The sequence below is a fragment of the Kribbella sp. NPDC003557 genome, from assembly GCF_040610805.1.
Lineage (GTDB): Bacteria > Actinomycetota > Actinomycetes > Propionibacteriales > Kribbellaceae > Kribbella.
Window position 1 is genome coordinate 472,572 of the sequence record NZ_JBEXMY010000002.1, and the last position, 55,981, is coordinate 528,552.

General features: G+C 70.0%; 54 protein-coding genes (2 of these 54 only partly in view). 27 read left to right on the top strand and 27 right to left on the bottom strand.

The window, feature by feature from the left end; genetic code table 11:
* Positions 1-1,493: the 5' portion of a glycosyltransferase family 2 protein gene (locus ABZW60_RS08095; RefSeq protein WP_355475021.1), read on the bottom strand. 769 nt of this gene lie to the left of the window's left edge; the window shows 1,493 of its 2,262 coding nt (coding positions 1-1,493); it begins with the start codon at positions 1,491-1,493; its stop codon lies off the left edge, out of view.
* Between the two features lie 62 nt (positions 1,494-1,555).
* The gene (locus tag ABZW60_RS08100) at positions 1,556-2,308 is read right to left on the bottom strand and encodes an N-acetyltransferase (RefSeq protein WP_355475022.1); all 753 of its coding nucleotides are present in this window, start codon (positions 2,306-2,308) and stop codon (positions 1,556-1,558) included.
* 95 nt (positions 2,309-2,403) lie between these two features.
* Between ABZW60_RS08100 and ABZW60_RS08105 the strand changes: the two genes are divergently transcribed.
* Positions 2,404-4,632 carry a hypothetical protein gene (locus tag ABZW60_RS08105; RefSeq protein ID WP_355475023.1) on the top strand — a complete coding sequence of 743 codons (2,229 nt, stop codon included), beginning with the start codon at positions 2,404-2,406 and terminating at the stop codon, positions 4,630-4,632.
* Here the strand turns inward: ABZW60_RS08105 and ABZW60_RS08110 are convergent.
* The gene (locus tag ABZW60_RS08110; protein WP_355475024.1) at positions 4,625-5,644 is read right to left on the bottom strand and encodes a spore coat protein; all 1,020 of its coding nucleotides are present in this window, start codon (positions 5,642-5,644) and stop codon (positions 4,625-4,627) included. The genes ABZW60_RS08105 and ABZW60_RS08110 overlap by 8 nt on opposite strands.
* A 134-nt stretch (positions 5,645-5,778) precedes the next feature.
* Here ABZW60_RS08110 and pseB point away from each other — a divergent pair, with 134 nt between their 5' ends.
* Together pseB and pseC are read left to right on the top strand one after the other, a co-directional pair.
* Entirely contained in the window at positions 5,779-6,762 is a 984-nt protein-coding gene (gene pseB / locus ABZW60_RS08115; RefSeq protein WP_355475025.1) for a UDP-N-acetylglucosamine 4,6-dehydratase (inverting), read from the top strand.
* Between the two features lies 1 nt (position 6,763).
* Positions 6,764-7,888, top strand: a complete 1,125-nt coding sequence (gene pseC, locus ABZW60_RS08120; protein ID WP_355475026.1) for a UDP-4-amino-4,6-dideoxy-N-acetyl-beta-L-altrosamine transaminase — start codon at positions 6,764-6,766, stop codon at positions 7,886-7,888.
* Positions 7,889-7,931: 43 nt separating this feature from the next.
* Here pseC and ABZW60_RS08125 read toward each other — a convergent pair whose 3' ends face one another.
* Positions 7,932-9,104 carry a transposase gene (locus tag ABZW60_RS08125; RefSeq protein ID WP_355475027.1) on the bottom strand — a complete coding sequence of 391 codons (1,173 nt, stop codon included), beginning with the start codon at positions 9,102-9,104 and terminating at the stop codon, positions 7,932-7,934.
* A gap of 101 nt (positions 9,105-9,205) precedes the next feature.
* Between ABZW60_RS08125 and ABZW60_RS08130 the strand changes: the two genes are divergently transcribed.
* The 8 genes from ABZW60_RS08130 (at position 9,206) to ABZW60_RS08165 (ending at position 19,652) form a co-directional block, all read left to right on the top strand.
* Positions 9,206-10,699, top strand: coding sequence for a class I SAM-dependent methyltransferase (locus ABZW60_RS08130; RefSeq protein ID WP_355475028.1), 1,494 nt, complete (start codon positions 9,206-9,208; stop codon positions 10,697-10,699).
* On the top strand, positions 10,699-11,514 hold the full coding sequence (locus ABZW60_RS08135; protein WP_355475029.1) for a hypothetical protein: 816 nt from the start codon (positions 10,699-10,701) through the stop codon (positions 11,512-11,514). Before ABZW60_RS08130 ends, ABZW60_RS08135 begins: the two co-directional genes overlap by 1 nt.
* On the top strand, positions 11,502-12,239 hold the full coding sequence (locus tag ABZW60_RS08140; RefSeq protein ID WP_355475030.1) for a glycosyltransferase family protein: 738 nt from the start codon (positions 11,502-11,504) through the stop codon (positions 12,237-12,239). Before ABZW60_RS08135 ends, ABZW60_RS08140 begins: the two co-directional genes overlap by 13 nt.
* A 38-nt stretch (positions 12,240-12,277) precedes the next feature.
* Positions 12,278-13,114 carry a methyltransferase domain-containing protein gene (locus ABZW60_RS08145; RefSeq protein WP_355475031.1) on the top strand — a complete coding sequence of 279 codons (837 nt, stop codon included), beginning with the start codon at positions 12,278-12,280 and terminating at the stop codon, positions 13,112-13,114.
* Positions 13,115-13,193: 79 nt separating this feature from the next.
* The gene (locus ABZW60_RS08150; protein ID WP_355475032.1) at positions 13,194-13,538 is read left to right on the top strand and encodes a DUF485 domain-containing protein; all 345 of its coding nucleotides are present in this window, start codon (positions 13,194-13,196) and stop codon (positions 13,536-13,538) included.
* Positions 13,535-15,184 carry a cation acetate symporter gene (locus tag ABZW60_RS08155; protein ID WP_355475033.1) on the top strand — a complete coding sequence of 550 codons (1,650 nt, stop codon included), beginning with the start codon at positions 13,535-13,537 and terminating at the stop codon, positions 15,182-15,184. The genes ABZW60_RS08150 and ABZW60_RS08155 overlap by 4 nt, the downstream gene beginning before the upstream one ends.
* Before the next feature lie 184 nt (positions 15,185-15,368).
* Complete coding sequence (locus tag ABZW60_RS08160) at positions 15,369-18,947, top strand: discoidin domain-containing protein (protein WP_355475034.1); 3,579 nt, start codon at positions 15,369-15,371, stop codon at positions 18,945-18,947.
* Between the two features lie 189 nt (positions 18,948-19,136).
* Complete coding sequence (locus tag ABZW60_RS08165) at positions 19,137-19,652, top strand: hypothetical protein (RefSeq protein ID WP_355475035.1); 516 nt, start codon at positions 19,137-19,139, stop codon at positions 19,650-19,652.
* Between the two features lie 96 nt (positions 19,653-19,748).
* Here ABZW60_RS08165 and ABZW60_RS08170 read toward each other — a convergent pair whose 3' ends face one another.
* On the bottom strand, positions 19,749-20,750 hold the full coding sequence (locus ABZW60_RS08170) for a winged helix-turn-helix domain-containing protein (protein WP_355475036.1): 1,002 nt from the start codon (positions 20,748-20,750) through the stop codon (positions 19,749-19,751).
* 98 nt (positions 20,751-20,848) lie between these two features.
* On the opposite strand from ABZW60_RS08170, the gene ABZW60_RS08175 reads away from it, so the two are divergent.
* Positions 20,849-21,766, top strand: a complete 918-nt coding sequence (locus ABZW60_RS08175; protein ID WP_355475037.1) for a superoxide dismutase — start codon at positions 20,849-20,851, stop codon at positions 21,764-21,766.
* Here the strand turns inward: ABZW60_RS08175 and ABZW60_RS08180 are convergent.
* From ABZW60_RS08180 to ABZW60_RS08195, 4 genes are all read right to left on the bottom strand, one after another.
* Entirely contained in the window at positions 21,763-22,221 is a 459-nt protein-coding gene (locus tag ABZW60_RS08180; RefSeq protein WP_355475038.1) for a MarR family transcriptional regulator, read from the bottom strand. The two genes, ABZW60_RS08175 and ABZW60_RS08180, sit on opposite strands and share 4 nt — an antisense overlap.
* Before the next feature lie 45 nt (positions 22,222-22,266).
* A complete protein-coding gene (locus tag ABZW60_RS08185) occupies positions 22,267-23,586 on the bottom strand; it encodes a GGDEF domain-containing protein (protein ID WP_355475039.1) in 1,320 nt (439 codons plus the stop codon).
* A 141-nt stretch (positions 23,587-23,727) separates the two neighbouring features.
* Positions 23,728-24,963: an MFS transporter gene (locus tag ABZW60_RS08190; RefSeq protein ID WP_355475040.1), complete on the bottom strand. Its 1,236-nt coding sequence runs from the start codon at positions 24,961-24,963 to the stop codon at positions 23,728-23,730.
* 56 nt (positions 24,964-25,019) lie between these two features.
* Positions 25,020-25,460 (bottom strand): hypothetical protein, encoded by a 441-nt coding sequence (locus tag ABZW60_RS08195; RefSeq protein WP_355475041.1) that lies wholly within the window; start codon positions 25,458-25,460, stop codon positions 25,020-25,022.
* A 49-nt stretch (positions 25,461-25,509) separates the two neighbouring features.
* Here ABZW60_RS08195 and ABZW60_RS08200 point away from each other — a divergent pair, with 49 nt between their 5' ends.
* The gene (locus ABZW60_RS08200) at positions 25,510-26,226 is read left to right on the top strand and encodes a class I SAM-dependent methyltransferase (protein ID WP_355475042.1); all 717 of its coding nucleotides are present in this window, start codon (positions 25,510-25,512) and stop codon (positions 26,224-26,226) included.
* Entirely contained in the window at positions 26,223-26,714 is a 492-nt protein-coding gene (locus ABZW60_RS08205; protein WP_355475043.1) for a DUF402 domain-containing protein, read from the top strand. Before ABZW60_RS08200 ends, ABZW60_RS08205 begins: the two co-directional genes overlap by 4 nt.
* Before the next feature lie 50 nt (positions 26,715-26,764).
* Here ABZW60_RS08205 and acs read toward each other — a convergent pair whose 3' ends face one another.
* Positions 26,765-28,699 carry an acetate--CoA ligase gene (gene acs, locus ABZW60_RS08210; protein WP_355475859.1) on the bottom strand — a complete coding sequence of 645 codons (1,935 nt, stop codon included), beginning with the start codon at positions 28,697-28,699 and terminating at the stop codon, positions 26,765-26,767.
* 252 nt (positions 28,700-28,951) lie between these two features.
* Between acs and ABZW60_RS08215 the strand changes: the two genes are divergently transcribed.
* On the top strand, positions 28,952-29,095 hold the full coding sequence (locus tag ABZW60_RS08215; RefSeq protein WP_355475044.1) for a hypothetical protein: 144 nt from the start codon (positions 28,952-28,954) through the stop codon (positions 29,093-29,095).
* A 51-nt stretch (positions 29,096-29,146) separates the two neighbouring features.
* On the opposite strand, the gene ABZW60_RS08220 is transcribed toward ABZW60_RS08215, so the two are convergent.
* Complete coding sequence (locus tag ABZW60_RS08220; RefSeq protein ID WP_355475045.1) at positions 29,147-29,587, bottom strand: MarR family transcriptional regulator; 441 nt, start codon at positions 29,585-29,587, stop codon at positions 29,147-29,149.
* Positions 29,588-29,634: 47 nt separating this feature from the next.
* Entirely contained in the window at positions 29,635-29,979 is a 345-nt protein-coding gene (locus ABZW60_RS08225; RefSeq protein WP_355475046.1) for a helix-turn-helix domain-containing protein, read from the bottom strand.
* A 71-nt stretch (positions 29,980-30,050) separates the two neighbouring features.
* On the opposite strand from ABZW60_RS08225, the gene ABZW60_RS08230 reads away from it, so the two are divergent.
* Positions 30,051-30,653, top strand: coding sequence for an NAD(P)H-binding protein (locus tag ABZW60_RS08230; RefSeq protein ID WP_355475047.1), 603 nt, complete (start codon positions 30,051-30,053; stop codon positions 30,651-30,653).
* A gap of 167 nt (positions 30,654-30,820) precedes the next feature.
* A complete protein-coding gene (locus ABZW60_RS08235; RefSeq protein ID WP_355475048.1) occupies positions 30,821-31,495 on the top strand; it encodes an SIS domain-containing protein in 675 nt (224 codons plus the stop codon).
* Positions 31,496-32,610: 1,115 nt separating this feature from the next.
* On the opposite strand, the gene ABZW60_RS08240 is transcribed toward ABZW60_RS08235, so the two are convergent.
* Positions 32,611-33,369 carry a GntR family transcriptional regulator gene (locus ABZW60_RS08240; RefSeq protein WP_355475049.1) on the bottom strand — a complete coding sequence of 253 codons (759 nt, stop codon included), beginning with the start codon at positions 33,367-33,369 and terminating at the stop codon, positions 32,611-32,613.
* Between the two features lie 199 nt (positions 33,370-33,568).
* Between ABZW60_RS08240 and ABZW60_RS08245 the strand changes: the two genes are divergently transcribed.
* Positions 33,569-34,516, top strand: a complete 948-nt coding sequence (locus ABZW60_RS08245; protein ID WP_355475050.1) for a glutathione S-transferase C-terminal domain-containing protein — start codon at positions 33,569-33,571, stop codon at positions 34,514-34,516.
* On the opposite strand, the gene ABZW60_RS08250 is transcribed toward ABZW60_RS08245, so the two are convergent.
* Positions 34,517-35,098: a TetR/AcrR family transcriptional regulator gene (locus ABZW60_RS08250; RefSeq protein WP_355475051.1), complete on the bottom strand. Its 582-nt coding sequence runs from the start codon at positions 35,096-35,098 to the stop codon at positions 34,517-34,519. It lies immediately after the preceding gene.
* A 50-nt stretch (positions 35,099-35,148) separates the two neighbouring features.
* Here ABZW60_RS08250 and ABZW60_RS08255 point away from each other — a divergent pair, with 50 nt between their 5' ends.
* On the top strand, positions 35,149-35,820 hold the full coding sequence (locus ABZW60_RS08255) for a haloacid dehalogenase type II (RefSeq protein ID WP_355475052.1): 672 nt from the start codon (positions 35,149-35,151) through the stop codon (positions 35,818-35,820).
* Here ABZW60_RS08255 and ABZW60_RS08260 read toward each other — a convergent pair.
* Together ABZW60_RS08260 and ABZW60_RS08265 are read right to left on the bottom strand one after the other, a co-directional pair.
* Positions 35,802-37,091 (bottom strand): ArsB/NhaD family transporter, encoded by a 1,290-nt coding sequence (locus ABZW60_RS08260; RefSeq protein WP_355475053.1) that lies wholly within the window; start codon positions 37,089-37,091, stop codon positions 35,802-35,804. The two genes, ABZW60_RS08255 and ABZW60_RS08260, sit on opposite strands and share 19 nt — an antisense overlap.
* 103 nt (positions 37,092-37,194) lie before the next feature.
* Positions 37,195-37,638: a CBS domain-containing protein gene (locus ABZW60_RS08265; RefSeq protein ID WP_355475054.1), complete on the bottom strand. Its 444-nt coding sequence runs from the start codon at positions 37,636-37,638 to the stop codon at positions 37,195-37,197.
* Positions 37,639-37,899: 261 nt separating this feature from the next.
* On the opposite strand from ABZW60_RS08265, the gene nhaA reads away from it, so the two are divergent.
* The 3 genes from nhaA (at position 37,900) to ABZW60_RS08280 (ending at position 40,536) form a co-directional block, all read left to right on the top strand.
* Complete coding sequence (gene nhaA / locus ABZW60_RS08270) at positions 37,900-39,111, top strand: Na+/H+ antiporter NhaA (protein ID WP_355475055.1); 1,212 nt, start codon at positions 37,900-37,902, stop codon at positions 39,109-39,111.
* 52 nt (positions 39,112-39,163) lie between these two features.
* Positions 39,164-39,607, top strand: coding sequence for a phage holin family protein (locus tag ABZW60_RS08275; protein ID WP_355475056.1), 444 nt, complete (start codon positions 39,164-39,166; stop codon positions 39,605-39,607).
* Positions 39,608-39,723: 116 nt separating this feature from the next.
* Positions 39,724-40,536, top strand: coding sequence for an alpha/beta hydrolase (locus ABZW60_RS08280; protein WP_355475057.1), 813 nt, complete (start codon positions 39,724-39,726; stop codon positions 40,534-40,536).
* Here ABZW60_RS08280 and ABZW60_RS08285 read toward each other — a convergent pair.
* From ABZW60_RS08285 to nth, 6 genes are read right to left on the bottom strand one after another with little or no spacing between them, the layout of a single operon-like run.
* Positions 40,499-41,185 (bottom strand): hypothetical protein, encoded by a 687-nt coding sequence (locus tag ABZW60_RS08285; RefSeq protein ID WP_355475058.1) that lies wholly within the window; start codon positions 41,183-41,185, stop codon positions 40,499-40,501. The genes ABZW60_RS08280 and ABZW60_RS08285 overlap by 38 nt on opposite strands.
* 1 nt (position 41,186) lies before the next feature.
* On the bottom strand, positions 41,187-41,672 hold the full coding sequence (locus tag ABZW60_RS08290; RefSeq protein ID WP_355475059.1) for a SigE family RNA polymerase sigma factor: 486 nt from the start codon (positions 41,670-41,672) through the stop codon (positions 41,187-41,189).
* A gap of 42 nt (positions 41,673-41,714) precedes the next feature.
* Positions 41,715-42,893 (bottom strand): MarP family serine protease, encoded by a 1,179-nt coding sequence (locus ABZW60_RS08295; RefSeq protein ID WP_355475060.1) that lies wholly within the window; start codon positions 42,891-42,893, stop codon positions 41,715-41,717.
* Positions 42,890-43,660 carry a CoA pyrophosphatase gene (locus ABZW60_RS08300; protein WP_355475061.1) on the bottom strand — a complete coding sequence of 257 codons (771 nt, stop codon included), beginning with the start codon at positions 43,658-43,660 and terminating at the stop codon, positions 42,890-42,892. Before ABZW60_RS08300 ends, ABZW60_RS08295 begins: the two co-directional genes overlap by 4 nt.
* Positions 43,657-44,268, bottom strand: a complete 612-nt coding sequence (locus ABZW60_RS08305) for a TlpA disulfide reductase family protein (protein WP_355475062.1) — start codon at positions 44,266-44,268, stop codon at positions 43,657-43,659. Before ABZW60_RS08305 ends, ABZW60_RS08300 begins: the two co-directional genes overlap by 4 nt.
* Positions 44,265-45,044 carry an endonuclease III gene (nth, locus tag ABZW60_RS08310; protein ID WP_355475063.1) on the bottom strand — a complete coding sequence of 260 codons (780 nt, stop codon included), beginning with the start codon at positions 45,042-45,044 and terminating at the stop codon, positions 44,265-44,267. The genes ABZW60_RS08305 and nth overlap by 4 nt, the downstream gene beginning before the upstream one ends.
* A 211-nt stretch (positions 45,045-45,255) precedes the next feature.
* On the opposite strand from nth, the gene ABZW60_RS08315 reads away from it, so the two are divergent.
* The gene (locus tag ABZW60_RS08315) at positions 45,256-45,933 is read left to right on the top strand and encodes a Crp/Fnr family transcriptional regulator (RefSeq protein WP_167203704.1); all 678 of its coding nucleotides are present in this window, start codon (positions 45,256-45,258) and stop codon (positions 45,931-45,933) included.
* Between the two features lie 102 nt (positions 45,934-46,035).
* Here the strand turns inward: ABZW60_RS08315 and ABZW60_RS08320 are convergent, their stop codons facing one another.
* The 5 genes from ABZW60_RS08320 to ABZW60_RS08340 all read right to left on the bottom strand — a co-directional run bounded on the left by ABZW60_RS08320 (position 46,036) and on the right by ABZW60_RS08340 (position 49,739).
* On the bottom strand, positions 46,036-46,977 hold the full coding sequence (locus ABZW60_RS08320) for a type IV toxin-antitoxin system AbiEi family antitoxin domain-containing protein (protein ID WP_355475064.1): 942 nt from the start codon (positions 46,975-46,977) through the stop codon (positions 46,036-46,038).
* A gap of 141 nt (positions 46,978-47,118) precedes the next feature.
* Entirely contained in the window at positions 47,119-47,883 is a 765-nt protein-coding gene (locus ABZW60_RS08325) for an MBL fold metallo-hydrolase (RefSeq protein WP_355475065.1), read from the bottom strand.
* Positions 47,880-48,929 carry an NUDIX hydrolase gene (locus ABZW60_RS08330; RefSeq protein WP_355475066.1) on the bottom strand — a complete coding sequence of 350 codons (1,050 nt, stop codon included), beginning with the start codon at positions 48,927-48,929 and terminating at the stop codon, positions 47,880-47,882. The genes ABZW60_RS08325 and ABZW60_RS08330 overlap by 4 nt, the downstream gene beginning before the upstream one ends.
* A gap of 190 nt (positions 48,930-49,119) precedes the next feature.
* Positions 49,120-49,581 carry a RidA family protein gene (locus ABZW60_RS08335; RefSeq protein ID WP_355475067.1) on the bottom strand — a complete coding sequence of 154 codons (462 nt, stop codon included), beginning with the start codon at positions 49,579-49,581 and terminating at the stop codon, positions 49,120-49,122.
* Complete coding sequence (locus ABZW60_RS08340) at positions 49,578-49,739, bottom strand: hypothetical protein (protein ID WP_355475068.1); 162 nt, start codon at positions 49,737-49,739, stop codon at positions 49,578-49,580. Before ABZW60_RS08340 ends, ABZW60_RS08335 begins: the two co-directional genes overlap by 4 nt.
* A 48-nt stretch (positions 49,740-49,787) precedes the next feature.
* On the opposite strand from ABZW60_RS08340, the gene ABZW60_RS08345 reads away from it, so the two are divergent.
* The 4 genes from ABZW60_RS08345 to ABZW60_RS08360 all read left to right on the top strand — a co-directional run.
* The gene (locus tag ABZW60_RS08345; protein ID WP_355475069.1) at positions 49,788-50,738 is read left to right on the top strand and encodes an ArsA-related P-loop ATPase; all 951 of its coding nucleotides are present in this window, start codon (positions 49,788-49,790) and stop codon (positions 50,736-50,738) included.
* A 109-nt stretch (positions 50,739-50,847) separates the two neighbouring features.
* Positions 50,848-51,969 carry an ArsA family ATPase gene (locus ABZW60_RS08350; protein ID WP_355475070.1) on the top strand — a complete coding sequence of 374 codons (1,122 nt, stop codon included), beginning with the start codon at positions 50,848-50,850 and terminating at the stop codon, positions 51,967-51,969.
* A 218-nt stretch (positions 51,970-52,187) separates the two neighbouring features.
* Positions 52,188-54,539: an endopeptidase La gene (gene lon, locus ABZW60_RS08355; RefSeq protein ID WP_355475071.1), complete on the top strand. Its 2,352-nt coding sequence runs from the start codon at positions 52,188-52,190 to the stop codon at positions 54,537-54,539.
* A gap of 132 nt (positions 54,540-54,671) precedes the next feature.
* Positions 54,672-55,981: the 5' portion of a penicillin-binding protein gene (locus ABZW60_RS08360; protein ID WP_355475072.1), read on the top strand. The gene runs 1,084 nt beyond the window's last position; 1,310 of the gene's 2,394 nt are visible here — the first part of the coding sequence; its start codon is at positions 54,672-54,674; its stop codon lies beyond the right edge, outside the window.

Here is a 55,981-nt window from a genome sequence, read left to right on the forward strand (position 1 = left end):
CGCCGCAGCGAGAACCAGCCGCGCGTCCCGGGCCCGGGCTGGATCCAGTTCGCCGGGTCGATCCAGGCGCCGGGCGGCCACCCGGGGCTCCCCGGCCCCTGACCGCCGAGCATGCCCTTCCGCTCGCGCCGTCCCGACCGCATCCGCACCTCGAAGTGCGCCGGTGCGCCCGTGCACTGGCCGAGCACGTCCTGGTCGAGCAGCACCTCGAACCCGACGAGTGTCTTGTCACCGTGCAGGTCCAACGCGTCGTACCGACGGACGTCCAGCGGGTACGTCGTCTTGCCGACGGTGAGTGCGATCTCGAGGGTCGACGTACGTAACGTCTCCAGGTGACGGATCTCGGCGGTGCCCTTGACCGACAGCTTGCCGTCGATCCAGCTGACCTCGCGGACGCTCGTCGCGAGCGTCAGATCCTGGTCGCGCAGCTTGTACAGCGCCTGGGGCACGACGGGCTCACCGAGCCCCGGATAGTTGTACTCGAGCCGCCAGGCCCGCTGCACGGCGCGCGCCCCGCCGCGGAGGCCGCCCGAGTTCCGGAAGACGGCGAGGCGCCGGAGCAACTCGACGTCGCCGGAGCGCAGCGCCGCGTGCTGGATCCGGTCGTACCGGTGGGTGGCCGCCAGGACGTCCTTGTCGAGCCGGCCGAGCAGCTCGCGGGACAGGTCGACGAGCGCCTGCTCGTCCTCGGGCGGGACCGTGCCGAACGCGGACATCAGCGTGAGGACGTCGATCTGCGCCAGGTGCGCGTGCGTCCGCCGGCGGACCACCGGTACGGCGTCCTCGACGAGGTCGATCACCATCCCGGCCGACGTCACCCGGTCCCGGATGTTGCCGAGCTGGAACTTCTGCTGCGTGATCGACTCGCCGGACTCCCGCTCGCGCCAGTAGTAGACGGCCTGCGTGATGGTGTCCACGGTGACCGCGTCCAGATGCGCCTTGAGCGCGACCGGATAGTCCTCGTAGCGGATCGGCGGGAACGTGTAGCCGTGCTCGGTCCAGAACGACCGGCGGTAGACCTTGTTCCAGAGCATCCGGTCCAGGACCAGATCGGGGAACTCGGTGACGTGCGTCGCGTGCCGGACCCGCGCGAACGGCTGCTTGTGCAGCCACGACGGCCGGACCCCGAAGCTGTTGTTGAACCGCCGCGCGTTGCCGCCGGCGAAGTCCGAGCCGGTGCGGTCGAGGGTCCGGACCAGGGCGGCGAAGCCGTACCGCGAGACCAGGTCGTCGCCGTCGACGAACGCCAGGTACTCACCGGTGGCCTCGCGGATCCCGGCGTCCCGGGCCGGACCGGGGCCGGCGTTGTCCTGCTGGATCAGCCGGAACCGCGGGTCCCGGGTGCAGAACTCCTTCGCGACGACAGCGCTGTCGTCGGGCGAGCCGTCGTCGACGAGGATCGCCTCGAAGTCGGACCACGCCTGCCGCGCGATCGAGTCCAGGCAGTCACCGAGATACTCGCCGACGCCGTAGAAGGGCACCACAACGCTCAACCGCGGCGTCACTCCGGTGTGCCCTCCCTCGCGGTCGCCAAGATCGATGCGGCGGCAAAGATCTACGTAGCGGCAACGAGGTGGACCGTCAGGAGGTTATGCACAGGTTCGAACCCGTACCGGGACCAGATCCGCTGGATGCCGATCTGATGCGCCTGGGTGCTGACGACCAGGCGCCGCGTCGTACAGGTGTCCTCGATCGCGGCCAGCAGGTGACCGTACCGGCCGCGGCCCTGCTCGGCCGGCACGACGCCGGCCAGCTGGATCTCGGTCCACGAGCGCTGCTCGTCGACGGCCGCCAGCGCCAGCACCCGCCGGTCCGGGCCGCGCAGGACGACGGCGCCCGCCACGCCGATCCGCCGCCGGGCCCACTCCTGCCGGCCGGCCAGCGCGAGCGCCCGGTCGAACACGGGGTCGGCGCAGTAGTGGTTGCCGGAGTCGCCGAAGACGTCCGCGACCAGGTCGTCCACCAGGTCGTCGTCGACCTCCGGCTCGAGCTGCGCGGTGAAACCGGCCAGCGGCGCGGGCCTGCGGCCCTTGCCCACGGGCAGCGCCCAGCCGGTGACCGTGTCGGCCAGCAGCGCCCGGCGCGGGCCGGCCGCGAGCGCTGCGAACCAGGTGGTCTCGCGCGCCGGGTAGCGCAACACGATGACGTCGGCCGTCGACTTCTCGACCGCGGCCAGCACGTCGGCGAGCGGCGTCCCGGCCGAGGCGGACACCGACATCCGGTCGATCGAGACCCCGAACCGCTTCGCCGCATCCACGGACGGCCGCACGGTCAGCTCACCGGTCTCCAGCGCGTCGTACCAACTCATAGGCCGTCGAGCTTAGGCCATCGCCGGCCTCCCGGCTTCACGGGGAGTGACACGTTGCATTCGTGGCGCGACTGATTTCACATTACTGTTACGACATGCGCGCGAAAGCGAGGCGGCGGGGGCCGCGGACCGCGGGGCCTTCGCTGTCCGGTCTGGTCGCCGGGCTCTCGGTCGTGGTGCTGGCGATCGTCCTGCTCGCGCTGCAGGCGACGGTCTTCGAGGTCGTCCGGTTCGTGCTGTTCACAGCGATCGCGGTCGCGCTGCCCGGGTTCGCGCTCTGGCGGCTGATCGGCGGATACGGACGCAACCTCGTGGAGGACCTCTCCGCCGGGTTCGCGGTCGGGACGGCGGGCCAGGTTCTGGTCTACCTGGCGAGCGCGTCCATCGGGCTGCAGGCGTGGTCGTGGGTCTGGGCCCCGGTCGTCCTAGTGATCGCATTCGTGGACAGCGACGCCCGAGCCCGGGTGTGGCGGCGGGTCGAGCGACCGGTGCGTCCGGCGCAGGCCTGGCTGCTCGCCGCGTCGACCGCGGTCGTGCTGCTGATCGTGTACCGGCGTGGGCCGGGTCAGTTCCTGCCGGCGTACACCGATCCGCTCCGCGCCTATCCCGACCTCGCCTTCCAGCAGGCTCTCGCGGCGAGCGCGAAGTACGACGTACCGATCTCGACGCTGTGGCTCGGCGGCGAGCCGATGAAGTACCACACGTTCTTCCACCAGGCGACCGCCGCGACCCAGTGGGGGACGCGGATCGACCTGACCGATCTGATTCATGCGCTGAGCTGGTTGCCGCTGTTCCTCGCGGGCTGCGGGCTGGTGTTCGCGCTGACCAGCCGCTTGGCGCCGACCTCCGAGTCCGGTGCCACGTGGGCCGGGCCGCTGGCGGTGTTCGTCGCCGGGATCGGTGGCGCCGTGCAGCCGCTCGCGAGCGCCGGGCTGGGCGGGATCTCGACCGCCGTGGCCGCGTACCTGAGCCCGACGCAGAACCTCGGGGTCCTGATCACGCTGGCGTTCTGCGTGGTGGCGATGGACCTGCTGCGGGCCGACGGCAGACCGCGGAGCCGGTGGGTGCTGCTCGTCCTGCTCGCGTTGATCGCGGCCGGGTCGAAGTCGACGATCCTGCCGTTGGTCGGCATCGGTTTCGCCTTCGCGTTCCTGCACCTGGGGCTGGCGCGGAAGAGCACGCGGCCGGCGTTCCTCGGCGGATTGCTGTCGCTCGCGGTGTTCGTGGCCGCGTTGATCGCGATCTTCGGCGGCAGCACCTGGGGGACGCGGATCAAGCCGTTCGAGACGTTCGTCCAGCTGGCGCCGTACCCGATGCTGGTGTCGAACCCGCACGCCCAGTTGTTGTCCGGGGCAACGACTCTGCTGAGCTGGGCGCTGGCCGCGTCGGGGCTGTTCTTCCTCGGCCGGCGGTGGCGCGACACCGGTGCGGTGTTCCTCGCCGGGGTCGCGGTCGCCGGGCTACTGGGCACGGTGCTGACGACCCAGTCGGGGGTCAGCCAGCTGTACTTCCTGCGCACGGCCTTCCCGGTCGTCGCCGTACTCGCGGCTGTCGGCCTGGCGAACCTGGTGGGGCGGCTCGGGGACCGGCGGGCCGTGGTGCTCGTCGGCGTTGCCGGGCTTGGCGGCCTGATCGCGCTGGCGGTTGCGCGCTCGCAGTCGACCGACCTGCGCGGCATCAAGGGCCCGTGGGTGTGGACCGCTGTTGCCGTGGCGGCTGTCGCAGTGCTGGTGGCTGTCGGCTGGAAACTGGCCCGGCGACCGGGGAGCTTCCTCGTCGCCTTGGTCGGTGCGGCCGTCGCGGCTTGCATGATCGGCGCGGCCCTCGTCCCGCTGCAGGGATTCGTGTCGGACAAGGCCTCGAACCTGGTCTTCGCCCATCCGTTCCGCGGCGGCGCGACGGCGGCCGAGGCGGGCGCGGCACAGTGGCTGCGGCGGAACAGCGCGCCGGGCGACCTGGTCGCGACGAACGCGCACTGCATCATCGAACGCGACGGCCTGTGCGACAGCCGGCACTTCTGGCTCGCCGCGCTGTCCGAGCGACCGGTGCTGATCGAGGGCTGGTCGTACTCCAACCAGGCGAACCGGATCGCCCTCGAGAACGACGGCAACCCGAGTCTCATCCCGTACTGGAACCGCGAGGAGCTGATCGCCAACGACCTCGCGTTCAAGGCGCCCACACCCGCCGCGATCGAGCGACTGCGGCAGGCCGGGGTGCGCTGGCTGTACGCCGACAACAGGGCCGGCACAGTGTCGCCGGCGCTCCGGAACTACGTCCGCCTACGGCACGCCACGCTGGACGCGACGATCTACGAGCTCAGGTGAGACCCAGCAGCGCGTCGGCGACTCGCTCACGCCCGCGGCCGTCGACCAGCTGCCAGCCTGCTCTCGCCAACCGGCCACGCTCAGCCGGATCGCTGAGCAACCGCTTGAGCACCTGGTCCGCCGACGAACTGTCCTGCTGCAACGCGCTCAACAAGCCGAGCCCGGCGGCCGCGCCGGTGTCGACAGCACGCTCGTAGCCCATGACCTGGTTGTCGACCACGCACACCAGCGCCGCGGTCGCCCCGAGGCAGAGCAGCTCCCAGGTCGACGTACCCGAGGCGCTGATGGTCAGATCGGCCTCGCGGACGCGAGACGCCAGCTGATCCGTCGGCCCGATGACGTCGAGCCGCTGGTTCGGCTGCAGCTCGACCGCGGCGAGCTGCGCGGCCAGATCCGGCGCCGGCGCGACCACGGTGGCCTCGAACGGCAGACCGGTCGCCGCCAGGGCGCGGGCGACGTACGGCCCGGCGCCGAACGCGTCCGTGCCGCCGAAGAACGCGAACACCCGCGGTACGACGCTGGGACGGTCATCCGGCGGGGCGGCGGGCCGGTGGTCGAGGATCTCGTCGCGGATCATCACGTACCGCAGGCCGGCGAGACGGACGGCATCCCGCGGCAGGTCCGGGTGGTGGAGCTCGGCGGCCAGGTTCTGGTCGACCAGCACGTCCGCCGCGGCGCCGCGGAAGTCGCCGTCGACGATCGCGAGCGTCGGGAGGCACGCCCTGACCGCCGGATAGACCGACGCGTCGAGGTCGTAGGAGTCGAAGACGACCCCGTCGAGCTTCAGCCGATTGAAGAGCTCCACGTGTTCGTCGGGGCTCCACACGGCGCGCTCGACCGGGATCCCGCGGGCGGCGATCTGCTCCGCCGCCCACGGCACGGTGTGCGCGTCGCACACGAACACCAACTCGGCCCCGCGCCGCCGTACCTCCTCCGCGAGAGCCAGGCAGCGCATCACATGCCCGATCCCCCGGCCCGGCCCGACATCACACCGCACCCCGACGCGTTTCACGCCGCCCAGCGTACGTTTGATGATGCGGTGCTGAGACGGTGGATTGAGGAGGCCCGGAATCGGGCAGCTATTGTTTCGAGGTCCGCACCGCGTGTGTGCGGTTCGGAACTGTCCGTCAGAAGGGTCCCGCTCGCGTGTCAATTCTTACCGGCTCCGACATCCTGGTCACCGGAGGTACCGGGTCGTTCGGCCGGAGCTTCGTACGGCACGCGCTGACCCATCTGAACCCGCGGCGGATCATCGTCTTCAGCCGCGACGAGCTGAAGCAGTGGGAGGTCCGGCAGTCGTTCGGCGACGACCCGCGGCTGCGGTTCTTCATCGGTGACATCCGCGACCGCGCCCGGCTGAACCGGGCCATGCACAAGGTCGACTACGTCGTCCACGCGGCCGCGCTGAAGCAGGTGGACAGCGGCGAGTACAACCCGTGGGAGTTCGTCCAGACCAACGTGGTCGGCTCGCAGAACGTCATCGAGGCGGCCATCGACTCCGGCGTGAAGCGGGTCGTGGCGCTGTCCACGGACAAGGCGTCCAGCCCGATCAACCTGTACGGCGCGACCAAGCTCACCGCGGACAAGCTGTTCATCAACGGCAACCACTACGCGGCCGCGTACGAGACCCGCTTCAGCGTCGTCCGGTACGGCAACGTGATGGGCAGCCGGGGTTCGATCATCCCGAAGTTCCGCGCGCTGCACCTGAGCGGCCAGCCGCTGCCGATCACCGACCTGCGCTGCACCCGGTTCCTGATCACGCTGCCCGAGGCGGTCGAGTTCGTGGTCGACTCGTTCGACCTGATGACCGGCGGCGAGCTGTACGTGCCGCGGATCCCGTCGATGAAGGTGACCGACCTGGCCGAGGCGATCGCGCCCGGCGCGGCCATGCACGACGTCGGCCTGCGCCCCGGCGAGAAGCTGCACGAGGAAATGATCAGTCCGGAGGAAGGCCGCCGTGCGCTCGCGCTCGGCAACCGCTTCGTGCTCCAGCCGGATCTCGCCACCTGGGGTTACCAGCCGCCGGCCGACGGGACGCCCGTGCCGGACGGCTTCCACTACGCCTCCGACACCAACGACCAGTGGTACTCGATCGAGGAGATCCGCAAGATCCTCGAGAGCGACGTCTGACGTGTTGCCGTACGGGCGCCAGTCGATCGCGGAGGAGGACATCGAGGCGGTCAGCGCCGTACTGCGCGGCGACTGGCTGACCACCGGTCCCGCGGTCACCGCGTTCGAGCAGGCGATCTCCGAACTGGCCGGCGGCCACCGCGCGGTGAGCTGTACGTCGGGTACGGCGGCGCTCCACATCGCCTACGCCGCACTCGGCCTCGGCCCCGGCGACGAGGTCGTCACCACCCCGATGACCTTCGTGGCGACCGCCTCCTGCGCCGCGATGCTCGGCGCGAAGGTCGTCTTCGCCGACATCCAGGAGGACACCGCCCTCCTCGACCCTGATGCTGTCGCCGCCGCCCTCACCCCGCAGACCAAGGTCATCGCCGCGGTCGACTATGCCGGTCAAGCCGCCGACTACCCGGCGCTGCAGACCCTGGCCGATCGAGTGGGCGCTCGCACACTGGCCGACGCGGCGCATTCCGTCGGCGGTTCGGCGTACGGCCACCCGGTCGGCGACCTCGCCGACGTCACCACGATGTCCTTCTTCCCGACGAAGAACCTGACCACCGGCGAGGGCGGCGCGGTCGTTTGCAAGGACCCGGCCGTGGCCCAACGCGCCCACGAGTTCCACTTCATCGGTCTGGTCCGCGACCCGTCCCGCTTCGAACTCACCGACGAAGGGCCCTGGCACCAGGAAGTCCACGAGTACGGCGTGAACTACCGCCTGACCGACCTCGGAGCCGCGCTCGGCCTGTCCCAGCTGCGCCGGCTCGCCGAGTTCAAGCGCCGCCGGGCGGAGATCACTGCGCGCTACAACGCGGCGTTCGCCGACGTGGACGGCCTGCGGACGCCGGTGCAGCGGGCCGGCGTCGACCCGATGTGGCACCTGTACCCGGTCCGCGTGCTCGGCGGCCGGCGCCGCGAGGTCTTCGAGGCGATGCGCGCGGCGGGGATCGGCGTCCAGGTCAACTACATCCCGGTCTACTGGCACCCGGTCTTCGCCCACCAGGGCTACCGGCGCGGCCAGTGCCCGAACGCCGAACGCTTCTACGCCGAGGAACTCTCCCTCCCGCTCTTCCCGGACCTCACCGACAGTGACGTCGACCGGGTGATCGAAACACTCTTGAACCTGATTGGCTAACTTGACGTCCTCCGGGTCCTCGGGAGCCCGGATTCCAGCCCAGCTACGGGGAGGCAGCAGGTTGAGGTTCACGCTTCGCAGAGACACTGGTCTCTCGGCGTGCAATCACGGCCCGTCCGGCCGCGATGTTGCGGGCCGCATTCACATCCGCGTTGAGCTGATATCGGCAGACGACGCAGCGGAAGATCGCTTGGCTCTCGCGACTTTCCGGCGCGCAGTGCCCACAGAGACTGCAGATCAACGATGTGTATGCAGGACTCACTTTCTCGACGCGCCCAGGCGCCTTCTGCTCCAGCCGAGCCACCAACTTGCCCCAACCGCTGGCGAGGATACTTCGATTCAGTCCGGCCTTTCGGCGCACATGTCGACCGGGCTGCTCGATCGTGCCCCTCGCCGACGTCGTCATCGCACGGATCTTGAGGTCCTCGACCCGGATCACGTCGAACCGCCGCGCGAGATCGGTGGTCGTGTGCTCGACCCAGTTCGTCCGGCGGTCCACTTCGCGGGCCCTGAGCCGAGCGATGGCCGCCTTGATCTTTGCGTGCCGACTTCCGCCTCGTGTCGAGCGAGCGAGACCGCGTTGCAACTGCTCCACGCGCGCCCGTTCCCGCCTCGTGAGCCCGGGGCAGGACAACAGTTCCCCAGTGGACAGGGCAGCCGACACCACGGTGCCTCTGTCGATTCCGACAACCCCACCGGTACCCGGACCCGTAACCTGGCGCGGGATGGCGGCAAACGCGATGTGCCAGCGGCCGACCCGGTCCAGCGTGATCCGGTACGACTTCGCCGCCGGCAGCGCCCGGGTCAACCGAAACCTCACCCATCCGACCTTCGGGACGAGCACCCGTCCCCATTTCCGGTTCAGCTTCTCAACCCGCTGAGCCGCCGGGCCGACGATGCGGAAACCTTCGTGCACGCCCGCCCTTCGCCACGTCGGTCGCCGATTCGCGCCGTCGAAGTACCTCTTCCTGGCCTGGTCGAAATCCCGGAGGGCCTGCTGTTGCACGGTCTGCGAGCCCTCCGCGAGCCAGGCTTCCGCCACGCGCGCTTCGGTCAATTGACGGCACTGCTCAACGAAACCTGGCGTGGGACCCCGCTCCCGAACCCACATACCCCACTGCTCCAGCGCAAGGTTCCACAGGTATCTGGCATGCTCACAGTGTTTGAGCAGCCCATCAACCTGTTTCATGGTGGGGTTCAGGCGGTAACGACTCACAGAAGGCACCATTCCATGCACCACCGACAAATCCTGAGGCGTCGCTCGACCGCCCGGATTCCACTCGACTCTGAGCGACTCGGCATCTCCGGAGGCCGGCGGTGACCCGATCGAACCTGATCGGCGGGGAGATGCTCAACTGGTCGGATCTGCGGCCGGGCGACGCCCGTCCGGCGGCTGCCGGACCCGCGGCCGCGGCACTCCTGGCCGCCAGCCTTACCGCCGATGACGCCGTCCTGCTCGCCGGTCCGCACGCCGTCGAGCTGGTGTCGGCTGTCGCCTCCCAGGTGGCGTCCGCCGATCTGCTGGTCCGCTCCGCGCCGGACGCGGAGGAACTCGCCGAACTGCTCGACGGCGTCAAGGGGCAGGTCTTCTGCGGCTCCGTCGACCGCTTCGCCGCCGCGGAAGGTGAGTCGTACGACGTGATCGTGGCGCTGGACGGATTGGAGCGGCTGGTCGGACCCGACACGGCGAACTTCCCGTGGGCGGACGCGCTGGACCGCCTCCGCGGCCGGCTCCGGCCCGGCGGGCGACTACTGCTCGGTGCCACCAACACCTTCGGGTTCGACCGACTGATCCAGCCGGACATCACCGCCGCGCTTCCGCGCGACGAGGACTGGGCCCGGGACACCGCGGACCGCGCCCCAGCCGGCCTCAAGCCGCTGCTGACGGCCCTCCAAGCAGCCGGCTTCAACACCGCCGAACCCACCGGTGTCGCCAGGACGCCGGTGATCGCCGAGGACGCCGGGACCACGTGGGTCGCCGGGACCACCGCGGACGCCGCGCAGGTGTGGGGGCGGGCGTATGCGGTCTTTCCGTCGCTGGTTCGGGCCGAGGTCGCGGTCAGCTCGGTCGAGGGATTCGCGGCGGTGGTCGCAGCGCGGGCCGTTGCTGCGTGCAACGAAGGTCCCGTGCTGATGGATCCTTACCGGGTGGTACTCGACGCGGCTGCAGCGGAGCTCGCGTTCGAGCTCGCGCCTGCGTGGTACTTCTTGGTCGGCGCCGAGGGACCTGCCGTCCTGCCCGAAGGCGTCGTACCCGCAGGCGAAGGTGTTCTGCTGGAGGAGCACCTTCTGCTGGCCCTGCGCGCTGACGACCAGGCCGAGCTTCGGCGGGTGATTCCCGGCTACGTGGCTTGGTTGGGTGCGGGCGGTGCGGGCTCGCCGGACAACGTGATCTTCGACGGGTCGACGTACCGGCTGTTCGGGGAGCCGCAGGAGCTGGACGTCGTCGAGCACCTTCGGCGGTTCGCACAGCGCACGCTGGAAGGTGGCTCGCGGCAACCATGGCCCGCGGCCGCCGACTCACACGCGTTGACGGGACGGCTCGCGGCGATGGCCGGGATCACCGTGCCGGAGCAGGAGTTCAGCCCGGAAGAGGTGATCCGCCCGCGCGGCAGCGCCGAGCAGCTCGCCACGGTTGCCCGCCTCGCCGACGAACTCGCGCACGCCAGCGCCCGCGCGATCCTCTTCGAGGGCACGGTCAGCGGAATCCGCCGGTCCCGGCCGTACCGTGTCGGTCACGCGGTCATGAACCCCGCCCGGGTGATCCGCCGTCGGCTCGAGCGGGTCCTGCGGAAGGTCCGGCGGCGCTGATGCACCACGCCAACCACTTCTACGGCCACGCCAACATCATGGCGACGTACGCCGGCCTCCCGGAACCGCCGCGCATCTGGGGTTACCTGCAGCACGGCTGGAACATCCTCGACGGTTTCGCGCACGGCACGAACTTCGCGCCCGGGATGCCGAAGTTCGTCTGGTCCGACAGCGTCCGCCGCCGCGGCCACGCGCTGGGCCTGCGCAACTACTCGGTGATCGGCTCGGTCTGGCTGTACCTGCTGCGCACCCACCCCGAGCTGGCGACCCCGGAGAAGCGGGCCAAGGGCACCATCTTCTACCCGTTCCACGGCTGGGAGGGCCAGCATGTGCTCGGCGACCACGGCCGGATCGTTGCCTCGATCAACGAGCACGAGACCGGCCCGGTGACCGTCTGCCTGTACTGGAACGAATACGAGAAGCCCGCGATCCGCAACGTCTACAAGGACGCCGGGTTCCGGGTCATCACGCACGGCTACCGCGGCCTGCACTGGCGGCGTACCGACGCCAAGTTCCTGCTCAAGCAACTGCGCGAGCTGCGCAGGCACGAGCGGGTCGCCTCCAACCGGCTCAGCTCCGCCGTTCTGTACGGCGCCTCGCTCGGGCTGGGCGCCGGGGTCTACGGTGATCCCATGGTGCTGGAGAACGAGCACCCGTCGTTCGGCGGTCAGGCGCGGATCAAGCGCCTGTGGCCGGAGATGGACCAGCCGTACGTACCGGCCGCGGTCGCCCGTGAGTTCACCGACACCGAACTGGGCGTCGACCACGTCGCCGGACCCGCAGAAATCCGGGAGATGTTCCGATGGAACAGCTGAAGATCGGCATCGTCACACAGGTCCGCGTGACCAGTACACGGCTGCCGGCCAAGGTCCTGCTGGCCGTCGCCGGCCGCTCGTACCTCGAGCACCACCTCGACCGGCTGGGCCGCACCGGCCTGCCGGTGATCGTCGCGACCACCACGAACTTCAACGACGACCTGGTCGCCCAGCTGTGCGCGGAGCTGGGCATCCCGGTGTTCCGCGGCAGCGAGGACGACGTCCTCAGCCGGTTCGCCGGCGCCGCCCGCGAGCACGACCTGGACGCCCTCGTCCGGGTCACCTCCGACTGCCCGCTGATCGATCCGGAGATCGTTGCCGCGGGCGTCGATCGGTGGCGCGCCGAGAACGACCCCGACCTGTACATCTCGAACTGTCTCGAGCGAACCTACCCGCGCGGTATGGACTTCGAGATCTTCTCGACCGCCCGGCTGTACGACGCGGAGGCGAAGGCCACGCTCAAGGCGGACCGCGAGCACGTCACGCCGTACCTGCACCAGAACCGGTCCGGCGAGATGCGCCTGCTGAACCTGCCCTGGTCCGGCGGTGGAGCGCAGTACCGGCTGACCCTCGACACCGCGGACGACTGGAAGTTGCTCGACGCCCTCATCGAGGACTTCGACGCGACCCGGCTGGGCTGCGCCGAGCTGGTCGCGATCCTGGACGAGCACCCGGAGCTGGCCGCGCTGAACGCGCACATCGAACAGAAGAAACTCGGCGAGTAGCAGGCTTCCCGCTGTCTGCTACGGCATGATTTACGGTGATGACCACCAATGATCCGGCCGGGGACTCCGCCGCAGCCCCGGACACCAGCGCGCACGCCGCGCGGGCCACGTCGTTCGGCGCCGTCGCGGACGCGTACGACGCCGGCCGGCCGACGTTCCCGGCCGAGGCGCTGATCTGGATCCTGGGCCCGGGCCGCGGCCTGCAGGTGCTCGACCTGGGCGCCGGCACCGGCAAGCTGGCCGCGGTCGCCGCGGGGCTCGGCCACGACGTGATCGCCGTCGACCCCTCGCAGGAGATGCTCGAGATCTGCCGCCGGCGGCCGGGGATCGACACGATGGTCGGCGCCGCGGAGTCGATCCCGCTCGCGCACGCGTCGGTGGACGCGGTGATCGTCGGACAGGCCTTCCACTGGTTCGACCATGCCCGCGCGCTGCCGGAGATCGCCCGGGTGCTGCGCCCGAACGGCGTCCTCGGCCTGCTCTGGAACAACGCCGACACCGTGGTGCCATGGGTCCGCCGGCTCTTCCAGGTGATGCAGGGCGATGGGTTCGGCGGCAGCGACCGGTTCGACCCGGCGCCGATCCTGGAGCAGTCGAACCTGTTCACGATGATCGAGCAGGCCCGTTTCCGGCACTGGCACGACCTCGACCGCAACGGCCTGCGGCAGCTGGCCCGGTCGCACTCGCGGGTCGCCGTCCTGAAGGAGACCCGGCGTGACCAGGTCCTGGACCAGATCGACCTGATCTACGAGCACACCGCCCGGCCCCCGGAGCCGCTGCGGATGCCGTACTTCACCGGCTGCTTCCGCACCCACCCGAGCGAGTTCGCGAACTACCGCCGCACGATCGACGGCCCGGTCGCCCCGCACCTCTGAGAACTTTTTGGTTGCAGTAGGTCACAAATGCGCGACTTGCGGCTAACGTGCACCTGTTCGGTCCAGTGAAGGGGAACTCATGGACGAGAAAGTGGTGCACGAGCGGGACGCCCGCGCGTACGAAGCGGTCCACGACGCGGCCGACTTCAAGGAGCTGAAGCGGCGCTACCGGAACTTCGTGGTGCCCTGGACGATCGCCTTCATGGCGTGGTACCTGGCCTACGTCGCCTGCAACAACTGGGCGCGGGACTTCATGAGCCACAAGATCGGCGGTTCGCACATCAACGTCGCGCTGGTCTTCGGCCTGCTGCAGTTCGTGTCGACGTTCTTCATCGCGGCCCTGTACGGGCGGTTCGCCAACCGCAAGCTCGACCCGCTCGCCCACGGCCTGAACGCCAAGTACAAGAGGGAGCGTCGCCGGTGAACGCGCTGCTCGTCCCGCTCGCCCTCCCGTTGGCCGCTGAGCCGGGCAACCGTACGCTGACCATCTCGCTGTTCACCGCGATCGTCGCCGTGACGCTGTACATCACCTGGTGGGCGTCCCGGCAGAACAAGACCGCGGCCGACTACTACGCCGGCGGGCGCTCGTTCAGCGGCGCGCAGAACGGCCTCGCGATCTCCGGCGACTACATGTCCGCGGCGTCGTTCCTCGGCATCTCCGGCTCGATCGCCCTCTACGGGTACGACGGCTTCCTCTACTCGATCGGGTTCCTGGTGGCCTGGCTGGTGGCGCTGCTCCTGATCGCCGAACTGCTGCGGAACTCCGGCCGGTTCACGATGGCCGACCAGTTGGCGTTCCGGATGCGGCAGCGGCCGGTCCGGACCGCGGCCGCGACCTCCACGATCGTGGTGTCGATCTTCTACCTGCTGGCCCAGATGGTCGGTGCGGGCTCGCTCGTCGGCCTGCTGCTCGGGGTCAAGAGCGAGGGTCTGAAGGCCGGCGTGATCGTCCTGGTCGGCGCGCTGATGATCATCTACGTGACGATCGGCGGCATGAAGGGCACCACCTGGGTGCAGATCGTGAAGGCCGTGCTGCTGATGGCCGGCACGGTGCTGATCACCTTCCTGGTGCTGGTGAAGTTCCATTTCAACCTCTCCGACCTGCTCGGCACGGCTGCCGAGAAGTCCGGGAAGGGCGAAGCGTTCCTGCAGCCGGGCCTGCTCTACGGCAAGGACCTCACCGGCCAGATCGACTTCCTGTCGCTGGGCCTCGCGCTGGTTCTCGGTACGGCGGGTCTGCCGCACATCCTGATCCGCTTCTACACCGTGCCGGACTCGCGGTCCGCGCGTCGCTCGGTGCAGTGGGCGATCGGCCTGATCGGCGCGTTCTACCTGATGACGCTGGCCCTCGGCTTCGGCGCCGCGGCGCTGCTGGACACCGGCAAGGGCTCGGCCGTGGCCGAGTCGAAGGGCAACGTCGCCTCGCCGCTGCTGGCCGAGTCCGTCGGCGGCGGCGCCGGCTCGACCGGCGGTGCGATCCTGCTCGCCCTGATCGCGGCGGTCGCGTTCGCCACCATCCTCGCGGTGGTGGCCGGGCTGACGCTGACCTCGTCGTCGTCGTTCGCGCACGACCTCTACGCGAACGTGATCGCCAAGCAGAAGCCGACCGAGAAGCAGGAGCTGCGGGTGGCGCGGTTCGCGGCGATCGGGATCGGCGCGGTGTCGATCGCGCTGGCGATCCCGGCGCAGAAGCTGAACATCGCGTTCCTGGTCGCGCTGGCGTTCGCGGTCGCGGCCTCGGCGAACCTGCCGGCGCTGTTGTTCAACCTGTTCTGGAAGCGGTTCAACACCGCGGGGGCGACCTGGAGCATCTACGGCGGCCTGATCTCGGCCGTCGTGCTGGTGATCTTCTCGCCGGTGGTGTCCGGCAAGCCGACGTCGATGATCACCGACGCCGACTTCGCCTGGTTCCCGCTGTCGAACCCGGGCATCGTGTCGATCCCGCTCGGCTTCCTGTTCGGCGTGCTCGGCACGTACCTCGGTAAGGACCGGTCCAGCGAGGCCCGGTACAACGAGCTCTCGGTCCGCTCGATGACCGGCGCCGGCGCGGAGGGTCCCGCCAAGCACTGACGGTCCTCGAAAGGGCCGGCTCGCACTGCGCGAGCCGGCCCTTTCGTCGTTCACGAACCGTTGACGCCCGCGTAGTGGTGCCGTAACAATGAGCCATCGCCGCGCAAGAATTGAGCAAACCCACGAAAGTTTTGAACTCCCTGTGCGGCGGCACTTCCCTGTCCCGCCCACCAGGAGAGGTCTCATGCGAAACCCCCGATGGCGGTTGCTGACCGCCTTGCTGGCCGCGAGTCTCGCGGCCGCACCTTTGGTCCGGCCGGCGCCGGCCGCGCAGGCCGCCGTCCTTGCCGGCCCCAACCTCGCCGCCGGCAAGACCGCGTCGGCCAGCAGCAGCACCCAGAACTACGCCGCGTCGAACGTGACCGACGGCAACCAGAGCAGCTACTGGGAGAGCGCGAACAACGCGTTCCCGCAATGGGTCCAGGTCGACCTCGGGTCCTCGGTCGCGACCAACCAGGTCGTGCTCAAGCTGCCGACCGCGAACTGGGGCGCCCGGGACCAGACCCTCGCGGTCCAGGGCAGCACCGACGGGCAGAACTTCACCGACCTGTCCGCGGCCGCGGCGCGCACGTTCAGCCCGCCGAACAACACCGTGACCGTCGACTACGGAACCGCCACCACGCGGTACGTCCGGATCCGGGTCACCGCGAACACCGGCTGGCCGGCCGGGCAGCTGTCCGAGCTCGAGGTCTACGGGCCGGCGACCGGTGACACCCAGGCCCCTACCGCCCCGGGCGGCCTGGCCTTCACCGAGCCCGGCGCCGGGCAGATCAAGCTCACCTGGAACGCGTCGACCGACAACGTCGGCGTCACCGGCTACGACGTGTACGCGAACGGTCAGCTGCGGACCAGCGTGGCCGGCACCGTGCTCACGTACACCGACAGCCAGCCCGCCAACGTGTCGATCGCGTACTACGTCCGCGCGAAAGATGCCGCTGGCAACCAGTCCGCGAACAGCAACACGGTCACCCGCAACGGCAGCGGCGGTCCCGGCAGCAACCTGGCGTTGAACAAGCCGATCACCGCGTCCGGGTACGTGCACACCTACGTCGCGACGAACGCCAACGACGACAACGTCACGACCTACTGGGAGGGCAACGCGAACCCCGCGACGCTCACCACGCAGCTCGGCGCGAACGCGGACCTCAGCTCCGTCGTGATCCGGCTGAACCCGGATCCGGCCTGGGGGCCGCGGACGCAGACGTTCTCGATCCTCGGGCGTGAGCAGAGTTCCTCGGCCTTCACCACGGTCGTCGCCTCGGCGGCGTACGACTTCAACCCGGCGAACGGGAACTCGGTGACGATCCCGGTCAGCGCGCGGGTGGCCGACGTACGGCTGAACTTCACCGGGAACACCGGCGCCCCGGCCGGGCAGGTGGCCGAGCTGCAGGTGCTCGGCGTCCCGGCGCCGAACCCGGACCTCACGCTGTCCAACGTGACGTGGACACCGACGTCGCCGGTCGAGACCGACGCGATCACCGTCCGGGCGACGGTCAACAACGGCGGCACCGGCGGATCCGCGGCGACCGACGTGAACTTCTACCTCGGCGCGACCAAGGTCGGTACGGCGGCGGTCGGCGCCCTCGCGGCCGGCGCGTCGACGACGGTGAGCGCGTCGATCGGGACGCGCGACGCCGGCTCGTACCCGCTGAGCGCGAAGGTCGACGAGGCCAACGCGGTCATCGAGCAGAACGACGGGAACAACACCGGGCAGGCGTCCGGGCCGATGGTCGTGACACCGGTGGCGAGTTCCGACCTGGTGGCGGCCGCGGTGAACTGGACACCCGGAAATCCGTCGGCCGGAAATTCCGTCGCGTTTTCCGTGGCGGTGAAGAACCAAGGCAGCGTGGCCTCGGCCTCCGGGTCGCACGGGATCACGCTGACCGTGCTGAACGGATCGTCCGTGGTGACGACGCTGACCGGTGCGTACAACGGGTCGATCGCGGCCGGTGCGACCACCCCGGCTGTTGCTCTTGGCAACTGGACGGCGGCGAACGGCCGCTACACGGTGCGGGTCGTACTGGCGGACGACGCGAACGAGCTGCCGGTGAAGCGGACCAACAACACGAGTGAGCGGCCGCTGTTCGTCGGTCGCGGCGCGAACATGCCCTACGACCACCTCGAGGCGGAGGACGCCGCGGTCGGCGGCGGCGCATCCGTGATCGGGCCGAACCGGACCATCGGCGACCTCGCCGGCGAGGCGTCCGGACGGCGCGCGGTGACGCTGAACGCGAACGGCGCGTACGTCGAGTTCACCACGCGGGCCGCGACGAACACGCTCGTCACCCGCTTCTCGATCCCGGACTCCGCCGGTGGCGGCGGCCAGTCGTCGACGCTCAGCGTCTACGTGAACGGGACCTTCGCGAAGTCGCTGCCGCTCACCTCGAAGTACTCCTGGCTGTACGGCGCAGAGGCGTCGCCGAACAACTCGCCCGGCTCGGGACCGGCGCGGCACATCTACGACGAAGCGAACCTGATGCTCGACCAGACCTACCCGGCCGGGACGAAGATCCGGCTGCAGAAGGATCCGGCGAACGGGACGACGTACTCGATCGACTTCCTCGACACCGAGGCGGTGACCGCGGTCCCGAACCCGGGCGCTGGCTTCGTGACGCCGAACGGGTTCACCCAGCAGGACGTGCAGAACGCGCTCGACCGGGTGCGGCAGGACACCACGCTGCAGGGTGTCTACCTGCCGGCGGGCGAGTACCAGACGTCGTCGAAGTTCAACGTCTCCGGGCGGGCCGTGCAGGTCGTCGGCGCCGGGCCGTGGTTCACCCGGTTCGTCGCACCGCAGAACCAGTCGAACACCGACGTCGGGTTCGACGCGCAGTCGTCGGCGAACGGGTCGACGTTCCGCGGGTTCTCGTACTTCGGGAACTACGACAGCCGCAACGACGGCCCGGGGAAGGTGTTCAACTTCGCCGGCACGTCGAACATGACGATCGACAACATCTGGATCGAGCACCAGATGTGCCTGTACTGGGGCGCGAACACCGACAACTCGGTGATCAAGAACTCGCGGATCCGGGACACGTTCGCCGACGGCATCAACATGACGAACGGGTCGTCCGGGAACACCGTCAGCAACAACGAGGCGCGCTCGACCGGTGACGACAGCTTCGCGCTGTTCAACGCCACGGACAACGGCGGCGGGGAGGTCCGAGACAACGTGTTCGAGAACCTGTCGGCGATGCTCACCTGGCGGGCCGCCGGGTTCGCCGTGTACGGCGGGACGAACAACGTTTTCCGGAACCTGTACGCGGCGGACATGCTCACGTATCCGGGGATCACGATCAGCTCGCTGGACTTCGGCATCCCGATGAACGGCTTCGGCGCCTCCCCGCCGACGCAGTTCCAGAACGCGTCCGTCGTCCGGTCCGGCGGTCATTTCTGGGGTAACCAGACGTTCCCCGCGGTGTGGATCTACTCGGCGACGAAGGTGTTCCAGGGCATCCGCGTCTCCGACCTGGACGTCGTCGACCCGACCTACTCCGGGATCATGTTCCAGACCGACTACGTCGGCGGAAACCCGCTGTTCCCGGTCGCCGACACCGTCTTCACCAACACCACGGTCTCCGGCGCCCGCAAATCCGGCGACGCCTTCGACGCCAAGTCCGGCTACGCCATCTGGGCCAACGAACTCCCCGAACCAGGCGAAGGCCCCGCCCGCGGCGAAGTCACCTTCAACAACCTGGCCCTCACCAACAACACCACCGACATCCAGAACACCACCACAACCTTCACCATCCACCGCAACTAAACCCACGCCGGGGGCCGCCGGATCATCTCCTCCGGCGGCCCCTGGCAGAGGTCGCCGACCCCTTGTTTTAGGCGCATCTGCGGCCTTTCCGATCTGCCCCGGGATGCCCCGCGATGCCCCGGTGTCACACCCACACCGTCGCCGTTCCACGTGTGAAGCTCATGCCTTGCCACTCAACAGGGCGGGGTAATGCCGATCCACGTGTTCGTCGACGAGATCAAGTCCAAGGGTTTCCTGATGGCTGCCGCGCAGTGCCGGGCAGGCGACGTCGGGGTCAATCGGAAGGCACTCAGGAGCTTGCTGTTGCCTGGGCAGGAGCGGTTGCACTTCCGCTCCGAGAGCAACCAGCGACGGAAGAAGATCCTGCAAGTAGTCAGGGACTTTCGACTGCTGGTCGACCTGTACCAGGTCGGTGTGAACTCTCACGAGGCCCGCAAACGGTGTCTCGACGCGATCGTCAGAGACACGGCGACGTCCGCGGAACGCCTGGTGATCGAGCGCGACGACTCGACCTACGAGCACGATCGCAGGTGCTTGCGGGAGGCGGCGCGTCGGTTCGGGTGTTATGACACGCTTCGGTGGGATGTGCTGGCGGCGAAGAGCGACCCGCTGCTCTGGATCCCGGACGCCGTCGCCTGGAGTTGGGTACGGGGCGGTGAATGGAAGAAGTCGGTCGCCACGTTCTGTCAGGTCAAAGTGCCCTGAACAGCGCGAAACCCGGCTCGTCCACCGTCCGGAGGGCTGCCGGGTTCACTTCCGGGGGACTCGTGTCCCTCGGCGATGTCAACTGTAGCGCTGGAATCAGGTGTTCGGGGTGGATTTTGCTATCTGCCCCTGGATGCCCCGGGATGCCCCGGTGAGGAGGTTGTGGGCTGTGGGGGTTAGGGCGTGGAGGGCGGTGCCTTGGGTTCGGTGGGTGGTGATGAGGCCGGCGGTGCGGAGGACTCGGGTGTGTTCTGAGGTGGAGGCCAGGGAGATGCCTACGCGGCGGGACAGTTGGGTGGTGGTGGCGGGGTGGGTGAGGGAGCGGAGTACGGCGGCTCGGGTGCGGCCCAGGAGGTCTGCCAGGGCGTCGGTGGCTTCGGCGGTCGGGTCGGTCAGGTCGGCGCAGGGGTAGACGAGGACGGGGCGTCGGCCCGGTGCGTCCATCGCCAGGCAAGTCGAGACCAGCGGCGACGGATAGAGCTCCAGTCCGCGGCCTTGAAGGTGGATGTCCGCGGTCCAGTCGTCTTCGGGGCCGTACGTCGTGAGCACCGGCGTCGACCACTCGACGTCCGGATGCAGGGAGGACAGCAACGCATCGGTCCCGCCGTGCAGGACCGCCCGCGACCGCACTCCGAGGTCGTTGCCGTACCGCCGTTGCAGCTCGCTCGACGACGGCACCAGCACCTGCCGATGGAAGTCCCGGACCGCCATCCCCAGCGCCCGGCGTGATCCGGCCCGCCCGTCCAGCAATCCGCGCATGTACCGGTCGATGTCCGGCGGCAACCACGGCTCCAGCTCGCCCCGGATGACCTCGGCCGGCGTCTCCATCAACGCCTCGACCGCCGAGTCCAGATCGGGCCCAGGCACGTCCGGGACCAGGAAGTCGGGAAACAACCCGCCCGGCGAGATCAGCTTGAACAGCGGTCGCATCGACCCTTGCACCCGCGGCCCCGCCGTACGCCGCCAGCGTCGCGCGGCTGGTGAGATCGACCGGTCCCCGAGCGCCCGCGCCGCGAGCGCCGCCTCCCACAGCGGGTGCGGCTCGGCCGGGAACGTGACCCGTCCGAGGTCCGCGGCGGTGAAGTGGACCCGGATCATCCCTCGATTGTGACGGCCGGCGGGTCGCCCGCCCAGACCTGTTCGGCCCAGGCCGAATCCGCTCGCCGCTACCCGCCGTACGCTCCCACGCTGACCCGATGAAACGTCTCGCAGTCCTCACCGTCCTGGCCCTCGCCGCCGCCACCCCGTCGACGACGGCACAAGCCGGCCCCGTCCATCGTCCGACGGAGTACGTCGTCTCGAACACGCCCGGCGACAACCTCGAGGGAATCACGGTCACGCCCGGCGGCACGATGTACGTCACCAGCGTCGCCACCGGCGCCGTGTACCGCGGTACCACCCGCTCGTCCCGGCTCAGCCCGTTCCTCCAGCCCGGCAGCGACGGACGAACGTCGGCGACCGGCATCCACCTGGACCGCTGGGGCCGGATCCTGGTCGCCGGCGCGAGTACGTCGAAGCTCTTCCTGTACGACGCCCGCGGCCGGCTGCTCGGCGTACGGAAGGCCGCGGACGGCTCGTTCCTCAACGACTTCACGATCGCGGGCGACGCGGTCTACGTGACCGACTCGGCGCACAACCAGATCTGGCGGGCGCCGCTGACCCGCGCCGGTCTGGGCGAGCTCGAACCGTGGATCACCCGCGACCGGATCCAGCCGACGCCGTACTTCCTGAACGGGATCGTGACCGACGGCCGTGTCCTCCTGGTCGGCGAGCAGGGGCAGGACGTCACGTACCGGATCGACCTGCGCAGCAAGCAGGTCACGGTCCTGGACGTCCCGAACGGCATCCTGTCCGGCGACGGGTATCTCCTCGAAGGACACCGCCTGTACGCCGTGCACAACGCCGGCGGCGGGAAGTACGTGACCCGGCTCGCGATCCTGAACGACGACCTCAGCAAGGCGACCCTGGCCGCGGACTCGAGCCCTGGTGCGGCCGGCGCGACCCCGACGACGATCGCCCGCGACCGGGGCCGGCTCCTGTGGGTGAACAGCCAGCTGGACGTCGCGCCCGGCACACCGCCGTACACGGTGACCGTCGTACCAGGACTGCGTTAGAGCCCGTCGGTGACGCGATTCAGGATCGCGCCCGCCTGCAGAACGAGGGCCCGGTCGGCGTCGTCGAGGCGGTCGAGGAGCTTGGCGAGCTCGTCCGCGGCCTGCCGGCCGGACGCCTCGACGGTCTGCGCGCCGGCATCGGTGAGCACGACCGCGGTCGCCCGGCCGTCGACCGGGTCCGGTTCGCGCCGGACCAGGCCGGCCTCTTCCAGCGCGGCGACCGTGGTCGTCGCGGTCGGCTGGGAGCACGGCACACGCGCGGCGATCTCACCGATCCGGATCGGCTGCTCGTCGGCGATCAGCATCAACGCCAGGAACTGCGTCGGGTGCAGGAGCGTGGTGGTCCTGCTGCGGCGCAGGTGCCTGACGATCCTGTGCATGCTGACCAGCAGCTGCAATGCTTCCTGCGCCATCGTGATCACCTCCGTCGGGAAGCGCAATCCTGGCACAGGCATCCAAACATCTCCTACCGCGCCGGCCCGGGATGGGCGGCCGTGGAGTCAGGACGCGGGCAGCTCGCCGCCGTTGGCCGGTGCCGAGACCACGCAGTTCCGCCCGGCGTCCTTGGCCTGGTACATGGCCAGATCCGCCGCCATCTGCAGCTCGTCGAGGCTGGTGCCGGACTCCGGGTACGTCGCGGCGCCGATCGAGCACGTGATCGTCTCGCACAGGACGGGCCCGTTCGGGGTCGGGATGGTGACCGCCAGGCCGGCCACGCGGCGCCGGATCCGCTCGGCGGCCAGCGCGGTGTCGGCCGCCGACGTCTGCGGCAGCAGGATCGCGAACTCCTCACCGCCGAGCCGCCCGACCAGGTCGTTGTCGCGGACCTCTTGGCGCAGTTCGGCGGCGACCGCCTTCAGGGCCTCGTCACCGGCCATGTGGCCGAAGCTGTCGTTGATGGTCTTGAAGTGGTCGAGGTCGAGATACAGCACGCCGAGGCGTGAGTTCGTGCGCTCGGCGCCGGCGAATTCGCGGCGGGCGATCTCGTGCCAGAACGCCGCGTTCGCCAGGCCGGTCTTGGGATCGGTGCGGGACGCCGTCTGGAACTGCTCGACCAGTAGCGCCCGGTGCAGACCGAGGATGGTCAGCAGTAGAACGGCGACCGCCCAGGGCTGGCTGAGCAGCAGGGCAGCGGTGGCGACGCCCAGCCCGAGCGAGCCGGCCACGATCAGCTGCTCCGAGAGCTTGCCGATCGCGTTGCGCCCCGGGGAGTCGGGGTTGGACAGCATGATCGCGCCCGCGACGAGGGCGAAGTTGACGAACCAGTACGCCAGGCCGGCCGTCACGACGGCGACGAGCCCGATCGGGCCGCCCGGATAGCCGGGATAGACGCCGGGACGGATCGCCGCCAGCGCGACGGCACCCGCGGCTCCGGCCAGCACCACGGTCGTCGCGGTGAAGACCGAGCGGTACGGCGGAACGCGGCGGACCCGCAGCCAGGAGTGGACGTACGTGCTGACGATCAGCGCGGCCGCCAGCGGCGGAGGCAGGATGAGGACGCCGGCGAAGGTCCACATCCCCTTCAGGTTCGTGTACGGAATGCCTTCGGCGCCGACCTTGCGCAGCCGCTCGATGTCGCGGGCGGCCTCGAGGTGGATCGCCGATCCGGCGGCCAGCACCCCTAACCGGATCCAGTCACTGGACGTGATCGTGACCAGATCGAACGTCGAAGCGACCACGACGGCGGTGATGATCTCGACCGCCAGAACGTAGCCCAGCACGCTGCGCGGCAGCGACCACAACGCCCACTTGGTCGGGCTCCACGCCGCGTCCTGACGCCGGCGCAGGCGACGGTGCGCCAGCCGATGCCGGATACTCATGAAAAAGACCCCCGCCTCACAGTCGGTCCTTGTCACAGAGTAGCCGCGATATGCACGCATTGTCATGGCTTCTCTGGTTTTACCTCGCCCGGATTCCGCGAGAGGAGGCCGCCGCCATGCAGAACAACGACTGGTGACCACTCATGCCGGTTGCCGCGTCGCGCCGGCGTACCCGTACGCCGCGCCCGCTGCGACAAGCACACCGACGATACCGGCGGTCGCCACCACCAACCCCGGCGACCACCGATCTGCCGCCGCCCCGGCAGCGAGCACTCCGACTCCCTGGGAGACGATGAGCGCAGTGCGTGCCAGGCCGAACGCCTGGCCGCGCTGTGCGTCGGGGACGTTCAGCACGAACGCCGCGCTCGCGGCGAGCTGGTACGACGCGCACAGCCCGGAGATCATCCACAGCACGACGGTGACCCACAGCCCGGGCTCGACGACGCAGCCGATCAGCGGTGCACAGGACCCGATCGCCAACGGGCCCATCAGCGTGAGCCGCCGCGCCGGGGCGGCGCGGGTCAGCAGCAGCATGCCGACCATCTGCCCGGCCGGGTTCGCGGCCAGCAGGATGCCGACGGCCACCGGTCCGCCGCCGACCGCCGCGGCGTACGGCGCGGCGAGGCCCTCGATACTCACGTAGAAGCCGGCCACGCAGGCCAGCGCGACGAGGTAGCGCAGCCGCCGATCGCTCCAGACGAGCCGCGCGCCCGCCGACAGCGATTCCCACCATCCCGGACGCGCGTCGGCCGACTGCGGCAACGGGCGCTCCCGTACGCCGAACTTCAGCAGCAGCACGGACAACGCGAAGGTGGCCGCGTCGGCCAGCAGTGCTTTCTCGGCGCCGAAGGCCGCCACCAGCGTGCCGCCGGTCACGAACCCGGCCAGCTGGGCCGCCTGCGCCGTGATGTTGGTCACCGAGCTGGCCAGGACGAACTTGTCGCCGGTCAGGATCGACGGCAGCAGCGCCGCCCGCGCGGACTGGAAGGGTGAGGCGAGCAGCTGCACCGCGACCAGCAGGACGCACAGGATCCACAGCGAGGTGCCGGGGATCGCCATCGCGGCGAGCAGCAACGCCCGGGCGATGTCGCAGCAGATCATCACGCGGCGGCGCGGATACCGGTCGGCCAGTCCGGACAGCAACGGGCCGCCGACGATGTCGGGCAGGAAGGTCAGCGCGTAGGTGACCGCGGACAGTCCGGCCGAGCCGGTGCGGTCGAAGACCAGGACGGCGAGGGCGACCCGGGCCAGCTGATCCCCGATCACCGAGCCCAGCTGCGCCAGCCACAGCCAGCGGAACTCGGCCACGCCGAAGACCTCGCCGTACGTCGCGGGTTGCTCGGCGGGGTCGGTCGGAGGATGAACAGGGCGGGTCACCAGGTCAAACTACCCACGATCCGCGACGCAATGCGCACGCTACGGTGCGCCGCAGCTCACAGGTGTCCGGCGAGCACACCCAGCGCGAATGCTGTACCGGCGAGTCCGAGCATCGCGGTCGCCAGGGTGACCAGCCGCGCCTGGAGCTTCGGCAGCTCCCTCGTGGTCGCGAACACGCGCTGCGGCCAGTGCCGCCAGGAGACGTACCAGAAGATGCCGGTCGCGATCAGCAGGAGCAGTCCCTTGGCGGCGTGGAGCTGCCAGTGGTCCTGATTGACCAGCAGCAGCCCGCCGCCGGTGAGCGCGATGACGGCGATCAGGCCGATCACTTTCCAGCGGTTGCCCGAGGCAATCACCGCGGTCAGCGTCTCGCGACCGTCCTGGTCGGAGCCGAAGTACTTCTTCAGCTTCGGCTGCACCACGAACAACGAGTACGCCATTCCGCCGACCCAGGCCGCAGCCAGCCCGGCATGGATGATCGCGAGCACGGCCGTCATGCGCCGAAAATAGCCGCCGCACGGGGGCAGATCTCTATAGCCTCGCCGCATGGACCCCTGGCAAACGCTGACCACCGACTACGAACAATCCCGGGCCCGCGACGACTCACTCGACCAATTGATGGAATGGGACGCGCAACGCTCCCTGATCGGCCCCGTCGAGGGCCGCACCGTGCTGGACATCGGCTGCGGCAACGGCGAGAAGACCATCGAACTCGTCCACGAACACGGCGCGGCCTCGGCGGTCGGCGTGGACGTCGGCGGCCAGTTCCTGACAGCACCTGACGGCGCGGATGTGACGCTGGTCCCCGGCAACCTGTCGGACCTCGACGAGATCGACGCGCTCAACGGCCGGCGCTTCGACGTCGTCCTGTTCCTGCAGTCCCTCGCCTACGCCCAGGACCGCGGCAGGACGCTGCGCACCGTGCGGTCCCTGATCGCCGACGACGGCGTACTGGTCGTCTCGATGGCGCACCCGATCCGTTGGGCGGTGGAGCGCTCCGCGCGGGACGGGATCGCGCTGGGAGACGCGTACCACACGGTCGGCCCGTACTCGTACCCGTCGCGGTGGAATCCGGACATCACCATCACGCACACGACGGACACGTTCTCCAGCATCCACAACGCGCTGACCGACAACGGTTTCCGGGTCGAGCACGTGCTCGAACCGCAACTGTCCGACCAGAACAAACAACGTTTTCCGCACAAGCAGGAATGGCTCTCGCAGCACGTCGGAATCATCATTTTCCGCGCCCGGCCGGCATGAGGGTCCTGCACCGGTCCGGGCAGTGGTGTCCGGCCCGGCAGATCGGAGAGGTCGTCGCGTACGACGTGCGGATCCTCCCGCAGTACCAGGTGCCGGGCCGGCCGACCGTCGACCGAAGTTACCTGCTGCTCGGCGAGGCGGCCCAGCTGACCAAGCCGGCGGTGTTCGAAGGGGCGCTCGAGGGCTGGTGGTACGTGGACCTGGTGGAGATCGAGCGCTCCGGGGACGACCTGATCGTGCACGACCTGTACGTCGACCTGCTGTTTCCGCCAACGCTGAGCCGGTACCAGGTCCTGGACCTGGAAGAGCTGGGCGATGCCCTCACCGAGGGCAAGATCACGGCCGCTCAGTGCGCGGACGCTCTGACCGCCACCCAGCACTTCGTGCACCGATACCTGCGCGGCGTGGAGGAAGGGCCCAACGGACCTGCCGCGGAGTTTCCGCCGGCGGCGGTCGTCGAGCTCGAGCAGTTGCCGTCGTTCCTCTGAAAACAACAGGCCCCCGGGACGCACCCGGGGGCCTTGTTGTCTGCGAGGTGTCAGTCCTCGTCGGACTTGCCGGACTCGAGGTTGGTCTTGATCAGGTCCATCACGGTCGAGTCGGCGAGGGTGGTGACATCGCCGACCTCGCGGTTCTCGGCCACGTCGCGGAGCAGGCGGCGCATGATCTTGCCGGAGCGGGTCTTCGGCAGCTCCGAGACGACCATGATCTGCCGCGGCTTCGCGATCGGGCCGATCTCCTTGGCGACGTGGTTGCGCAGCTCCTGGACCACGTCCGGCCCGCCGTCGCCGGCCTCCGAGCGCAGGATCACGAACGCGGCGATCGCCTGGCCGGTCGTCGGGTCGGACGCGCCGACCACGGCCGCCTCGGCGACCTTCGGGTGCGAGACCAGCGCGGACTCGATCTCGGTCGTCGACAACCGGTGGCCGGAGACGTTCATCACGTCGTCGACCCGGCCGAGCAGCCACAGGTCGCCGTCCTCGTCCTTCTTCGCGCCGTCACCGGCGAAGTACACCCCCGGCCAGCGCGACCAGTACGTGTCGACGAACCGCTGGTCGTCGCCCCACAGCGTCCGGAGCATCGCCGGCCACGGCTTGGTGATGACCAGGTAACCGCCGGACCCGTCCGGCACCGGGTTGCCCGCGTCGTCGACGACGTCCACGCTCACGCCCGGGATCGCCTTCATCGCGGCGCCCGGCTTGCCGGCCGTCACGCCCGGCAGCGGCGAGATCATGTGCATCCCGGTCTCGGTCTGCCACCAGGTGTCGACGACCGGCGCTTCGTTCCCGCCGATGTGCTCGCGGTACCAGACGTACGCCTCCGGGTTGATCGGCTCGCCGACCGACCCGATCACCCGCAGCGACGACAGGTCGAACTTCGCCGGGATGTCGGCGCCCCACTTCATGAACGTCCGGATCGCGGTCGGCGCGCAGTACAGGATCGAGACCTTGTACTTCTGCACGATCTCCCACCAACGGCCCTGGTGCGGCGTGTCCGGCGTACCTTCGTACAGCACGGAGGTGGTCGCGTTCGCGAGGGCGCCGTACACGATGTAGCTGTGGCCGGTGACCCAGCCGATGTCGGCCGCGGTCCAGTAGACGTCGGTGTCCGGCTTCAGGTCGAAGACACCCCACTGGGTGTACGCCGTACCGACCAGGTAGCCGCCCGTGGTGTGCAGGATGCCCTTCGGCTTGCCCGTCGTGCCCGACGTGTACATCACGTACAGCGGGTGCTCGGCGTCGAAGGCCTCCGGCGTGTGCTCTGCCGACTGCTTCTCGACGAACTCGTGCCACCACAGGTCACGGCCCTCGACGATGCTCGTGTCCTGGCCGGTACGGCGCACGACCAGCACGTTCCGCACGTCGGGGCACTCCTCGAGCGCCGCGTCGACGGCCGGCTTCAGCGCCGCCGGCGCGCCGCGGCGGTACCCGCCGTCGGAGGTGATCACGACCCGCGCGTCGCAGTCCTGGATGCGGCCCTTCAGGGCGTCCGCGGAGAAGCCGCCGAACACCACCGTGTGCGGGGCGCCGATCCGGGCGCAGGCGAGCATCGCGACGACCGTCTCCGGGATCATCGGCATGTAGATCGCGACCCGGTCGCCGGCCTTGACGTTCAGCTCGAGCAGCGCGTTCGCGGCCTTGCTGACCTCGTCCTTGAGCTGCGCGTAGGTGATCTCCCGGCTGTCACCGGGCTCGCCCTCGAAGTAGTAGGCGACCTTGTCGCCGAGGCCGTTCTCGACGTGCCGGTCGACGCAGTTGTACGCCGCGTTCAGCTTGCCGTCGGCGTACCACTTCGCGAACGGCGGGTTGCTCCAGTCCAGCGTCTCGGTCGGCTCGGTCGCCCAGGTCAGCCGCTTGGCCTGCTCCGCCCAGAACCCCTCGAAGTCGGCCGCGGCCCGGTCGTACGCGTCGGCCTTCAGGTTCGCGTTGGCGGCCAGCTCGGCGGGCGGGTCGAACCGGCGCTCCTCGTGCATCAGGTTCGACAGTGCCTCGGACTGGGGTGGCTCTGCATTCGTCACGTCGACGACTCCTCCTCGCTGGCTTCGGCGCGCTGGAGCGCCCGGTTACCTTTCTACCAACGCCGACCCCGCCACGGGAACCGGCGTATCGCCGAGCCGGTCCGAATCTGCGCCGAACAGGCGCCGCCGCAGGACGGGCGGCCCGGGAATTCCGGCGTACGGCGGAACCAAACGGGCCGGCCGTGCATCGGACTTGATGTGAACCCGATGCAGCCGACCGCCCAGACGCCGACTCTCGCCACCGAGGAACGCCGGAAGATCTCGTGGGCCGCCCGCCGCCGGGTGCACGCCCGCGAACTGCGCGTCCGCCGGACCCAGAAGGCCGCCCGCGCACAGCTGCCCGCGTACTGACGGCCTGACTCTGGCGGCCCAGCTCGGCTCTTGGCGGCCCGGCTCTGGTGCCTAGCTCTGGTGGTAGGCCAGGAGCTTGCCGAGGATCGTGGTCAGCCGGGTACGGTCGGTGGCCGACAGCGGGGCGAAGATCTCTTCCTGCGCCTTGCCGACCAGATTCGTCAGCCGCCGGTACTGGCGCTTGCCGGCCGTGGTGATCGTGATGACGTTGCGGCGGCCGTCCTCCGGGTCCGGGCTGCGCTCGACGTACCCGTCGGCCTCCAGTTCGTTGAGCGCGGCAACCACATCGCTGCGGTCGATCGAGCTGCGCCGGCCGAGCTCGGCCTGACTGGCCGGCCCGAACTCGACCAGCGTCGCGAGCAGCCGGAAGTGGTACGCCCGCGCGCCGCCGGACGCGAACGACTCGGTCACCACCCGGTGCGCCTGGGCCGCACTCTGGGTCAGCAACCAGCTCGGCAGTTGGGTCAGGGCGGTCGGAGTCTGCTCATCCACCCGCGCAGTCTAAGCGCTGACCGGTTCGTCGCCAGCGTTGGCGCGACCTACGATTCGCGGGCGTCCAGGAGTTCGTCCCAGTGATCCTCGGCCCAGTCGCAGAACGCGCGCATCGGACCGAGCAGGCTGCGACCGAGATCGGTCAGCGCGTAGGTGACCCGTCGGTCGTCCTGCACCCTGCTCACGAACCCGTCCCGCTCGAGGGCTCTCAGCGATTGGGTCAGCATCTTCGGGCTGATCCGGGCGAGCGGGACCCGCAACTCGGAGTACCGCCGGGGACCGTCCTCCAGGCAGCGCAGCACCAGCCCCGCCCATTTGTCACTGCCGATCCGGAACGGCAGCAGACTCGACGGGCAGATCTCCTCGAACATTTCCGCTCGCAGCGCCTCCATGGCTACCAAGGTATCCAATCGGTAACCACCCCTCCTTCTACGGTCGCCGTACCCGTTCAGAGGAGGTTGCAGTGAGCAAGATTCTGGTCATCGGCGCGCACGGACGAGCCGGCCGCGCCGCCGTGGAGGAGGCGCGGGGCCGCGGTCACGAGGTAGTCGGGGTCGCCCGTACGGCGGATGCCGGTCTGGTCTCCGGTGACGTGACGGACGCGGGGCGGATCGCCGACCTGGCCGCGGGGTACGACGCGGTGATCGCCGCCGTATACGACGGCGGTAGCGACCCGGGCGAGTTCTTCCCTCGCGCGGCGCGAGCTCTCGTCGAAGGTCTGGAGAAGGCGGGGGTGGCCCGGCTGGTGTGGGTCGGGCTGGCGTCGATCCTGCCGACCGCCGACGGGACGCTTCTGATGGACACCGACGGGTATCCAACCGAGTACCGCTCGTTCTTCCTCGCCCACCAGGCGGCCCTGGACACCTTCGTTGCCTCGTCACTGGACTGGGTGTCACTCGCACCCACCGGCGACTTCAACCATGCAGATCCGTCTCGTAGCGGCAGCTACCGGGTGGCGCCGGCGGACGCGCAGGACCTGATCTCGTACGCCGACTTCGCCGCCGCCCTCGTCGACGAGGCCGACAACCCGACGCACCACCGCACGGCGCTCGGCGTGACCGTCTAGCTCTTGCAGCTCGACAGTACGTATACGCCCACTGCCCCGCTGGTGGGCGGATAGCCAGGCGTGCGGGCGGTGGCGGTGGGCCTATACGTACTGTCGAGCTGCCGCTCGAGGTAGTGGTCTAGACGGGTGCCTGGCGCCAGTCGTCGTGCGGACGATAGGTTCGGGGCATGGCTGGGGCCGAGGAGTACTTGGGCAAGGCGTTGGCGATCGCGCACCAGGCCGCCGACACACAACTGGGCGCGATCCGGGTAGCGGCCGGGCTGGTCGCCGACGCGCTCGCCGGCGGGAAGACGTTCTGGGTGTTCGGCACCGGGCACAGCCACGCGCTGGCCGAGGAACTGTACGGACGGGCCGGCGGACTGGCCGACGTACGGGCCATCCTCGAGCCCGGGCTGATGCTGCACGAAGGCCTCCAGAAGAGCTCGCTCCTCGAACGCCTCCCCGGCCTGGCCGACGTCCTGCTCGAGATCAACCCACTGGCCGCGGGCGACGTCGTCCTCATCGCGTCCAACTCGGGCCGGAACGCCGTACCGGTCGAGTTCGCGCTGGGCGCCCGCGCGCGGGGCGTGTACGTGATCGCGCTGACATCCCTGGCCCACTCGAACGCCACCACCTCCCGAGCCCCCGGCGGCCAACGCCTCTTCGAAACCGCCGACGTCGTCATCGACAACTGCGGCGAACCAGGCGACGCCCTCATCGAGGTCGCGGGCACGCAGGAACGCACCGGCGCCACCTCCACCCTGGTGGGCGCGCTCCTCCTCCAGGCCCTGACAGTAGAAGTAGTAACCCGCCTGACGGACCGCGGCCAACCACCGAAAGTCCTCCGCAGCCTGAACGTCTGACCCACGCGCACACCGGGAGGATCGGACCCACGCGTGCTACGCAGCCGCTTGCTTCGTCGCTGCGCTCCTCAGCGCGTCTGCTTCGCGCGCTCCCACCCACCCCCGGCTTAGCGCCGGAGCATTAGTTTCCGGCTGACGCCGGGGAGCTCCGGCTGACGCCGGGCGTTTCCGGCTCGCGCCGGTGAGTTCCGGCTCGCGCCGGTGAGTTCCGGCTCGCGCCGGTGAGCTCCGGCTGACGCCGGGGAGCACCGGCTGACGCCGGGGACTCCGGCTGACACCGGGGTTTTCCGGCTCACGCCGGGGAGCTCCGGCTGACACCGGGGTTTTCCGGCTCGCGCCGGTGAGTTCCGGCTGACGCCGGGGAGCGCCGGCTCACGCCGGGCCTGCGGCTGGCGCCGCTTCTGTCCGCTGGCGCGGACGAGCTGTGAGCGCTGGCGCTCGCATGCAAGGGCTAGGTGAGCACTCCCTGCCAGCGGATCACTCTGACAGGCACCCCGTGGGCTCGTGCCAGAGCCCTCTCATCCGCAGGGCCACCTCACTCGCCGCCGTCCAGTCGAGCGCGGGCAGCAGTCACCCCGCGGGCGGCAGACCGCAACAAGTCGGCGCCAGCCGACAGACCGCGGCGCCAGACGCAGCTCCGGCGCCAGCCGATCTCGCGGCGCCAGCCGCAAACCCCGGCGATAGCCGCAGCTCCCGGCGTCAGCCGGAGACAGATGCTCCGGCGCCAAGCCGGGGGCGGGTGGGAGCGCGCGAAGCAGACGCGGTGAGGAGCGCAGCGACGAAGTGAGCGGATGCGTAGCGCGCGTGGGGCCTACCTCACCCACCACCGTCCAGCCGCACGCAAGCGGCAGTCACCCCGCGGGCGGCAGACCGCAACAAGTCGGCGCCAGCCGACAGACCGCGGCGCCAGCCGCAGCTGCGGCGTTGGCCCGAAACTCCGGGCGCCAGCCCCGAACATCGGGCGCCAGCCCCGTACATCGGGCGCCAGCCCGAAACTCCCGGCGCGAGCCGGAAACAGATGCATCGGCGCCAAGCCGGGGGGAGCGCGCGAAGTCAGCCGCGCTGAGGAGCGCAGCGACGAAGTGAGCGGATGGGTAGCGCGCGTGGGACGACTGCTAGGTGGCGCGGTAGGCGACCGTGATGTCGTAGCGGTCCGAGCGGTAGACCGAGCGGCCGAATTCGATGACCTGGTCGGTGGCGGTGCGGGGGGCCGAGGTGATGATCAGGCAGGGGGTGGAGTTGTCGATCTCGAGGAGTTCGGCGTCGCCTGGTTCGGGTGGGGCGGCGACGATGGACGCGGAGACCATGCCGAGGGTGACGCCGTACCGGCTGGAGAGTTCGGTGTAGAGGGACTTCTCGGCGAAGTCGATCTCGTCGAGGCCGGGGTAGCGGTTCAGGGACAGGGCGGTGCGTTCGATCGCCATCGGGTCGCCGTCGGCGGTGCGCAGGCGGACCAGGTGCAGGACGGGGGTGCCGACGGGTTCCTCGAGCTCGCGGGCGAGGTGTTCGTCGGCGGCGCCGACGCGGTGCTCGAGGACCCTGGCGCCGGGCTTGATGCCGCGGTTGACCATGTCCTGGCTGAACGACGACGCGAGCATCCGGGACGGGCGCGGCTCGGCGACGAAGGTGCCGCCGCCGGGGCGGCGGTTGGCGAGGCCCTCGGCCACGACGCGGTCGACCTCCTGCCGCACCGTCATCCGGGCGACGCCGAAGCGCTCGGCGAGGACGCGTTCGGACGGCAGCACGGTGCCGACGGCCAGCGAGCGGGTGAGGTTCTCCAGAATCTCGCGAATCTGGTCACCCTTCGGGCGGTCGGTCCGCAGCTCGGTGGGGAGCTCGGCGAGGTCGCCTGGGTTGTTCCGTGGGCGGGCCATGAGGTCAGTATCCCTGGGAATCTGCCCGGCAAACCGGTTGCCGGGGACACGGGCCGCGGTGGGGTCGTACCGCGCAGGCCGCCCGTGACCGCGTTGTCGCGGACGACCTTGTCAGCCCGACTGTAACGTCCGGTGCCACCTCACGGCCAGTGACGTTCCACAGCCTCAGGCAATTCCCAGCGGGGGTAGTTTTAGCGCTATGACCCCGGCACAGTTCGTACAGGAGACGTCGTCGACCGGCGAATGGAAGCGGCAGGGCAACAGATTCACCGACCGCATCACCCGGGACTCCGGCGCGGCGCCTGGCGAGGGGCCGGACGAGCAGGGCCGCTGGCCGGTCGAGCCGGGTCGGTACCGGCTGGTCGTCAGCCTGGCCTGCCCGTGGGCGCATCGCTCGATCATCGTCCGCCGGCTGCTCGGCCTCGAGGACGCGATCAGCCTCGCGGTGGTGGACCCGATCCGCGACGACCGCGGCTGGCGGTTCACGCTCGACCCGGACGGGCGCGACCCGGTGCTCGGCATCGAGTACCTGTCCGAGGCGTACCTGCGCACGGATCCGGCGTACGACGGCCGCGTGACCGTCCCGGCGATCGTCGACACGACGACGGGCAGGGTCGTCACCAACGACTACCCGCAGATCACGCTCGACCTCTCCACGGAGTGGACCGACTTCCACCGCGCCGGCGCGCCGCAGCTGATCCCCGCCGACCGGGCCGAGATGGACCAGCTGATCGACGAGATCTACCGGGACGTCAACAACGGCGTCTACCGCTGCGGTTTCGCGACCGGCCAGGAGGCGTACGAGGCGGCGTACGACGCCCTGTTCGCGAGGCTCGACGTACTCGAGGACCGGCTCGAGGACCGCGAGTACCTGCTCGGCAGCACGCTCCGCGAAGTGGACGTGCGGCTGTTCACCACGCTGGTCCGCTTCGACGCGGTCTACCACGGGCACTTCAAGTGCAACCGCCAGAAGCTCACCGAGTTCCCGAACCTGTGGGCGTACGCGCGCCGCCTGTACGGGCTGCCCGCCTTCGGCGAGACGGTTGACTTCGACCAGATCAAGCGGCACTACTACGTCACGCACGACAACATCAACCCGACCGGCATCGTCCCGAAGGGGCCGGACCCGCGCGTCTGGACCGCCTGATCAGACGGCGAGCGCGTCCAGGGCCGCGGTGACCGCGGACCGCAGCTGGGCGCGCGTCGCCCCGGACCGCGAGCGCAGGTTCACCGCGTACGCGAGCAGCGTCAGCATCTCGGCCGCGCCTGCGACCTCGACCCCGGACCGCAACTCCCCGTTGCTCTGAGCAACCTTCAGCGCGGCGGCCAGCGCGTCCCGCAGGACGGCGTGGTGCTCCGACAGCACCGCCCGGACGGCGTCCGGCGGGTTCTCGGCGTTCGCGTTCGCCATCATGCAGCCCCAGCCGGCGTACTCGCCCGCGCAGCGCAGCCGCAGCAACTCGTCGAAGAAGGACCGCACAGCCGCGAGACCCCGGCCGTCGGCGGTCAGCCGGTCGAACATCGGCCGGGACCTGTGCTCCAGGTACCGGCGCGCGGCCGCCGCGTACAGGTCGTCCTTGCTGCCGAACGCGTTGTAGAGGCTCGATCGGCTCAGCCCGGTCGCGGCGACCACGTCCTGTATCCCGGTCGCCGCGCTCCCGCGGCGCCAGAACAGCTGCTCGACCGCGGCGAGCGCCTCCGCCTCGTCGAAATGTTTGACATCCGGCATACCCGGCATCATATCTTGGAACGACCGATCCAAGATAGCGAGGAGTCGTGATGATCGACGTACTGGTGCTCGACGTCAACGAGACCCTGACCGACATGGAGCCGCTGCGGGACGGGTTCGAGGCGGCCGGGCTGCCGCGGCACAGCCTCGAGCCCTGGTTCGCGGCGATCCTGCGGGACGGGTTCGCGCTGACCGCGGTCGACGCGTACGCCGCTTTCCGCGATGTCGCCGCCGACCTGCTCACGGACCAGCTCGTCGCGGCCGGAATCGAACCGAGTGCGGAAACGATCCAGAATGTGCTTTCCGGGTTCACCCGGCTGCCGCTGCACCCGGACGTCGCGCCCGGCCTACGGCGGATCCACGACTCGGGCGTCCGGATCGTCACGCTGACGAACGGCGCGGCGGCAATGTCGGAAAGCGTGTTCAGAAACGGCGGAATCCTGCCGTTCCTCGAGCACCGGCTCGACGTGTCGGCGCCGCAGCGCTGGAAGCCGCACCCGGACGCCTACCGGCACGCCGCCGAGGTCTGCGGCGTGCCCGTCGACCGCCTGGGCCTCGCTGCCGTCCACCCGTGGGACATCGACGGCGCTCAGCGCGCCGGCCTCCAGGGCTTCTACATCGACCGACGGAAAACGCCGTATCCGACGGTCTTCAGCACCCCGGACCACACCGTCACGGACTTCGAGGCACTGGCCGACCTGCTTCAGGCGAAGGCGAAGTAGCGCAGCCAGAGGTACGGCGCCGCGACCAGGATGGTGATCGCGGTCATCACCATGCCCTTACGGGTGAAGGTCCAGAAGCTGATCGGATGCCCCGCACGCAGGGCCAGGCCGATCACCACCACGTTCGCGCTGGCACCGATCGCGGTCGCGTTGCCGCCGAAGTCGGCGCCGATCGCGAGCGCCCACCAGAGCGCGTGCGCCTGCGCCGGATCGGCGATGCCGCGGGTGAGGTCGAGGACGACCGGGCTCATCGTGGCGACGTACGGAATATTGTCGATCACGCCCGACAGCACCGCTGACACGACCAGCACCAGCATCGCGGCGAACAGCGTGTGCCCGCCGGTCACCGAGCCGACCCAGCCGGCCAGTTCCTCGATCACCCCGGTCTTGACCAGCGCGCCGACCATCACGAACAGGCCGGCGAAGAACAACAACGTCTGCCACTCCACGCTCGACATGTAATCCCGCGTCTGCACCTTGGAGATCAGCACGAGGACACCGGCGCCCAGCAACGCGACCACCGACGGCTCGACGTGGAAGGCGGCGTGCCCCACGAACCCGGTGAACACGAGCAGCAGCACCACTCCGCACTTCACCAGCAGGCCCCGGTCCTGGATCGCCTCCTTCTCGTTCAGCCGCAGGACGTCGTCCACGCGCCGCGGATCCACGGCGAAGGAGCCTCTGAACAGCCACGGCAGGACAAGCGCGAACACCACGAGCTCGAGCACGACGAGCGGCGTCAGGTGGATCAGGAAGTCGTTGAACGTCAGACCGGACCGGCTGGCGATGATGATGTTCGGCGGATCACCGATCAGCGTCGCCGCGCCGCCGATATTGGACGCCATCACCTCGGCGATCAGGAACGGGACCGGGTCGATGCCGAGCCGGTCGCAGACCAGCAGCGTCACGGGGGCGATCAGCAGAACCGTGGTCACGTTGTCGAGGAAGGCCGACGCGGTCGCCGTGATGAGCGTCAGCAGAATCATCACCCGCAACGGCGATCCCTTGGCCCGCTTGGCCGCCCAGATCGCGACGTACTCGAAGACGCCGGTACGCCGGAGGACGCCGACGATCACCATCATCCCGAACAGAAGGAAGACGACGTCCCAGTCGATCCCGGTGTCGGGCGAGTAGAACGCGTGGTCCGAGTCCGTGACGCCCAGGGCGAGCAGGATGCCGGCGCCGCCGAGCGTGGCGAGCAGCTTGTGGGTCCATTCGGTCGCGATCAGCACGTACGCGATCACGAAGACACCGACGGCGACGATCGTCACCGGGCCGCCGCCCGGATCAGCCGCCCACCCGATGCGGCACAGCTCAGCGCGGCACAGCTCAGCGCGGCACAGCTCAGCGCGGCACAGCTCAGCGCGGCACAGCTCAGTGCGGAACGGCCAGCTCCAGCAGCCGGGACGCGGTGATCGCGCCGATGATCTGCCCGTTGCGCACCACGGCGACCAGCGGACAGCGCAACCGCGCCATCATCGCCGCGATCTCCAGGACGGTGTCGTCGTGCGCGACCACCGGGATCTCGCGGGGCTCGTCCGGCAGCAACTTGCGCACGGACAGGCCGCCCAGCTTGTCGGCCACGCGGTCCGCCAGCGGCTCGTCGATCACCCGGGCCAGCGACGGGTCGTCCTGCACGTAGCTCGGCACCAGGAAGCGCACCACCTGCGACGCCGGCAGCACGGCGTACGGCGAACCGTCGGGCCGGGTCACGATCAGGCCCGGCAGGCGCCGGGTGGCCAGCAACCGCGCCGCCTCCAACGCGTCGTCGTCCAGACCGACGACCGGGAACTCCTCGGCCATCTGCTCTCCGTGCACGTCTGCAGCGTACGCCGGGCGCGGGTGGTTCGGTGATGTCCCTCACAGGGCTCTGACAGAGCATGGCACCTCCCGGGGCAACAGCGACCGACTCGCACCCCGGCGTGGAGCACGAGTTTTGCCGACCAGACTTCCCGGCGCACCGCGCCCAACCCTGCCGCAAACGGGCTGTCCGGGCAAACACCGCCCGTTAGAATGCTGGTGGTGCGCCGGGAAGTCTGGTCGGCAGTCGTCCGACCGACCCCAAACGAAGGGCCGCTCATGAGCCACCCACGGATCCGGCCGCGGAAACGCGCATTTCCTCGCATTCTGGGCCGTGAGCGGGCGTTCCTCGCCGAGACGCTGCGCGCCGAGACCACCGGTGGACTGTTGTTGCTCGCGGCCACGGTTGTGGCGCTGGTCTGGGCGAACTCGCCCTGGCAGGACGCGTACCACCACCTGCGGGAGGTCGAGCTCGGCCCGCTCAGCGTCGAGGCGTGGGCGTCCGACGGAGCGCTGACGCTGTTCTTCTACCTGGCCGGCGTCGAGCTCAAGCGCGAACTGGTCGTCGGCACGCTGTCGAAGCTCAACGAGGCGGTCGTGCCGGTGGTCGCGGCCATCGCCGGAATGGTGCTTCCGGCAATCATCTACCTGGTCGTCAACCTGGTGGCGAGCGACGGCAAGCCGCACGGCTGGGCGGTCCCGACGGCCACGGACATCGCTTTCGCACTCGCCGTCCTGGCGATCGTCGGCTCGTCGCTGCCGAGCGCGCTGCGGGCGTTCCTGCTGACACTCGCGGTGGTCGACGACTTCGGCGCGATCCTCGTGATCGCCGTGTTCTTCTCGCACGGGTTCCATCTGCTCCCGCTGCTCGCCTCGATCGCCCTGATCGCGCTCTGGTACCTGCTCCAGCGCCGCCGCGTCCGGACGCCGTTCCTGTACGTGCCGATCGCCCTCGCGGCCTGGTGGTTCATGCACGAGTCGGGAATTCACGCGACGATCGCCGGGGTCGCGCTCGGCCTGGTCACCCGCGTCGTCGCGGATCCCGGTGAGAAGCACGCCCCGGCCGAGCGGATCGAGCACCGGCTGCGGCCGTGGTCCGCGGGTGTCGCCGTACCGCTGTTCGCGCTGTTCGCCGCCGGGGTGACCCTGAGCGGCGGCGCCGTACGGCAGCTGCTGACCGACCCGGTCGCGATCGGCGTGGCCGCCGGGCTGCTGTTCGGGAAGTCGATCGGGGTGCTCGGCGGATCGTGGCTGACCGCGCGCTTCACCCGCGCCGAGCTGAACTCCGATCTGGCCTGGCGGGACGTCGGCGCGGTGTCGGTGCTGGCCGGGATCGGGTTCACGGTCGCGCTGCTGATCGCGCAGCTCGCGTTCGGGTCGGACCTGGCCCAGGTCGAGCGCGCGAAGGCCGCCGTGCTGATCGCCTCCGTGACCGCCGCGCTGATCGCGTCGCTGTTGCTGGCTCGCCGAAACCGCGCGTACGCCGATTGACCGCGGCACTGACGGTAGTGTCGGGGCCACGGACTTGTGGGAAGGAGTTGCGATGTCGATGGGGCAGAACGGGGACGAGCCCACGGTCGGTCAGCTGGTCGCGAACGTCAGCAAGGATCTGTCCAGCCTGGTCCGCAGTGAGGTGGAGCTGGCGAAGACCGAGCTGAAGAAGACCGCGGTCGCGGCCGGGACCGGAGCCGGCATGTTCGCGGCGGCCGCGTTCCTCGCGCTGCTCGCGATCATCCTGCTGAGCATCGCCGCGGCGTACGCGCTGACCGCGGCCGGCCTGCACCCGGCCGTCGCGTTCCTGGTCGTGGCCGGCGCCTTCCTGCTGATCGGCGCGACCCTGGTGCTGATCGGGATGCGGGCGCTGAAGAGCGCGAAGGCTCCGCAGCGCACGATCGACAGCGCGAAGGAGTCGGTCGAGGTCCTGAAGGCGATCGGCAAGGGCAACGAGGAGCACCCGGCCCTGCCCGAGCCAGGCGTACGGCGCTGAGCCCGGCAGGCGTCGTCGACCTGCTGGTCGACGGCCCCTGGTCGCACTCGCTGGTCGCGGCCAACGGGGCCCGGTTCCACGTCGCGGAATGCGGCGCGGCGGACGATCCGCTCGTCGTGTTCCTGCACGGCTTCCCCGAGTTCTGGTGGGCCTGGCGGCATCAACTGCCGGTCGTCGCGGCCGCCGGGTACCGCGCGGTGGCGATGGACCTGCGCGGGTACGGCGCCAGCGACAAGACGCCCCGCGGCTACGACCCGTACACCGCGGCCGCCGACGTGTCCGGCGTGATCCGGTCGCTCGGGGCAACGGATGCGGTGCTGGTCGGGCACGGGTGGGGCGGGTTCATCGGCTGGTCCGCCGCCGTACTGACGCCGCGGCAGGTCCGTGGGCTGGCCGCCGTGTCGGCGCCGCACCCGCTGCTGCTCACGCGGTCAGGGCAGACGAAGGCGCTGACGCGGAGCGCGTGGTTCCAGCTGCCGATCCTGCCCGAGCGCCGGCTGCTCGCCCACGACGGGATCCACATCGAGCGCCTGCTCCGCGCGTGGGCCGCGCCGGGTGGGACGTTCCCGGACGCAGAAGCGTCGCGCCGCTACCGGGCCGCGCTCCAGGTCTGGCCGGCGCCGCACTGCGCCCTGGAGTACCACCGCTGGTTCGCCCGGTCCCGCTTGCGGCCGGACGGGCGGAAGTACTCCGCGAAGATGCGCACACCGGTCGCCGTACCCGTCCTGCAACTCCAAGGCGCTCAGGACGCCGCGGTGTCCCCGACCGCGACCACACCCCCGGACCTGGTCAGCGCACCGCTCCGCCACGAACTCATCGCTACCGCCGGCCATTTCCCGCACGAAGAGACGCCGGACACCTTCAACCGCGTGTTGCTCGACTGGCTGCGCGCTACCAGCTCGCCGAGCTCGTCGACACAGTCCCAGTGACCACCCAGCTCGGGCCCCGGTGCTCGACGCGGTACGTCGCGTTCGACGCGTGGTTGCAGTCGTGGAAGAGACTCACCCGGACCTCGACGTGGTCGGCCTTGTCGACCACGTCGGAGATCAGCACCACTCCGACCCGGTTGTCCTGGCACGTCGGCGGCGCCGGCAAGAGGTGCTCGCGGAACTGGAGCGGCGCGATCCTGCGCACCAGGTAGGTCATCATCTCCTGCTGGTCCGCGGAGATCGGCGGTCCCTTGGGGGGGTGGTTCGTCCCATCGTCGGACTGTTCCACCACGATCACCGACCGCCAGGCGCCGGAGCCGGGTTTCACGGACCGGAGCAAGGTCTCGATCGAGGCCGTCCAGATCAGCGCGTCGTCCGACGCGGTCCGCGTGGGGGTCGGAGTCGCTGCCGGCGGTGCCGGGTCGGCGGCTCCGACCCGGCCGACGCCGTACAGGGCCCCGGCGAGGACAGCCAGTACGGCGGCCGCGGCCAGCAGGACCGGGAGACGGCCGCGGCGCCTCTTCGCCCCGGGCAACTGGTCGATCAGGTATTCGCGATCGGCGAAGGTTTCACGATCGGCCGAGGCCTCGCGGTCGGCGAAGGTCTCGCGGAGGAGGTCGCCGAGTTCGTCGTCGGTCAGCTTGGGCATGTCAGTTCGCCTCCTCGGCGGACAGGTGGTCGCGCAAGGTCGCCAGGGCGCGGGCGGCGTTCGAGCGGACGGTGGCGGGGGCGACGCCGAGGATCGCGGCGATCTCCTGGTCCGGGAGGTCCTCGTAGTACCGCAGGACCAGGACCGCGCGCTGCTTGCGCGGCAACCGGGTGAGCAACCGCCAGGTCGCATCACGCTGCGCCTGCCGGGCGCCGAGATCGTCGTCCGCCGGAAGCTCGATCGGCTCGGCCAGCGGTACCTCGCGGTTCTTCAGCAGCCGCCGCCACCCGAGGTACTCGTTGACCACCATGGTCCGCAGGTACGCCTCGGGATGCTCGAGCCCGCCGATCCGCTCCCACTGCTTGTGGGCCCGGGTCAGCACGCTCTGGACCAGGTCCTCAGCGTTGTGTCTGCTCCCGGACAACATCAGCCCGAGGCGCAGCAGCCGATGCTCGGTCGACCGCACTACCTCGTCCAGCGAACTCACCGTCACACCCTTTCAATGCGGCGGACGGCGGAAGTTGCTGCATCACGTGCAGGACTGGGTGGAGACCTCTTGGGTGGCGGTGCTGCCGGCGCGGGCGTCGGCCGCGACCTGTTGTGCGGTGAGGACGTAGCCGGTCCGGTTGTCCTCGACCGAGGCCGCGAAGACCACGCCGTAGACGACACCCTTCGAGGACAGCAGCGGGCCGCCGGAGTTGCCCGGACGAACCGAGGCCCAGATCGAGAACGCCTCCCGGGTGACCGTCTTGTCGCCGTAGATGTCCGGGCCGCGGAGCCGTTCCTCGGAGCGGATCCGGGCCGGCTCGGAGTCGAACGGACCGTTCTCCGGGTAGCCGAGCACGACCGCCGCGTCGTCGGCCTTACCGGTGAGGTCGAACGCGAGCGGCTTCACCGACTCGCTCAGGTCCTTCACGTACAGCACCGCGATGTCGGTCTCCGGGTCGAACACCACGACCTTGGCGTCGTACTTCTTCCCGCCCACCTCGACCTGCGGCGAGCTGACCCCGGCGACGACGTGCGCGTTGGTCATCACGCGCTTCGGCGCGTAGACGAAGCCGCTGCCCTCGAGTCCGCGCGAACAGCTGGCGACGCCGGTGACCTTGGCGATCCGGCTGTACGCGTCCCGGACCGACTGCTGCCGGGCGATCGCACTGTCCGGCGGCTGAGTCTCCCGGATCCGCTCCGGCACGAACGGGTCGAGGAACCGCGGGAACAGGTCCGTGTTCACCACGTCGTTGAACGACTGCAGCGCGCGGTCGGCGCTGTTCGGCAGGACCTCGTCGGTCTTGGCCAGCACCTGCGAACCGCGGACCGCCGACGTCACGCTCGGGATCCGCGCGCCGCTCACCGCGACACCGAGCACCCAGGCGACGATCAGCACCGACGCGGCCGCCAGCGCGGCGCCGCCGAGCGCGTCCAGGAACCGGATCGGCTTCCAGGACAGCTTGTTCCGGACCCGGGAGCCGATCAGGGCCCCGAGTGTTCGCCCGATCGAGGCGAGCAGTACGACGAGCACCAGCGCCGCGAACGACACCGACACGCTCGGTGAGAAGTTGTCCAGGATCTTCGGCACGCCCCAGACCCCGAGCGCGGCGCCGCCGAGCAGACCGATGGTGGCGCACGCGCCGAGCACGAAACCCTCGATGTATCCCGAGATCGCCACCAGCGCGGTGACGATCAGCAACGCCCAGTCGAGCTTGCTCACTCCACACCTTCCGGCTCGGGACCCTGCGCATGGCCGAGGTCGTGCTCGATCGCTGTCATCCGGCGAACGTCCGCCGGCCGTCGCCCCTCGCTCCGCCAGGCCGCCTCGACCAGCCGGTCGGGCAACGGTACGACGTGCGAGGGGTCCCAGTCGCGGTACCAGCCGCCGAGCTGCAGCAATTTGTCCAGCAGGCCGGCCGTGAAGCCCCAGATGTAGAGGTTGCCGACGGTGAACGCCGGGCCGGTGAAGCCGCTCGGGTGCAGGCAGCTGATCCGGTTCGCCGGGTCGGCGAGCGCGCTGAGCGGCACCTCGTGCACGGACGCGACCTCGGCCGGGTCGACGACCGCGACCGGCGACGGCTCCCGCCACCAGGCCAGCACCGGCGACACGCCGAAGTTGCTGACCGGCACCCACAGCGCCGGCCAGATGCCGAACGGCACGACACCGTCCGGGTCGAGACCGGTCTCCTCCTCGGCCTCCCGCAGCGCGGTGCGGACGAGACCACTCTCGCCGGTGCCGTCCTCCGGGTCCGCGCCGCCGCCCGGGAACGCCATCTGCCCGGCGTGCTTGCGCAGCGTCCAGGCCCGCTCGGTGAGCAGCACCTCCGGCCCGTCGTTGCCCTCGGCAAGCAGGATCAGGACGGCGGACTTGCGCACCGACGGGTCGTCCGGCGGCAGGAACCGGGACAGCACGTTCGGGTCCACGTCCTCGGACGCCTTGGCCAGCGGCCGCAGCCAGTCCGGGATCCCCACGTCCGCGAAGATCATCGGGACACTCCCAGCTTGTCCTTGACCAGCTGGTCGAGCTGCTGCTGGGAGGTGAGGACGCCGCGGTGCACGTACGCGACCGCGCCGTCGCTGTCGACGAAGACCGTCAACGGCGGCCCGCCGACCTTCAGCGCGCGCTGGATCGCCTTGTCCCGATCGACGACATGCGGGTACGCCAGGCCTTCCTCGCTCGCGAACGTGACCGCGAGCTCCGGCCGCGGGTCGTCGTAGTCGATCCCGAGCATCGTCACCTTGCCCGACTTCGCGAGCGCGGCCAGGTACGGCGCCTCGTCGCGGCACGGTCCGCACCACTGTGCCCACACGTTGATCACCAGCGGCCCCCGCAGATCGGCGAGCCGGACGTCCGCGCCCGGGCCGAGACACGGCAGGCTGATGTCCGGCAGCCCGTTACCGACCGGCGGCTTCGAGGGCGCGGCCGGGCACGCCGCGAGCTTGTCCGCACCCGCCACCGCGGTCCGCCCGGACGACGGCGCACCGCTGTCATCGGCTCGCTCCGATCCACACGCCGCCAGTGTCACCGACAGCACCAACGCGACCGCCCCGACGAGGGACGGCCGCGGGGTGCGGGACGGCGTACCGGAGCTCATGCCGGGCTCTTCACCAGCTTCGCGGCGGCCTCGGGGTCGGTCGGGCCGGTGCCGTAGGACGGGCACCACTGGGCGATCGGGCAGGCGCCGCAGGCCGGCTTCTTGGCGTGGCAGCGCCGGCGGCCGTGGAAGATCAGCCGGTGCGACAGCATCGTCCAGTCCTTCTTCGGGAACAGGTCGCCGATGATGTGCTCGACCTTGACCGGGTCCTCCTCGGCGGTCCAGCCGAACCGGCGGACCAGTCGGCCGAAATGGGTGTCGACGGTGATCCCGGGGATACCGAACGCGTTGCCGAGCACCACGTTGGCGGTCTTCCGGCCGGTGCCGGGCAGCTTCACCAACTCGTCGAGCTTGTTCGGCACGACGCCGTCGTAGTCGTCGACGAGGGCCTGGCCGAGCTTGATCACACTGTTGGTCTTGGCCCGGAAGAAGCCGGTCGGCTTCAGGATCGCCTCCATCTCGTCCCGGTCGGCCTCGGCGTACGCCTGGGCCGTCGGGTACTTGGCGAACAGGGCCGGGGTCACCTTGTTCACCGTGACGTCGGTGGTCTGGGCGGACAGGATGGTGGCCACCAGCAGCTCGAGCGGGGTGGTGAAGTCCAGCTCGCAGTGCGCGTCCGGGTAGGTCTCGGTCAGCACCTTGTGCATCTTCCGCGCCCGGCGGACCAGCTGGGTGTGGGTCTCCTCGACATACACCGGGGCCTTGCGGGGGAGCTTCAGCGGGACCAGGACGGCTGATTCGGCAGAGGCGGGCGCCTCGACACGCTGGGTCGGCATGGAGGCCAGCCTACGTCCGGCCACCGACAGGCGCCGGACGGATCCGGGAGGCGCCCAGGAAGGTGCTCCGGCGAGTCCGGGCGGGCCTACGTGGCGGTGCCGACACCGGAGGGGCTACGGTTTTGTGGCGACCGGGTGTACACATATCGGTCGACGGACGTGGCGGATCCCACGTCCGGAGTCGTGGTCGAAGGTCCTAGGAGGCCCAGAAGTGGATGCCGCAGTGCTCCGACAGGCACCGCTGTTCAGTCAGCTCGACGACGAGGCGGCCGACGCGCTGGCAGCCTCGATGACCGAGAGCCGGCTGCGCCGCGGCCAGGTGCTGTTCCACGAGGGTGATTCCGGTGACCGGCTGTTCATCGTGGTCGAGGGCAAGGTCAAGCTGGGCCGCACCTCCGCCGACGGCCGGGAGAACCTGATCGCCGTGCTCGGGCCGGGACAGATGTTCGGTGAGCTGTCGCTGTTCGACCCGGGACCGCGCTCCGCGACCGTCACCGCCGTCACCGACGCCTCGCTGATGTCCCTGACCCACGACGAGCTGCTCCGCTGGCTCGACGGCCGCCCGGCGGTCGCCCGCGGCCTGCTGCTGCAGCTGGCCTCCCGGCTCCGCAAGGTCTCCGACGTGGTTGCCGACCTGGTCTTCTCCGACGTACCGGGCCGGGTCGCGAAGGCCCTCCTGGACCTCGCCAGCCGCTTCGGCCGGACCGCCGACGACGGCGTCCACGTCCACCACGACCTCACCCAGGAGGAGCTCGCCCAGCTCGTCGGCGCCTCCCGCGAGACCGTCAACAAGGCCCTCGCCGACTTCGCCTCCCGCGGCTGGGTCCGCCTGGAGCCCCGGTCCGTCGTCCTCCTCGACGTAGACCGCCTCCAGCGCCGCGCTCGCTAGGCGCCCCGGGGCCGAACCGTCCAGCTCAGTGGGCATCCCCTCAGGTGGGGGGTTGCCCCCTGAGAATCTGAGGGGGCAACCGTCCAGCTCAGCAGGCGAGGGCTACGAAGAGGCGCGCGCGAAGGCGGTCCGGATGTTGGCGATCGGTCGGGCGGGGGCGTCGAGATCCGCCCAGGTGACGCGCACGACCTGCAGCCCGAGGGCGCGGAGACGGTCCTCCCGCAACTTCTCGCGGATCAGCGTGTCACGCGCGCCGTCGCCGTACTTGAGCAAACCGTCGAACTCGACCACCGTCCGTTCGGCGGAGAAGAAGAAGTCGACTCGGCCGACGAACCCGGCTGCATCAGAGATCACCGCCTGGAGCACCGGTCGCGGCAGTGCGTGGGTGTGGAACAGCACCCGGAGCCGGGATTCCCCGACCGACTCGGAGAGCGGATCGCTGAAAGCCAGGGCCGCCCTGGCCGTCGCACTCCCCGGCCAGAACTCGGTGGCCTGCCGCAATCGCCGTACGTCGTCCTCGTCGAGCCGGTGATCACGCCGTACGGCGTCCGCGCTGACCACGGCTGCTTCGAAGGTCGACGTACAGGCCGTCTCGAACAAGGCCCGTGCGACCGTCGTCGTGGACAGACCGCTCTGCACGGTCAGGTCCACGTCGGTCAGCCGTCCGCGATGATGGCGGACGCCGGCGATCCGGCCGCCGCGGTGCCGGTCGAGGCGGTTGACGTGCACCTCCCGGACATCCGATCCCCATATCGGTACGCCGTGCAGGGCGATGGCCGACTGGTGGCTTACGGCAACCGACCCGGGTCGCAGGGAGTTCATCACTGCGTGGACCAGGCGGCGATGCCGCAGGAGATCGCGCTCCCACGGCGGGAGATGGTCCAGTTCAACCGCCTCGGCGTACTGTCCGTAGCGGATCCGTTCCCAGCGTCCGTCCTGGATCCGGTCGCGGACCTGTGCCGGGGTGTAGCCGCAGTCCGCGGCCTGCGCACGGCTGTACACCCCTCCCTGCTGCGCCGCGAGCAGCTTCAGCTTCGGATTCACCCGTCAAGCATGTGCCGTCCACCTGGCTCGCAGCGTCACTCTTCACCATCTGTGGATAAGTCCGCCTGAGGGGATATCCACTCGGTTGGAGGGTTGCCCGCTGAGAATTGGAGGGGGCGAGGCACCAACTCAGTGGGCAACCTACTGGAGGTAGTGCAGTTGGGCCCGCACCGAGCGTTCGGCGGCGGGCCAGAGGCTTTTGTCCACGTCGGCGTAGACGTGTTCGACGATGGCCTCGGGGGTGGTGTGACCCTCGGCGATGGCGGCTCGGACCTGGTCGAGGCGCTCCTGGCGGTGGTCCAGGTAGTAAGTAAGGACGCCGGCCGGGTCGTCGATGACGGGGCCGTGGCCGGGGAGCAGACGCAGTACGTCGGCCGGGCTGTTGGCGAAGGCGCGTAGGCGTTCGAGCGAGTCCAGGTAGGGGCCCAGGGCACCGTCGGGGTGCGCGACCACCGACGTACCGCGGCCGAGGACGGTGTCGCCGGTGAGCAGCGAGCCGTCCTGCGGGAGCCAGAAGCACACCGAGTCGAGGGTGTGGCCGGGCGTCGGAAGCACCTCGACACGGAGGCCGTCGACGGTGATCACGTCACCCTCCGCCAGGCCGTGCGCGTGGTCCGTCGGGATCCTGAACCCCGGGTCCACGGCGCGGACGCCGCAACTGGCCTGGTTGGCGAACCACGCGGCGCCCTCGGAGTGGTCCGGGTGCTTGTGGGTCAGCAGTACGACGGCGACCGGGCCGGCCTCGTCCAGGACCGCGCGCAGGTGGTCCTCGAGCAACGGGCCGGGGTCGACGACGACCGACCGCTCGGCGTCCGGCGCGCGCAGGATCCAGGTGTTGGTGCCGTCGAGTGTCATCAGGCCGGGGTTGTCGGCCCGCACCAGGGTGGCGTACTCGGTGACTTTCATGTGGTCTCCAGATAGGCCTGGTCGCCGTCGACGCGCACCGTGGGCATGATCGCCCGGATCGCCCGCCGGCCGGCCGCGTCCAGGATCGCCGCCACGTCGTCGTACTGCGAGAGCTCGTGGCAGCAGACGTACGTCGGGGGCAGCATCAGTACCTCACCCGCGTCGACGGCCGCGACCGCGTCCGCCGGGCGGATCCAGGTGACCTGGTCGGACTCGCTCGTCACGTCGCGCGTGACCTGCCCCGATGGGAGGGCGGCGACGAAGAACGCGGTGTCGTAGCGCTTCGGCTCGAATTCCGGGGTGATCCAGTGCGCCCACGGCCCGAGCAGGTCCGCCCGGAGCACGAGACCGCGCCGGTGCAGGAACTCCGAGAAGCCGAGCTCCCGGGTCTCCAGGGCGACCCGGTCGGCCTCCCAGCCGGCGCCGGTGGTGTCGCCGACCACTGAGTCGGCCGAGGGCCCGGCCAGCAGCACGCCGGACTCCTCGAACGTCTCCCGAACCGCGGCCGCGACGTACGCCGCCGCAGTCTCCGCAGAGCAGCCCAGCCGCTCGCCGAACCAGTCCGGCGACGGCCCCGACCAGGAGTCCGCCACGGTCGAGTCGGTCGCGTCGACACGACCGCCCGGAAACACCGTCATCCCAGCAGCAAACGCCATCGTCCGCTGCCGCCGCAGCAGATAGACCTCCGGCGCAGGCACCGAGTGGGCGGCGAGCCGCGCGTCCGCCGGGTGGGCGGTGGACCGCCCGGCCGCGGCATGGGCGGTGGACGGCCCGGTCGCGGCGTGGGCGGTGGACGGCCCGGCCGCCTGGTGGGCAGCGGGAGCCGGGGCGTGGGCGGCGGACGGCTCGCCCGCGGCGTGGGCGGCGGGCGGCACGGCCGCCTGGTGGGCGGCGGGAGCCGCCGCCTCCGGGGCGGTTGGTGGGTTGCGGAGGAGGATGACTGTGGACGCCGGCCGGGGTTCGGTCGGCGTCCGGGTGCCTCGGGCGTAGTCGAGGGCTACCTCGGCCATCCGGCCGGTCAGCAACTGTGCCTTCAGGTCACGCATGACTAGTCCTACCCGCCCCACCGACCCGCACCGCGGGCACTGCCCGCACGGCAGGTGGTCCTGCTCGCACGGCGGGCGCACCTGCCCGCGGAGCGGGGAGTTCGGGCCGCCGGGCCGGCTGTTCGGCACGCCGGGTGGGCGCGCAGAACCGTCAGGGCGGGGGCCGAGTGGGTGGCGGCGTGATGGTGGATCAGCTGACCTCGACGATCAGTTCGACCTCGACGGGGGCGTCGAGGGGGAGGACCGGGACGCCGACGGCGCTGCGGGCGTGCTGGCCTGCCTCGCCGAAGACCTGGCCGAACAGCTCGGAGGCGCCGTTGGCGACCTGCGGCTGGCCGGTGAAGTCGGGCGTGGAGGCGATGAACGCGACCGCCTTGACGATCCGCTTCACGTTCGCCAGATCGCCGATCTCCGCCTTGACCGCGGCCAGCGCGTTCAGCGCGCACTGCTGGGCGCACTCGCTGGCGACCTCGGGCGTGACCGCGTCGCCGACCTTGCCGGTGGCGATCAGCGTGCCCTCGCGCAGCGGCAGCTGGCCGGACGTGTAGACCAGGTCACCGGTCCGGACCGCCGGGACGTACGCCGCGACGGGCTTGGCCACCTCGGGCAGCTTCAGGCCGAGCTCGGCGAGCTTCTCCTCGGGGTGGCTCATTTGTCCTCGACCTCCCGCTTGAAGTACGCGACCAGGTTCTCCGGGTTCAGGCCCGGGATCACCTGGACCAGCTCCCAGCCGTCCTGGCCGAAGTTGTCCAGGATCTCCTTGGTCGAGTGGACCAGCAGCGGCGCGGTGAAGTACTCGAACTTCTTCATAGAGGGACTCTAACGGTGTGTCGCGGGACACGTCCTACCCTGGGACCTATGGCGCGACTGCACGTGGTGACCGGCAAGGGCGGCACCGGGAAGACCACGGTCGCGGCCGCCATGGCGCTCGCGCTGGCCGAGGAAGGCAAGCGGGTGCTGCTCGTCGAGGTCGAGGGGCGCCAGGGGCTCGCCCAGCTCTTCGACGTACCGCCCCTGCCGTACGTCGAGCGCCGCATCGCGCAGGGCCCCGGCGGCGGTGAGGTGTTCGCGCTGGCCGTCGACGCCGAGGCCGCGCTGCTGGAGTACCTCGACATGTACTACCACCTCGGCCGCGCCGGGAAGGCGCTCGAGAAGGTCGGCGCGATCGACTTCGTCACCACGATCGCCCCCGGGCTCCGCGACGTCCTGCTCACCGGCAAGGTGTACGAGGCGACCCGGCGGAAGGTGCACGGCAGGCTGGCGTACGACGCCGTGGTCCTGGACGCCCCGCCGACCGGGCGGATCGCGCCGTTCCTGAACGTGAACACCGAGGTCGCCGGTCTCGCCAAGGTCGGGCCGATCCGCAACCAGGCGGACGCGATCATGGGCATGCTGCGCTCCGACATCACCCGGATCCACCTGGTCACGCTGCTCGAGGAGATGCCGGTCCAGGAGACGCTCGACGCGTTCGAGCAACTGGAGGCGCTGGACCTGCGGATCGGGTCGATCGTGGTCAACATGGTCCGCAACAGCCCGCTCGACGACGACGCGCTGGCCCTTGCGGTGAAGGAGAAACTGCCCACCGCCGAGCTGACCAGGGGCCTGAAGGCGGCCGGGATCACGATCGGCGCCGACCTGGTCAGGACGCTGGCTGCCGAGGCGCACGACCACGCGATCCGGGTCGGGCTGGAGCGCGAGAACCGCGACCGGATCGATGCCCTGGGCAAGAAGGTCACCGAGCTGTCGCTGCAGCCCGACGGCATCGACCAGGGCGCCCTGTTCGACCTGGCCGAGGAGTTCCGGGCATGAGCCGACGAGTTCCGGGCGCGAGCCGGGCGGTTTCCGGCACGAGCCAGGCAGGTCCCGGCACGAGCCGGGGAGTTCCGGGGACGAGCCGCCGATCCGAGGAGCAGCGCCGATGACCGAGCTTGATCTGGACGCGCTGATCGACGATCCGGCGACGCGGATCGTCGTCACGTGCGGCGCCGGCGGCGTCGGCAAGACCACGACCGCGGCCGCACTCGGGCTGCGGGCCGCGGAACGTGGGCGGAAAGTCGTCGTACTCACGATCGACCCGGCACGCCGGCTGGCGCAGTCGCTCGGGCTCACCGAGCTGGACAACACCCCGCGGGCGGTCGCCGACGTGAACGCCGCGAACGGCGGCCGGCTGGACGCGATGATGCTGGACATGAAGCGGACGTTCGACGACGTCGTCCTGCAGCACGCGACACCGGAGAAGGCCGAGCAGATCCTCGCGAATCCCTTCTATCAAGCGCTTTCCTCGTCGTTCGCGGGAACGCAGGAGTACATGGCGATGGAGAAGCTCGGGCAGCTGCACAAGCAGGCCGAGCGCACCGGCGACTGGGACCTGATCGTCGTGGACACTCCCCCGTCGCGGTCGGCGCTGGACTTCCTGGACGCGCCGGAGCGGCTGGCGTCGCTGCTGGAGGGCCGGTTCCTGCGGTTGCTGCTGGCGCCGGCCAGAGGCCCGTTCCGGCTGATGTCGGCCGGGGTCAACATGGCGATGTCGGTGCTGAACAAGGTGCTCGGCGCCCAGGTGCTGACCGACGTACAGACGTTCGTGGCCGCGTTCGACACGTTGTTCGGCGGATTCCGGCAGCGGGCCGAGCAGACGGTCGCGCTGCTCCGGGAGCCGCACACGGCGTTCCTGGTCGTGGCCTCACCGCAGAACGACGCGCTGCGCGAGGCGTCGTACTTCGCCGAGCGGCTGCGCGCCGAGGGAATGCCGCTGGCCGGCGTCGTACTCAACCGCGTGACGAACACGCAGGCGCCGGAGCTGTCGACCGAGCGGTCACTCGCCGCGGCCGAGAAGCTGGAAGAAGCGGACAAGTCGCCGCTGACGGCCGCGGTCCTGCGGCTGCACGCGGACAAGATGCAGCAGGTCGTCGGCGACCACAAGCGAGCCGACCGCTTCCGCCGCGGCCACCGCGCGATCCGCACCGTCGAGGTCCCCGCCCTCGCCGACGACGTCCACGACCTGGGTGGGTTGAGAACGATTGGCGAGCTCCTCACCGCCTAGTGCGGACCTGCGCCACTCACCAAGCGGCCGCACGTAGGGCGACCGCCCAGGCGCTGAGCGTGAAACCTCGCCTGGCGGAGCGAGTTCGCCGGGTTGGTGAGTGGTGGGCGTCCGGTCTGCGCGAGTTCACCGTGAGCGAACGCTCCGGGGTCCGGGAATTACCTGCTTACACCTGTGGTTGAGCCTGTCAGACTCAATCTTGAAAAGGGTGTGACAGCGTGACCGATACGTTGAATCTTCCTGTTCTGCCGCTGGACGACGTGGTGGTCCTGCCGGGGATGGTCGTGCCGGTCCGACTCGCCGACAGCGAGGCTCGGGCGGCGATCGATGCCGCGCAGGCCGCTGGGCAGGACCAGGTGCTGCTGGTGCCGCGGCTGGACGGGAAATATGCCAAGGCCGGGACGCTCGGTGAGATCGAGCAGATCGGCCGGCTGCCGGGCGGTGCCCAGGCGGCCGTGATCCGTGGGACCCAGCGGGTCCGGATCGGCGCCGGGACCACCGGTCCGGGTGCCGCGCTCTGGGTGGGCGCGACGGTGATGCACGAGATCACCGACAACCGCTCCGCCGAGCTGGCCCGCGAGTACAAGACCCTGACCACCTCCGTGCTGCAGCGTCGCGGCGCCTACCAGGTCATCGACTCCATCAAGGGCGTCGACGACCCGGCGGAGCTGTCCGACCTGGCCGGCTACGCGTCGTACCTGACCACCGAGCAGAAGTCCTGGCTGGTGGAGAACGCGAACGTCTCCGAGCGGCTGGAGAAGCTGATCGGCTGGGTGAAGGACCACCTCGCCGAGCTCGAGGTCTCCGAGACGATCCAGAAGGACGTCCAGGAGGGTATGGAGAAGCAGCAGCGGGAGTTCCTGCTGCGCCAGCAGATGGCCGCGATCCGCAAGGAGCTGGCCGAGCTGGACGGCAAGGCCGAGTCCGAGGAAGAGGACTACCGGGCCCGCGTCGAGGCTGCCGATCTGCCCGAGCACGTGAAGAAGGCGGCGCTCACCGAGGTCGACAAGCTGGAGCGGACCGCGGAGCAGTCCCCCGAGGTCGGCTGGATCCGCACCTGGCTGGACACCGTCCTCGAGCTGCCGTGGAACGAGCGGACCGAGGACAGCTACGACATCCGCGAGGCGCGGGCCGTGCTGGACGCGGACCACGCCGGTCTGGACGACGTGAAGCAGCGCATCACGGAGTACCTGGCCGTACGGCGTCGTCGTGCGGACCGTGGTCTCGGTGTCGTCGGCGGTCGCCGCAGTGGCGCCGTCCTGGCGCTGGTCGGCCCGCCCGGTGTGGGTAAGACCTCGCTGGGCGAGTCCGTGGCGCGGGCCATGGGCCGGAAGTTCGTCCGGGTCGCACTGGGTGGTGTCCGGGACGAGGCTGAGATCCGTGGTCACCGGCGGACGTACGTCGGTGCGCTGCCGGGCCGGATCGTCCGCGCGATCACCGAGGCGGGTTCGATGAACCCCGTCGTGCTGCTGGACGAGATCGACAAGGTGGGTGCGGACTACCGGGGCGACCCGACGGCCGCGCTGCTGGAGGTCCTCGACCCGGCGCAGAACCACACCTTCCGGGACCACTACCTGGAGGTCGAGCTGGACCTGTCCGACGTGGTCTTCCTGGCCACGGCGAACGTGCTGGACTCCATCCCGGCACCGCTGCTGGACCGGATGGAACTGGTGCAGCTGGACGGGTACACCGAGGACGAGAAGGTCACGATCGCCCGTGACCACCTGCTCCCGCGTCAGCTGGAGCGGGCGGGCCTGACGGCGGACGAAGTGACGATCGAGGACTCGGCGCTGCGCACCCTCGCGGGTGAGTACACCCGGGAGGCCGGCGTCCGGCAACTGGAGCGGTCGATCTCCCGCGTGCTGCGGAAGGTGACGGCCAAGCTCGCCCTGGGCGAGGACGTCGGCAACCTGACGATCGGCGAGGGCAACCTGAAGGCGTACCTGGGGTCGCCGAAGTTCACGCCGGAGTCGGCCGAGCGGACCGCGCTTCCGGGGGTGGCGACCGGGCTGGCGGTGACCGGTGCGGGCGGTGACGTGCTCTTCGTCGAGGCGTCGCTGGCCGACAAGGAGACCGGCCCGACCGGGGTCACGCTGACCGGACAGCTCGGCGACGTGATGAAGGAGTCGGCGCAGATCGCCCTGTCGTACCTGCGCTCGCACGGCGCGGAGCTGGGGCTGCCGGTCGGCGACCTGGCCGAGCGGAACGCCCACATCCACGTGCCGGCCGGTGCCGTCCCGAAGGACGGACCGTCGGCGGGTGTGACGATGACGACGGCGCTGGCGTCGCTGCTGTCCGGGCGGCCGGTCCGCTCGGAGGTCGCGATGACCGGTGAGGTGTCGCTGACCGGCCGGGTGCTCCCGATCGGTGGCGTGAAGCAGAAGCTGCTCGCCGCGCACCGGGCCGGGCTGACCACGATCCTGATCCCGAAGCGGAACGAGCCGGACCTGGAGGACGTGCCGGCGTCCGTGCTCGCGGAGCTGACCGTGCACCCGGTGAGCGACGTCCGTGAGGTGCTGGACCTGGCGCTGGAGCCGGCCGAGGTGCAGACCCACCAGTACGCCGCGTAACGCCGTACCGAACGAGGGCCCGGGCTAGTTGCCCGGGCCCTCGTCCTTTCGGATGAACTTTGTCCAGCGGGCGTGACCGAAATCACACGCGCAGCGGTAACCCGAAATGGCCATCCCGTAGTCTTTACAACCATGCGCGTCAGGGAGAAGGGCGACCGGGGAGTCGTCCAATCTGTGGTTCTGTTCCTCGGGGTGAGCGTGCTGTCGGGGGCGTTGGCCGCCGGTCTCGCGATCCCGTTCGCCGGCCTCGCCGGGTTCACCACGGAGAAGACTTCCGACACATTGCAGGACCTGCCGCAGCAGTTCGACGAGGTGCCGCTGAAGCAGAAGAGCACCATCCTGGCCGCCGACGGCACGCCGATCGCCACGCTCGCCGAGCAGAACCGGGTCCCGGTCAAGCTCAAGGACGTCGCGCCGATCATGCAGAAGGCGATCGTCGCGATCGAGGACGACCGCTTCTACGAGCACGGCGCGCTGGACGCGAAGGGCACGCTGCGCGCGCTGCTGCAGAACCAGTCGTCCGGCTCGGTGCAGCAGGGTGGCTCGAGCATCACCCAGCAGTACGTGAAGATCAGCCTGGTCGAGAAGGCGAAGACGCCGGCCGAGGTGGCCGCCGCGACCGCCGACACCTACCAGCGCAAGGTCGCCGAGCTGCGGTACGCGATCGCGGTCGAGAAGCAGTACTCGAAGAACGAGATCCTCGAGAAGTACCTCAACCTCGCCAACTTCGGCGACGGCGCCTGGGGTATCCAGGCCGCCGCCCAGCACTACTTCTCGGTGAACGCCTCCCAGCTGACGCTGCCGCAGGCCGCGATGCTGGCCGGCCTGGTGAAGAACCCGACCGGCTACGACCCGACCAACGACCCCAAGCGCGCCAAGGACCGCCGCGACGTGGTCATCCGCCGGATGCTCGAGCTGCACGTCATCTCGGTCGCCCAGGCCAACTCAGCCCTGAAGACCCCGGTCATCGACCCGCTGAAGGTCCGCCCGAACAAGCTGGGCTGCGCCAACGGCAAATACCCGTTCTACTGCGAGTACGTCGTCTCCTTGCTCGAGGACAACCCGGCCTTCGGCAAGACGACGGCCGACCGCGCCAGCTACATCAAGACCGCCGGCCTGACCATCAAGACGTCGCTCGACCCGAAGATCCAGGCCGACGCGCAGCGCTCGATCGACACCCACTCCCAGACCACCGACCGGGCGGTGGCAGCCATCACGATCGTCGAGCCCGGCACCGGCCTGGTGAAGGCGATGGCCCAGAGCCGCACGTACGGCAGCAAGCGCGGCCAGACGTCGTACAACTACAACGTCCCGAAGACCTATCCGGGCGGGTTCGGCGGGTGGCAGAACGGCTCGACGATGAAGGCGTTCACGATCGCCGCGGCGATCCAGAAGGGCATCCCGCTCAATTACAAGATCAACTCGCCGAGCCCACTGCAGAT

Bases quoted from the DNA above. Each gene is read 5' to 3' on its own strand.
- ABZW60_RS08100 (WP_355475022.1), bottom strand. From the start codon at position 2,308: ATGAGTTGGTACGACGCGCTGGAGACCGGTGAGCTGACCGTGCGGCCG.
- ABZW60_RS08105 (WP_355475023.1), top strand. From the start codon at position 2,404: ATGCGCGCGAAAGCGAGGCGGCGGGGGCCGCGGACCGCGGGGCCTTCG.
- ABZW60_RS08135 (WP_355475029.1), top strand. From the start codon at position 10,699: ATGCACCACGCCAACCACTTCTACGGCCACGCCAACATCATGGCGACG.
- ABZW60_RS08140 (WP_355475030.1), top strand. From the start codon at position 11,502: ATGGAACAGCTGAAGATCGGCATCGTCACACAGGTCCGCGTGACCAGT.
- ABZW60_RS08145 (WP_355475031.1), top strand. From the start codon at position 12,278: ATGACCACCAATGATCCGGCCGGGGACTCCGCCGCAGCCCCGGACACC.
- ABZW60_RS08150 (WP_355475032.1), top strand. From the start codon at position 13,194: ATGGACGAGAAAGTGGTGCACGAGCGGGACGCCCGCGCGTACGAAGCG.
- ABZW60_RS08160 (WP_355475034.1), top strand. From the start codon at position 15,369: ATGCGAAACCCCCGATGGCGGTTGCTGACCGCCTTGCTGGCCGCGAGT.
- ABZW60_RS08165 (WP_355475035.1), top strand. From the start codon at position 19,137: ATGCCGATCCACGTGTTCGTCGACGAGATCAAGTCCAAGGGTTTCCTG.
- ABZW60_RS08170 (WP_355475036.1), bottom strand. From the start codon at position 20,750: ATGATCCGGGTCCACTTCACCGCCGCGGACCTCGGACGGGTCACGTTC.
- ABZW60_RS08175 (WP_355475037.1), top strand. From the start codon at position 20,849: ATGAAACGTCTCGCAGTCCTCACCGTCCTGGCCCTCGCCGCCGCCACC.
- ABZW60_RS08180 (WP_355475038.1), bottom strand. From the start codon at position 22,221: ATGCCTGTGCCAGGATTGCGCTTCCCGACGGAGGTGATCACGATGGCG.
- ABZW60_RS08185 (WP_355475039.1), bottom strand. From the start codon at position 23,586: ATGAGTATCCGGCATCGGCTGGCGCACCGTCGCCTGCGCCGGCGTCAG.
- ABZW60_RS08195 (WP_355475041.1), bottom strand. From the start codon at position 25,460: ATGACGGCCGTGCTCGCGATCATCCATGCCGGGCTGGCTGCGGCCTGG.
- ABZW60_RS08200 (WP_355475042.1), top strand. From the start codon at position 25,510: ATGGACCCCTGGCAAACGCTGACCACCGACTACGAACAATCCCGGGCC.
- ABZW60_RS08205 (WP_355475043.1), top strand. From the start codon at position 26,223: ATGAGGGTCCTGCACCGGTCCGGGCAGTGGTGTCCGGCCCGGCAGATC.
- acs (WP_355475859.1), bottom strand. From the start codon at position 28,699: ATGCACGAGGAGCGCCGGTTCGACCCGCCCGCCGAGCTGGCCGCCAAC.
- ABZW60_RS08215 (WP_355475044.1), top strand. From the start codon at position 28,952: ATGCAGCCGACCGCCCAGACGCCGACTCTCGCCACCGAGGAACGCCGG.
- ABZW60_RS08225 (WP_355475046.1), bottom strand. From the start codon at position 29,979: ATGGAGGCGCTGCGAGCGGAAATGTTCGAGGAGATCTGCCCGTCGAGT.
- ABZW60_RS08235 (WP_355475048.1), top strand. From the start codon at position 30,821: ATGGCTGGGGCCGAGGAGTACTTGGGCAAGGCGTTGGCGATCGCGCAC.
- ABZW60_RS08240 (WP_355475049.1), bottom strand. From the start codon at position 33,369: ATGGCCCGCCCACGGAACAACCCAGGCGACCTCGCCGAGCTCCCCACC.
- ABZW60_RS08245 (WP_355475050.1), top strand. From the start codon at position 33,569: ATGACCCCGGCACAGTTCGTACAGGAGACGTCGTCGACCGGCGAATGG.
- ABZW60_RS08250 (WP_355475051.1), bottom strand. From the start codon at position 35,098: ATGCCGGATGTCAAACATTTCGACGAGGCGGAGGCGCTCGCCGCGGTC.
- ABZW60_RS08255 (WP_355475052.1), top strand. From the start codon at position 35,149: ATGATCGACGTACTGGTGCTCGACGTCAACGAGACCCTGACCGACATG.
- nhaA (WP_355475055.1), top strand. From the start codon at position 37,900: ATGAGCCACCCACGGATCCGGCCGCGGAAACGCGCATTTCCTCGCATT.
- ABZW60_RS08275 (WP_355475056.1), top strand. From the start codon at position 39,164: ATGTCGATGGGGCAGAACGGGGACGAGCCCACGGTCGGTCAGCTGGTC.
- ABZW60_RS08285 (WP_355475058.1), bottom strand. From the start codon at position 41,185: ATGCCCAAGCTGACCGACGACGAACTCGGCGACCTCCTCCGCGAGACC.
- ABZW60_RS08300 (WP_355475061.1), bottom strand. From the start codon at position 43,660: ATGATCTTCGCGGACGTGGGGATCCCGGACTGGCTGCGGCCGCTGGCC.
- ABZW60_RS08305 (WP_355475062.1), bottom strand. From the start codon at position 44,268: ATGAGCTCCGGTACGCCGTCCCGCACCCCGCGGCCGTCCCTCGTCGGG.
- nth (WP_355475063.1), bottom strand. From the start codon at position 45,044: ATGCCGACCCAGCGTGTCGAGGCGCCCGCCTCTGCCGAATCAGCCGTC.
- ABZW60_RS08325 (WP_355475065.1), bottom strand. From the start codon at position 47,883: ATGAAAGTCACCGAGTACGCCACCCTGGTGCGGGCCGACAACCCCGGC.
- ABZW60_RS08330 (WP_355475066.1), bottom strand. From the start codon at position 48,929: ATGCGTGACCTGAAGGCACAGTTGCTGACCGGCCGGATGGCCGAGGTA.
- ABZW60_RS08335 (WP_355475067.1), bottom strand. From the start codon at position 49,581: ATGAGCCACCCCGAGGAGAAGCTCGCCGAGCTCGGCCTGAAGCTGCCC.
- ABZW60_RS08340 (WP_355475068.1), bottom strand. From the start codon at position 49,739: ATGAAGAAGTTCGAGTACTTCACCGCGCCGCTGCTGGTCCACTCGACC.
- ABZW60_RS08345 (WP_355475069.1), top strand. From the start codon at position 49,788: ATGGCGCGACTGCACGTGGTGACCGGCAAGGGCGGCACCGGGAAGACC.
- ABZW60_RS08350 (WP_355475070.1), top strand. From the start codon at position 50,848: ATGACCGAGCTTGATCTGGACGCGCTGATCGACGATCCGGCGACGCGG.